This window comes from Kordia algicida OT-1 (assembly GCF_000154725.1).
GTDB lineage: Bacteria > Bacteroidota > Bacteroidia > Flavobacteriales > Flavobacteriaceae > Kordia > Kordia algicida.
Genome location: NZ_DS544873.1, coordinates 1,441,432 through 1,499,102, shown reverse-complemented (window position 1 = coordinate 1,499,102; position 57,671 = coordinate 1,441,432). Strand labels below are relative to the sequence as shown.

Annotated in this window: 50 protein-coding genes and 1 other RNA gene (1 of these 51 running past the window's edge); 31 read left to right on the top strand and 20 right to left on the bottom strand. The window is 34.6% G+C overall.

The features are described from left to right. The 9 genes from KAOT1_RS06285 to KAOT1_RS06245 form a co-directional block, all read left to right on the top strand. Window positions 1–858, top strand: partial view of a glycosyl hydrolase family 17 protein gene (locus tag KAOT1_RS06285; RefSeq protein ID WP_040559360.1) — the 3' portion only. Its footprint begins 432 nt before the window's first position; 858 of the gene's 1,290 nt are visible here — the last part of the coding sequence; the start codon falls outside the window, past its left edge; its stop codon occupies window positions 856–858. A gap of 44 nt (window positions 859–902) precedes the next feature. Next, window positions 903–2,372 (top strand): glycoside hydrolase family 30 protein, encoded by a 1,470-nt coding sequence (locus KAOT1_RS06280; RefSeq protein WP_007093905.1) that lies wholly within the window; start codon window positions 903–905, stop codon window positions 2,370–2,372. 6 nt (window positions 2,373–2,378) lie between these two features. Beyond that, a complete protein-coding gene (locus KAOT1_RS06275) occupies window positions 2,379–4,730 on the top strand; it encodes an MFS transporter (RefSeq protein WP_007093904.1) in 2,352 nt (783 codons plus the stop codon). A 73-nt stretch (window positions 4,731–4,803) separates the two neighbouring features. Then, entirely contained in the window at window positions 4,804–5,712 is a 909-nt protein-coding gene (locus KAOT1_RS06270) for a glycoside hydrolase family 17 protein (RefSeq protein WP_007093903.1), read from the top strand. Between the two features lie 13 nt (window positions 5,713–5,725). After that, a complete protein-coding gene (locus KAOT1_RS06265; protein ID WP_007093902.1) occupies window positions 5,726–6,610 on the top strand; it encodes a glycoside hydrolase family 17 protein in 885 nt (294 codons plus the stop codon). A 10-nt stretch (window positions 6,611–6,620) separates the two neighbouring features. Then, window positions 6,621–8,222, top strand: a complete 1,602-nt coding sequence (locus KAOT1_RS06260; RefSeq protein WP_007093901.1) for a T9SS type A sorting domain-containing protein — start codon at window positions 6,621–6,623, stop codon at window positions 8,220–8,222. Window positions 8,223–8,336: 114 nt separating this feature from the next. Next, entirely contained in the window at window positions 8,337–9,302 is a 966-nt protein-coding gene (locus tag KAOT1_RS06255) for a T9SS type A sorting domain-containing protein (RefSeq protein WP_007093900.1), read from the top strand. Between the two features lie 106 nt (window positions 9,303–9,408). Further along, on the top strand, window positions 9,409–10,407 hold the full coding sequence (locus KAOT1_RS06250) for a LacI family DNA-binding transcriptional regulator (RefSeq protein WP_007093899.1): 999 nt from the start codon (window positions 9,409–9,411) through the stop codon (window positions 10,405–10,407). Between the two features lie 104 nt (window positions 10,408–10,511). Beyond that, window positions 10,512–12,467, top strand: coding sequence for an endonuclease (locus KAOT1_RS06245; protein ID WP_007093898.1), 1,956 nt, complete (start codon window positions 10,512–10,514; stop codon window positions 12,465–12,467). Between the two features lie 715 nt (window positions 12,468–13,182). Here the strand turns inward: KAOT1_RS06245 and upp are convergent. Beyond that, a complete protein-coding gene (gene upp / locus KAOT1_RS06240) occupies window positions 13,183–13,839 on the bottom strand; it encodes a uracil phosphoribosyltransferase (RefSeq protein WP_007093897.1) in 657 nt (218 codons plus the stop codon). Between the two features lie 140 nt (window positions 13,840–13,979). Here upp and KAOT1_RS06235 point away from each other — a divergent pair, with 140 nt between their 5' ends. Continuing rightward, window positions 13,980–14,645 carry an HAD family hydrolase gene (locus KAOT1_RS06235; RefSeq protein WP_007093896.1) on the top strand — a complete coding sequence of 222 codons (666 nt, stop codon included), beginning with the start codon at window positions 13,980–13,982 and terminating at the stop codon, window positions 14,643–14,645. A 33-nt stretch (window positions 14,646–14,678) separates the two neighbouring features. Here KAOT1_RS06235 and KAOT1_RS06230 read toward each other — a convergent pair whose 3' ends face one another. From KAOT1_RS06230 to KAOT1_RS06215, 4 genes are all read right to left on the bottom strand, one after another. After that, complete coding sequence (locus KAOT1_RS06230) at window positions 14,679–14,939, bottom strand: hypothetical protein (protein WP_007093895.1); 261 nt, start codon at window positions 14,937–14,939, stop codon at window positions 14,679–14,681. 19 nt (window positions 14,940–14,958) lie between these two features. Continuing rightward, window positions 14,959–15,852, bottom strand: coding sequence for an IS982 family transposase (locus KAOT1_RS06225; protein ID WP_007093529.1), 894 nt, complete (start codon window positions 15,850–15,852; stop codon window positions 14,959–14,961). 350 nt (window positions 15,853–16,202) lie between these two features. Further along, window positions 16,203–16,817, bottom strand: coding sequence for a DUF4919 domain-containing protein (locus KAOT1_RS06220; protein ID WP_007093893.1), 615 nt, complete (start codon window positions 16,815–16,817; stop codon window positions 16,203–16,205). A gap of 29 nt (window positions 16,818–16,846) precedes the next feature. Continuing rightward, window positions 16,847–17,284 carry a DUF1801 domain-containing protein gene (locus KAOT1_RS06215; RefSeq protein WP_007093892.1) on the bottom strand — a complete coding sequence of 146 codons (438 nt, stop codon included), beginning with the start codon at window positions 17,282–17,284 and terminating at the stop codon, window positions 16,847–16,849. Window positions 17,285–17,494: 210 nt separating this feature from the next. On the opposite strand from KAOT1_RS06215, the gene KAOT1_RS06210 reads away from it, so the two are divergent. Further along, window positions 17,495–17,929 (top strand): COG2426 family protein, encoded by a 435-nt coding sequence (locus tag KAOT1_RS06210; RefSeq protein ID WP_007093891.1) that lies wholly within the window; start codon window positions 17,495–17,497, stop codon window positions 17,927–17,929. A 497-nt stretch (window positions 17,930–18,426) separates the two neighbouring features. Next, window positions 18,427–20,499 (top strand): elongation factor G, encoded by a 2,073-nt coding sequence (gene fusA, locus KAOT1_RS06205; protein ID WP_007093890.1) that lies wholly within the window; start codon window positions 18,427–18,429, stop codon window positions 20,497–20,499. Between the two features lie 203 nt (window positions 20,500–20,702). Here the strand turns inward: fusA and KAOT1_RS06200 are convergent, their stop codons facing one another. Continuing rightward, a complete protein-coding gene (locus KAOT1_RS06200; RefSeq protein ID WP_007093889.1) occupies window positions 20,703–21,137 on the bottom strand; it encodes a hypothetical protein in 435 nt (144 codons plus the stop codon). Window positions 21,138–21,220: 83 nt separating this feature from the next. Next, window positions 21,221–22,087, bottom strand: a complete 867-nt coding sequence (locus tag KAOT1_RS06195; protein WP_007093888.1) for an AraC family transcriptional regulator — start codon at window positions 22,085–22,087, stop codon at window positions 21,221–21,223. A gap of 142 nt (window positions 22,088–22,229) precedes the next feature. Between KAOT1_RS06195 and KAOT1_RS06190 the strand changes: the two genes are divergently transcribed. From KAOT1_RS06190 to KAOT1_RS06175, 4 genes are all read left to right on the top strand, one after another. Next, complete coding sequence (locus KAOT1_RS06190) at window positions 22,230–23,150, top strand: dihydrodipicolinate synthase family protein (protein WP_007093887.1); 921 nt, start codon at window positions 22,230–22,232, stop codon at window positions 23,148–23,150. 354 nt (window positions 23,151–23,504) lie between these two features. Next, entirely contained in the window at window positions 23,505–25,088 is a 1,584-nt protein-coding gene (locus KAOT1_RS06185; protein ID WP_040559915.1) for an aldehyde dehydrogenase (NADP(+)), read from the top strand. Window positions 25,089–25,197: 109 nt separating this feature from the next. Further along, window positions 25,198–26,205, top strand: coding sequence for a 4-hydroxyproline epimerase (locus tag KAOT1_RS06180; RefSeq protein WP_007093885.1), 1,008 nt, complete (start codon window positions 25,198–25,200; stop codon window positions 26,203–26,205). Between the two features lie 453 nt (window positions 26,206–26,658). Continuing rightward, on the top strand, window positions 26,659–27,933 hold the full coding sequence (locus tag KAOT1_RS06175) for an NAD(P)/FAD-dependent oxidoreductase (protein ID WP_007093884.1): 1,275 nt from the start codon (window positions 26,659–26,661) through the stop codon (window positions 27,931–27,933). Window positions 27,934–28,542: 609 nt separating this feature from the next. Here the strand turns inward: KAOT1_RS06175 and KAOT1_RS06170 are convergent. Together KAOT1_RS06170 and KAOT1_RS06165 are read right to left on the bottom strand one after the other, a co-directional pair. Then, the gene (locus tag KAOT1_RS06170; RefSeq protein ID WP_157560061.1) at window positions 28,543–29,433 is read right to left on the bottom strand and encodes an HNH endonuclease family protein; all 891 of its coding nucleotides are present in this window, start codon (window positions 29,431–29,433) and stop codon (window positions 28,543–28,545) included. 2 nt (window positions 29,434–29,435) lie between these two features. Then, complete coding sequence (locus tag KAOT1_RS06165) at window positions 29,436–31,808, bottom strand: AAA family ATPase (protein ID WP_007093882.1); 2,373 nt, start codon at window positions 31,806–31,808, stop codon at window positions 29,436–29,438. Window positions 31,809–31,982: 174 nt separating this feature from the next. Here KAOT1_RS06165 and KAOT1_RS21930 point away from each other — a divergent pair, with 174 nt between their 5' ends. The 6 genes from KAOT1_RS21930 to KAOT1_RS06135 all read left to right on the top strand — a co-directional run bounded on the left by KAOT1_RS21930 (window position 31,983) and on the right by KAOT1_RS06135 (window position 38,176). Beyond that, window positions 31,983–33,131, top strand: a complete 1,149-nt coding sequence (locus tag KAOT1_RS21930) for an eCIS core domain-containing protein (RefSeq protein WP_007093881.1) — start codon at window positions 31,983–31,985, stop codon at window positions 33,129–33,131. A 110-nt stretch (window positions 33,132–33,241) separates the two neighbouring features. After that, entirely contained in the window at window positions 33,242–34,249 is a 1,008-nt protein-coding gene (locus KAOT1_RS06155; RefSeq protein WP_193363739.1) for a glycosyltransferase, read from the top strand. Window positions 34,250–34,251: 2 nt separating this feature from the next. After that, window positions 34,252–35,214, top strand: coding sequence for a CdaR family protein (locus KAOT1_RS06150; RefSeq protein ID WP_007093879.1), 963 nt, complete (start codon window positions 34,252–34,254; stop codon window positions 35,212–35,214). Next, complete coding sequence (gene coaE, locus KAOT1_RS06145) at window positions 35,211–35,795, top strand: dephospho-CoA kinase (protein ID WP_007093878.1); 585 nt, start codon at window positions 35,211–35,213, stop codon at window positions 35,793–35,795. Before KAOT1_RS06150 ends, coaE begins: the two co-directional genes overlap by 4 nt. A gap of 81 nt (window positions 35,796–35,876) precedes the next feature. After that, on the top strand, window positions 35,877–37,457 hold the full coding sequence (locus tag KAOT1_RS06140; RefSeq protein ID WP_007093877.1) for a sensor histidine kinase: 1,581 nt from the start codon (window positions 35,877–35,879) through the stop codon (window positions 37,455–37,457). A 5-nt stretch (window positions 37,458–37,462) separates the two neighbouring features. After that, window positions 37,463–38,176 carry a response regulator transcription factor gene (locus tag KAOT1_RS06135; RefSeq protein WP_007093876.1) on the top strand — a complete coding sequence of 238 codons (714 nt, stop codon included), beginning with the start codon at window positions 37,463–37,465 and terminating at the stop codon, window positions 38,174–38,176. Window positions 38,177–38,247: 71 nt separating this feature from the next. Here KAOT1_RS06135 and KAOT1_RS06130 read toward each other — a convergent pair whose 3' ends face one another. The 7 genes from KAOT1_RS06130 to KAOT1_RS06100 form a co-directional block, all read right to left on the bottom strand. After that, entirely contained in the window at window positions 38,248–38,754 is a 507-nt protein-coding gene (locus KAOT1_RS06130) for a cupin domain-containing protein (RefSeq protein ID WP_007093875.1), read from the bottom strand. A gap of 121 nt (window positions 38,755–38,875) precedes the next feature. Next, on the bottom strand, window positions 38,876–39,781 hold the full coding sequence (gene miaA / locus KAOT1_RS06125) for a tRNA (adenosine(37)-N6)-dimethylallyltransferase MiaA (RefSeq protein WP_007093874.1): 906 nt from the start codon (window positions 39,779–39,781) through the stop codon (window positions 38,876–38,878). Window positions 39,782–39,793: 12 nt separating this feature from the next. After that, entirely contained in the window at window positions 39,794–40,630 is an 837-nt protein-coding gene (locus KAOT1_RS06120; protein ID WP_007093873.1) for an ion transporter, read from the bottom strand. Between the two features lie 20 nt (window positions 40,631–40,650). Beyond that, on the bottom strand, window positions 40,651–42,618 hold the full coding sequence (locus tag KAOT1_RS06115) for a DUF3857 domain-containing protein (protein WP_083777292.1): 1,968 nt from the start codon (window positions 42,616–42,618) through the stop codon (window positions 40,651–40,653). Window positions 42,619–42,684: 66 nt separating this feature from the next. After that, window positions 42,685–44,049: an exonuclease domain-containing protein gene (locus KAOT1_RS06110; protein ID WP_007093871.1), complete on the bottom strand. Its 1,365-nt coding sequence runs from the start codon at window positions 44,047–44,049 to the stop codon at window positions 42,685–42,687. A gap of 58 nt (window positions 44,050–44,107) precedes the next feature. Continuing rightward, window positions 44,108–44,776 carry a YggS family pyridoxal phosphate-dependent enzyme gene (locus KAOT1_RS06105; protein ID WP_007093870.1) on the bottom strand — a complete coding sequence of 223 codons (669 nt, stop codon included), beginning with the start codon at window positions 44,774–44,776 and terminating at the stop codon, window positions 44,108–44,110. Window positions 44,777–44,895: 119 nt separating this feature from the next. Continuing rightward, the gene (locus KAOT1_RS06100; protein WP_007093869.1) at window positions 44,896–45,960 is read right to left on the bottom strand and encodes a glutaminyl-peptide cyclotransferase; all 1,065 of its coding nucleotides are present in this window, start codon (window positions 45,958–45,960) and stop codon (window positions 44,896–44,898) included. 86 nt (window positions 45,961–46,046) lie between these two features. On the opposite strand from KAOT1_RS06100, the gene ffs reads away from it, so the two are divergent. The 3 genes from ffs (at window position 46,047) to KAOT1_RS06090 (ending at window position 47,589) form a co-directional block, all read left to right on the top strand. Then, window positions 46,047–46,145, top strand: an RNA gene (gene ffs / locus KAOT1_RS22315) — signal recognition particle sRNA small type. A gap of 89 nt (window positions 46,146–46,234) precedes the next feature. Further along, window positions 46,235–47,041: an SDR family oxidoreductase gene (locus KAOT1_RS06095; protein WP_007093868.1), complete on the top strand. Its 807-nt coding sequence runs from the start codon at window positions 46,235–46,237 to the stop codon at window positions 47,039–47,041. A 14-nt stretch (window positions 47,042–47,055) separates the two neighbouring features. Next, a complete protein-coding gene (locus KAOT1_RS06090) occupies window positions 47,056–47,589 on the top strand; it encodes a DUF2199 domain-containing protein (protein ID WP_007093867.1) in 534 nt (177 codons plus the stop codon). Window positions 47,590–47,603: 14 nt separating this feature from the next. On the opposite strand, the gene KAOT1_RS06085 is transcribed toward KAOT1_RS06090, so the two are convergent. Further along, window positions 47,604–48,119, bottom strand: coding sequence for a hypothetical protein (locus KAOT1_RS06085; RefSeq protein WP_007093866.1), 516 nt, complete (start codon window positions 48,117–48,119; stop codon window positions 47,604–47,606). Between the two features lie 171 nt (window positions 48,120–48,290). Here KAOT1_RS06085 and KAOT1_RS06080 point away from each other — a divergent pair, with 171 nt between their 5' ends. The 5 genes from KAOT1_RS06080 to fsa all read left to right on the top strand — a co-directional run bounded on the left by KAOT1_RS06080 (window position 48,291) and on the right by fsa (window position 51,179). Then, window positions 48,291–48,857 (top strand): hypothetical protein, encoded by a 567-nt coding sequence (locus KAOT1_RS06080; RefSeq protein ID WP_007093865.1) that lies wholly within the window; start codon window positions 48,291–48,293, stop codon window positions 48,855–48,857. A gap of 1 nt (window position 48,858) precedes the next feature. Beyond that, window positions 48,859–49,224, top strand: coding sequence for a hypothetical protein (locus KAOT1_RS06075; protein ID WP_007093864.1), 366 nt, complete (start codon window positions 48,859–48,861; stop codon window positions 49,222–49,224). Further along, window positions 49,217–49,450: a VF530 family protein gene (locus KAOT1_RS06070; RefSeq protein ID WP_007093863.1), complete on the top strand. Its 234-nt coding sequence runs from the start codon at window positions 49,217–49,219 to the stop codon at window positions 49,448–49,450. The genes KAOT1_RS06075 and KAOT1_RS06070 overlap by 8 nt, the downstream gene beginning before the upstream one ends. Next, window positions 49,451–50,083 (top strand): hypothetical protein, encoded by a 633-nt coding sequence (locus KAOT1_RS06065; RefSeq protein ID WP_007093862.1) that lies wholly within the window; start codon window positions 49,451–49,453, stop codon window positions 50,081–50,083. A 442-nt stretch (window positions 50,084–50,525) separates the two neighbouring features. After that, complete coding sequence (fsa, locus tag KAOT1_RS06060) at window positions 50,526–51,179, top strand: fructose-6-phosphate aldolase (protein WP_007093861.1); 654 nt, start codon at window positions 50,526–50,528, stop codon at window positions 51,177–51,179. 197 nt (window positions 51,180–51,376) lie between these two features. On the opposite strand, the gene KAOT1_RS21925 is transcribed toward fsa, so the two are convergent. After that, window positions 51,377–52,795: a TlpA family protein disulfide reductase gene (locus KAOT1_RS21925; RefSeq protein WP_007093860.1), complete on the bottom strand. Its 1,419-nt coding sequence runs from the start codon at window positions 52,793–52,795 to the stop codon at window positions 51,377–51,379. A 192-nt stretch (window positions 52,796–52,987) separates the two neighbouring features. Between KAOT1_RS21925 and KAOT1_RS06050 the strand changes: the two genes are divergently transcribed. Then, a complete protein-coding gene (locus KAOT1_RS06050) occupies window positions 52,988–54,616 on the top strand; it encodes an ABC-F family ATP-binding cassette domain-containing protein (RefSeq protein ID WP_007093859.1) in 1,629 nt (542 codons plus the stop codon). Between the two features lie 125 nt (window positions 54,617–54,741). On the opposite strand, the gene KAOT1_RS22770 is transcribed toward KAOT1_RS06050, so the two are convergent. Beyond that, window positions 54,742–54,894 carry a hypothetical protein gene (locus KAOT1_RS22770; RefSeq protein WP_007093858.1) on the bottom strand — a complete coding sequence of 51 codons (153 nt, stop codon included), beginning with the start codon at window positions 54,892–54,894 and terminating at the stop codon, window positions 54,742–54,744. Window positions 54,895–55,497: 603 nt separating this feature from the next. After that, window positions 55,498–57,671 (bottom strand): phenylalanine--tRNA ligase subunit beta (gene pheT, locus KAOT1_RS06045; RefSeq protein ID WP_007093857.1); only part of this gene is annotated, 2,174 nt, incomplete at its 5' end.

The window sequence follows — 57,671 nt, the reverse complement described above, 5'->3', positions numbered from 1 at the left end:
GGTGAAATCGCAAGAGCTGTAGCATTGACGAATCAATATCCAGATATCGTAAAAATAATCGCTGTAGGAAATGAAGCCATGGTAAAATGGGCAGCAAGTTACTATGTACAACCTGGTGTTATCTTAAAATGGGTAACACATTTACAAAACCTGAAAAAACTAGGAAAACTAGCAAAAGACGTGTGGATTACGAGTTCAGACAACTTTGCTTCTTGGGGCGGCGGAGACAGCATATACCATGTTGAAGACTTACAAAAACTCATCAAAGCGGTCGATTTCATTTCAATGCATACCTATCCAATGCACGATACACACTACCATCCTGTATTTTGGGGAACGGATGGCGATAACTCAAAATCAAGTTTAGAAAAAATTGACTTTGCAATGCAAAAAGCGAAAGAATATGCCATTTCGCAATACGATAGTGTATACAAGTACATGAAAAGCTTGGGCGTAAACAAACCAATTCATATTGGTGAAACAGGCTGGGCATCATTCTCTAACGGACATTACGGAAATACTGGTAGCAAAGCAACAGACGAATACAAAGAAGCAATCTATTACCATCACATGCGCGAATGGACAAACAACGCAGGAATGTCTTGTTTCTACTTTGAAGCATTTGATGAAATATGGAAAGACGCACGTAATCCTGGTGGTTCAGAAAATCACTTCGGGTTATTTACGATTGACGGAAAAGCCAAATATGCACTTTGGGATTTAGTAGACAAAGGCACATTTAAAGGACTATCTAGAAACGGAAATCCAATCACAAAAACTTACAATGGAAACAAAGATTCATTACTGCTAGAAGTACAACTTCCACCTGTAAATGGAAACTTGTTGGTAACGCATTAATGCATATGAAAAAAATAAAAACATATAGTCTAATATTACTCATCATGGCAACAGCTTGTCAAGAAGAAAAATCAGTAACTAAACTTGAAGCAGACGTATTTGAAACATCTGAAAGCGGAAACAAACTTACAAAACGATCAGATTTTAATGCTCCAGAAGATGCTACAAAAACGACTTCGATTGTAATTACGCCAGAAAAACAATACCAAACTATCACAGGCTTTGGTGGCGCATTTACGGAGTCTTCAGCATACTTACTAAACAAGTTAAGCAAAGAAAATAGAGACAAAATTATCAAAGCATACTTTGACAAAGATGGCGCAAACTACTCACTGACGCGTACACACATGAATTCTTGTGATTTCTCACTCACAAACTATTCGTATACGCCTGTGGCAGATGATGTAAACCTTGACCATTTTACCATTGAAGAAGATCGTGATGATCTCATTCCAATGATAAAAGATGCGATGGCAGCATCACAAGATGGTTTCAAAATATTTGCTTCTCCATGGACCGCCGCTCCGTGGATGAAAGACAATAATCATTGGGTTGGCGGAAAACTATTGCCAAAATACTACGATACGTGGGCATTATTCTTCTCAAAATATGCAGATGCTTACAAAGCAGAAGGAATTGATATTTGGGGATTCACCGTTGAAAACGAACCACACGGAAACGGAAACAACTGGGAAAGCATGCACTTTACTCCTGAAGAAATGACCAATTTTGTGCAAAATCACTTAGGTCCAAAACTTGAAAAAGATGGAAAAGGCGATTTAATCATTCTTGGATACGATCAAAACAGAGCAGGACTCAAAGAATGGGTAGATGTCATGTACAAAGATAAAGCTTCTTCCAAATACTATGACGGAACTGCAATTCATTGGTATGAAAGTACTTATGAAATATTTGCAGAAGATTTACAATACGCACACAACAAAGCGCCAAACAAATATCTCATAGAAACTGAAGGTTGTATTGATGATGAAGTGCCTGTATGGAAAGACGATGCTTGGTATTGGAAAAAAGAAGCAACCGATTGGGGCTGGAAATGGGCAAAAGAAGAAGACAAGTATTTACATCCAAAATACGCGCCTGTCAATCGTTATGCACGAGATATTATTGGGTGTCTCAACAATTGGGTTGATGGTTGGGTAGACTGGAACATGGTGTTAGACAAACAAGGTGGACCAAACTGGTTTAAAAACTGGTGTATTGCACCTGTAATTGTCGATCCTGAAACCGATGAGGTTTACATGACGCCATTATACTATACAATGGTACACTTTAGCAAATACATTCGCCCCGGCGCAAAAATCATTGACGTACAAAAAACAGACAAAGACTTAATGGTAACTGCGGCTAAAAATCCAGATGGAAGCATTGCTGTCGTGGTTTTCAATGAAGGAAAAACTGAAAAATATTTCACGTTGACACTTGGAGATAAAATAAAAAATATCTCAATCAACCCACAAGCAATTCAAACAATTGTACTAACCAACCAAAACTAAACATCTATGAGCAATACAGTTTCTAAAAAAGTACCATTTGGACAAAAAGTTGCATTCGGAGTAGGAATGTTTGCTAATCAGATGTTTCCTGCAATACTAGGAATATTTATGGTAGTCTTGGTGGAAGATTTAAAGTTCACGGGATTGATGTGGGGATTAATATATCTATTTCCAAGACTATTTGATGCGATTACAGATCCTATCATGGGATTCATTTCAGACAATACAAAATCTAAATGGGGAAGAAGAAGACAGTATGTGCTGATTGGAGGAATCATCATGGGGATTTCTTACATCTTCATGTGGCAACTTTTTAAAGAAAATACGGTACAATATAACTTTTGGTACTTCTTCTTTTGGTCTGTTATATTTTATTTAGGACTTACATTTTTTAGTGTTCCTTACGTAGCTATGGGATATGAAATGAGTGATGATTTCCATGAACGTACAAACATTATGGCAATCGCACAATGGATTGGTCAATGGGCTTGGGTTATTGCACCTTGGTTTTGGCTAATTATGTATGATCCTGATTGGTTTCCTTCCGCAGATGTTGCCGCAAGAGAACTCGCCATATGGGTTGCCATTCCTTGTGCCATATGTGCTATAGTTCCAGCATTATTTATCAAAAGTGAATCTACACTAGGTAAAGATTATGAACCTCTAAACTTTTCAAATGTTGGCGGAAGCTTAAAAAAAATATTCGGCAGTTTTAAAGAAGCATTTAAAATCAGAGAATTCAAAAAATTATGTATCTCAACCTTCTTCATATTTAACGCATTTAACACGGTTGCAGCGCTTACGTTCTTTGTCATTGTCTACAAACTATTTAATGGAGATGCAGGAGCGTCAGGCATTTGGGTTTCACTATTTGGTTGTTTAGGCGCGCTTGGAACTACTTTTCTCGTCATACCTATCGTAGCTTACATGTCTAAAAAAATTGGAAAGAAAAAAGCATTTATGCTATCTCAAACAATTTCTCTTGTCGGATATATTATGCTTTACTTTTTATTCATTCCAGGAAAACCGTGGATGTACATCATTGCGTTGCCATTTTTCTCATTTGGAATAGGAAGCTTATTTACGATAATGATGTCAATGACAGCCGATGTTATTGATATTGATGAACTCAACACTGGAAAACGTAGAGAAGGTATCTTTGGTGCAATTTATTGGTGGATGGTAAAGGTTGGATATGCCATTGCAGGAGCGCTCAGTGGTTTAATTATTGCCATTGTCGGATTTGATTCAGATTTAGCCACCACAGAGCAACAATCTGCCGTAGATGGATTACATGCATTCTTTTGTTTTTTCCCTGCTTTAGGAACAATAGCAGCCATGTATATCATGCGTAACTATGACATCACAGAACAACGTTCTAACGAAATACGTGCCGAATTAAACAAAAGAAAAAATAATCTTGTTCCGTCAATAGCTACCTCATATTCTCAAGGAGAAAAACTATCATCGCTTGGCGGGTTTGATTTTAAAATAGATACATCCAACGATCTCAATTTCGATTCAAAAAGTAAAAGAGAAATTACCGCACTATTCAGAGAATCACTTAACAAAGGAGTACACGGTTTATGTTTCAGTCCATACCGAGATGGTCAAGATATTGGAGATCAATTAACAGAAACTCAAATAGTAGAAAGAATCAATATTATTGCTTCATACACTACGTGGATTCGTTCTTTTTCATGTACAGATGGAAACGAATTCATTCCAAAAGCAGCGCGTGCTAGAGGGCTAAAAACCATGGTTGGTGCTTGGATTGGAACAGATAAAGAACGTAACGAAGAAGAAATCAAATCGCTAATAAACTTGGCGAAAAATGGTTTTGTAGATGTAGCTGTCATTGGAAATGAAGTCTTAATGCGTAACGAACTAAAAGAACAAGAAATCATTGCGTATATCAATAGAGTAAAAGCTGAACTGCCAAACATTCCTGTAGGTTATGTAGATGCATATTACGAATACATAGAACATTCTGCTATGGTAGATGCTTGCGATTTAATCCTCGTAAACTGTTATCCTTTTTGGGAAGGAACTACTATTGAAGAAGCTTCTACATATCTAAAAAGAATGTACTTGGTCACAGAGAAAATTGCAAAAGGTAAAAAAATAATCATCACAGAAACGGGTTGGCCAGACAGAGGAACAAACAATGGTGGCGCAATTCCTTCACAAGAAAATGCAATGAAATATTTCCTAAACACACAAAAATGGTCTAGAGATAAAAATATTGAAATTTTCTACTTCTCGTCATTTGATGAATCATGGAAAATACGCCATGAAGGTGATGTTGGCGCACGTTGGGGAATTTGGGATAAAAATGAAAAACAAAAGTTTAGCTAACATTGGCAATCTGTATAATAACAGTATACAAACAAATTAACAAAGGGAAATTAATAACTAGTAAAACAAACAAATGTCATACAGAGACGAAGAATATCACATATATGGCGGAATCAATTTCACCGAACACTCAGGAATAGATTTTGGAAAATATGCTGAAGAAGACTTAAAAAAACTTTGGCGTGCAACACTCAAAAAAGGAATGCACGGAATCTGTTTTAGCATGTATGAAGATGGACAAGAACCAGGTGATGTAATAAGTATTGCACAAGTAGAAAGAAGGATAAAAATTCTAAAATCGTACTCAAAATGGGTGCGTTCTTTCTCATGCATTGAAGGAAACGAACACATTCCACGTATTGCTAAAAAACACGGTATGAAAACGATGGTCGGTGCTTGGTTGGGTGATGACAAAGAAGACAACGAAAAAGAAATTGAAGCGCTAATTGAATTAGGAAAAGAAGGAGTCGTAGACATTGCAGCCGTAGGAAACGAAGTGCTGTACAGAAACGACCTAACGCTAGAAGAATTGCTAGCATACATAAAAAGAGTAAAAGAAGCATTGCCAGACGTTCAAGTAGGTTATGTAGATGCATACTATGAATTTTCGGTGCATCCGCAACTCGTTGAAATCAGCGATGTCATTCTAAGTAACTGTTATCCTTATTGGGAAGGTTGCCATATTGATGGTTCTTTAGCACACATGCAACAAATGTTCGGACAAGCATCGCATGCAGCACATGGAAAAAAAGTAATCATCACAGAAACTGGTTGGCCGAGCGAAGGAAGCAGTCTGAGAGGTGCGGAATCTAACGAGATAAACGCTATGAAATATTTCATCAATACGCAAGTTTGGGCAGAAAAAGACAACGTTGAAGTGTTTTACTTTTCATCATTTGACGAATCGTGGAAAACTGGTGACGAAGGAGATGTTGGCGCCTATTGGGGATTATGGGATAAACACGAACAATTAAAATTTTAAACCACAAAGAAAAATGTCTTTACGTAAAGAAAAATTTTTTGCGCTTGCTGCCTTAGATTTTGAAGGACAATCTTTAGATGATTTAAAAGCGCAATGGTGGAAAACACTTGATGCTGGAATGCATGGACTATGCTTTAGTCCCTACGAAGAAGGACAAGAACCAGGCGACATGCTGTCAGAAGCACAAATAAGACGCCGACTAGAAATCATCAAACCTTATACCAATTGGGTTCGATCATTTTCATGTACAGAAGGTAACGAATTAATACCAATCATAGCAAAAGAACTAGGCTTAAAAACTTTAGTTGGAGCATGGTTGGGAAGCAATCCAGAAACAAATGAAGCCGAAATTGAAAATTTGGTCAATCTCGCAAACAGTGGTTATGTAGATATCGCTGCAGTGGGAAACGAAGTGATGTATCGTGGAGACTTAACAGAAGAAGAACTGCTAAAATTTATTTACGATACCAAAAAACGATTAGATGGAATTCCGGTAGGATATGTAGACGCTTACTACGAATTCACAGAACGTCCAGCAATTACAGAAGCATGTGATGTCATCTTAGCAAACTGTTATCCTTTTTGGGAAGGCTGCGATCAAGATTACTCACTATTATACATGAAAGACATGCATAACAGAGCACTGAGAGCTGGAAACGGAAAAAAAGTCATCATCACAGAGACAGGATGGCCCAACAAAGGAACAAGCTTAGAAGGAGCTTATCCATCAGACAAAAACGCAATTAAGTATTTTATAAACACTCAAAAGTGGTCCAAAGAAGAAGACATTGAAATCTTTTACTTCTCATCCTTTGATGAATCATGGAAAGTAGGAAGCGAAGGCGATGTTGGTGCGTATTGGGGACTTTGGGACAAGTATGAACAATTCAAATTTTAAATAAATTATTATGAAAAAAATTACGTATTTATTTTTGTTGTTTGCATGCATTGCATATGCGCAACCAACTACAAATCCAGCAGCTCCAACAAATGCTGCCGTAGATGTAATTTCTGTATATGGTGATACCTATACAAATATCGCAACGGATTATGATCCAAATTGGGGACAATCTGGTCATATGCAGGTAAATCCTAGTTTTGATCCTGGAACAGGCGAATTGATATTAGCATATCCAAACTTTAACTATCAAGGAACTTCACTTACAACAGCTGACGCTTCTCAAATGGAATTTTTGCACATTGACATCTGGACATCAGCAAACCCAAGCGCAACAGACATTCAAGTAAGTCCAATTAACAACGGATCAGGCGCAGGAGAAACCTTAGTATCAATCGCATACACGTCTGGAACATGGACAAGTGTCGATATTCCAAAATCTGCCTTTACGGGAATGACTTGGGATAGTGTATTTCAGATGAAATTTGCAGCAAACGGACCAGGAAGTACAGTACCAGTAGACATCTATCTAGACAATGTATACTTTTGGAAAACACCAACAGCAGCAGGTTCAGATGCTACCCTAACTGCCTTAGAAATTGATTCAGCTCCTTTAGACGGATTTGGTTCTGGAGTATTCAACTACACCGTAGGTTTAGCTCCAGGAACAACAGTGGTTCCACAAATTACGACAGCAACCCCATCAGATCCAGCTGCAATGGTAACCATTACACAAGCACCAGCAGTTCCTGGAGACGCAACAGTAGAAGTAACTTCTCAAAATGGTACCGTAACCGAAACATACACAGTATCTTTTGTAATTAGCGGACCAGCAACAGCAGCACCATCTGCTCCAAACAGACCAGCTGCAGATGTAGTAGGAATCTATACCGATTGGTATCCAAGTATTGCAGTAAGTACGTATGATGCAGGTTGGTGTGGAGCAGCTGTAACCGAAGTGCAAATTGATGGAGACAATACATTTAAAAAGAATACAGGAATTCCATGTCAAGGAATTGATTTTGTAACTAACAGACAAAACTTAACAGACTTTACACACATTCACTTTGACTTTTACACAGATGATACCGACTTAACAGGAGATGTATTCAATGTAAAATTGGTTGACTTTGCTGGTGGAGGCGGAGAAGCTTCAGCATTAGAAGTAAACATCAATACAGGAACAATGCCAGCTATCGTAGCAGGAACGTGGGTTTCAGTTGATATTGATATCACTTCATTAGGTGGAGTTGTCGCAGGAAACCTTGAAAGAGGAGACGTTGCTCAAATCGGAATTACAACAGCAAACCTAACAAATGTATGGTACGATAACATTTACTTGCACAAAAATACGGTATTAAGTGTAGATGAATTTAATACATCATCCTTCAGAGCATATCCAAACCCAACAAACAATTCTTGGAATGTTGTAACTGATGATACTGTAATCAACATCATACAAGTATTTGATATTGCAGGAAGACAAGTAATGGCAATTGAGCCAAAAGCAACTCAGGCAACAATTGATGGTACAGCACTACAAAGCGGAGTATACTTTGCTAAAATTAGTACAGACAAAGGTCAAAGTAGTGTCAAATTAGTGAAAAACTAAAAGATAATTTTTAAAAAAGTTACAGGTGTGTTTATGAAATATGAACACACCTTTTCTGAAAATAAATTAATATATTTGATAACTTTAAATTTTTTAACTAAAACCCTATAAAGTATGAAGAAAATTTACTTTTTTATTGCATTATTGACAGGATTCTTTAGCACTGCTCAAAATGATGTTACATTCAGTGTAGATATGAATGGATATGGAGGTTCATTCACTACAGTATACCTTAGTGGAGAACTAAATGGATGGTCTGGTACTGCAAATCCAATGACAGACATGGGTGGCGGAATTTGGCAAACCACTGTGAGTCTTGCTGATGGAGAATACCAATACAAGTTTTCACATGACGATTGGGCTGGACAAGATAACATGAACGCTGGTGATGCTTGTACCGTAACTGACGGCGGATTCGTAAACAGAATAGTAGAAGTTGCGGGATCAGATAAAGTATTAGATACAGCTCCATTTAGCGCATGTTATGATGATGGAAATCCAGGACCACACAATACGACATTCAATGTTGACATGAGTGGATACGGAGGTAGTTTTACTACGGTTTACATCAGTGGACAATTCAACGGTTGGGACGGAACATCTAACCCATTAACAGATATGGGTGGCGGAATCTGGTCTGTAACACTTCCGCTATCTGAAATGTACACAGAATTTAAGTTTCAAGTTGATGCTTGGACAGATCAAGAAAACTTTATGCCAGACGACGCTGGAACTGTAACCAATGGAGGTTTTACCAACAGATACATCAATGTTACTGAGCCACAATCGAGAGACTATGTTTGGGGAACTGAAGGAAGTACATTAAGTACAGAAGAATTCTCACAAGCAGTAACATTCAAAGCATATCCAAATCCAACAAGTGATTCATGGAATATCGCTACTAACAACCAAACAATAAATGCGGTGCAAGTATTTGACATCTCTGGTAGGTTAGTACTATCGGAAACACCAAATGCAGTAGCACATGCCATTAATGGTTCAACCTTACAAAAAGGAATCTACTTTGCTAAAATTAGTACAGACAAAGGTCAAAGTAGTATCAAATTAGTAAAAAACTAATAGTACTAAATTAATAAAAAGTGTGTTTATGAAAATAAGCACACTTTTTTACATCAAGCACGTTCCGTAACGATTATCAGCTCTTATTCAGATAAAAAAACAATACATGAAAAACGTAGTTTCCTTAAAATCACTTGCTAAAGAATTGAATATATCTGTATCAACCGTATCAAAATCTTTGAACGACAGTGAAGAAATAAGCGAACAAACCAAAGAACGTGTAAAAAACTTGGCAAAACTACGAGGTTACTCTCCCAATCCTATCGCAGTTCGCTTGCAAAAGCAAGAAACCATGCAAATAGGAGTCGTATTACCAAATATTGAAAATCCATTTTTTGCTTCTGTTTTAAAAGGAATTGATGAATTTATAAGTGCTTCAAAATACAATATCATTACCTTTTTTAGCAATGAAAGTCTTGAAAGAGAAAAAGAATGTTTAGATTATTTCTCGAAAGGAAATGTAGATGGAATCCTAATATGTATCGCGGAAGAAACCAATAAAAAGAAAACCTTCGATCACATCATACAGATCAGGCAAAAAGGAATTCCGCTCGTATTATTTGATCGCATTCCAATGCAACCATTAGGTTTTGATACAGTTCATGTAAACGATTACGATAGTATCATCAGTGCATACGACTATCTAGAAGAAAAAAAATGTAAAAACATCGCTTTTGTATCTTCCATTCCAACACTAATTGTCGGACGCTTGCGCGAAGATGGATACCTGTCAAAAACTACAAAACCAACGGTAATTGCCTTTGAAAAACTAAATGAATTACAACTAAAAGTGCAAGAAGCTTTGGCAGAAGGCAACATTGATGGACTCATTGCTGCTGACATTGAAGCAACACTCATTTGTAGTAGCGCTATTCAAAAAAGAGGTTTAACATTTGCCAAACAAATATCATTAATCGGATATGTGAACGCCGCTCAAAATGACTTATCCTATCCAAAAATCTCTTACATAGATCAACATCCAAAAGAAATTGGCAAACAAACTGCAAAAATGCTTTTGTTACGTTTAGAATCTAAACTTGAAAATATTGCTGCAAGCGATATTATTCTCAATACCACCATCACTATAGGAGAAACTAGCAACTAATATTCGTATGACTAGAATGTTATCATAACTTCTCATTGCTGTTAATTCTATCAAAAAAATACGCTAGAAGCTGTTAATATTGTACTTTTGACAAAAGTAGAATAATGAAGTACGTATTTCCCACGCTATTAATGCTGTTTTTAAGCCAAATAGCACTGAGTCAAGTTGTAGTAATAAACGAAATTGATTGTGACACGCCAGGAACTGACACTGGCGAATTCATCGAATTAAAATCTGAAACACCAAATTTTCCTCTAGATGGTTACGTTTTAGTACTATTCAATGGTTCTACCTCTGGAAATGATAGTAGTTACTTCTCGTTAGATTTAGACGGACAAACCACAGATGTCAATGGTTTATTACTCATCGGAAGCAACACTGTTTCACCTGTACCGCAATTACTCATCGGCGCAAATGTCATACAAAATGGGGCAGATGCAGTCGCTATCTATCAAGCAAACGGATTCGATTTTCCGCAAGGAACACAAGCAACCACAACAAACTTAGTAGATGCCATTGTATACGATACTGGAGAAGCAGATGATGTTGGATTACTCAACTTGCTAGGATTAACAGAACAAATCAGCGAAGGCGGAAACAACAATACAAACTCTATTCAACGTAACGAAACTGATGGAACATACTTTACAGGAACACCAACGCCACGCCAACTCAATGATGGAAGTGGAATTGTTCTCAACGGAATAGCTATTGATGTCGCAGACGACCAATACAACGAAGGCGAAATGTTTACAATTAATTTTACGACAGAATCTCCCGTAAGTTCAGATTTAGACCTTACCATTACGCTCGATAACGGAACTTTTAATACTGCCGATTTTACAGGAAGCACAACGGTAACCATTCCTATGGGACAAACTTCAGTAAGTACTACCATTTCTTTAGTAGATGATACGTTGGATGAAGGTGATGAAGAACTCATTATCAATCTACAAGATAATTTCTCGGATGAATATATTATTTTAAATAACAACGTACTCATTCGTGCAGTAGATAATGACTTTACGGTAGCTCCATTTGGAACTCCTTTAAACCCTACATTTGGCGTAGTAGCAAGTACTGCACCAACAGGTTACTATGACACCATGGATGGTTTGGCAGACAATGCGTTGCGTGATGCAATGCAAGCAATCATTGCAGATGTAAACACGGTGCGCGCACAAACCTATGCAGATGTATATGACATTTTGAGAGAAGCAGACCAAAATCCAGCAAACAGCAATGAAGTTTGGTTGGTATATACTGAGCAAGGACGTGCAAAACTAGATCAACAAGCAGGTTCTAACAGTACAGGAACTTGGAACAGAGAACATACATTTCCAAGATCATTAGCTGGATATGGAAGTATTGAAGGCGATGATATTGCCGATGGGAGAGATGTATTTTGGATAACAAGAGCAGACTCTTTACGCCACGGAAACTCAGACGCACACGCGTTACGCGCTAGTGACGGACCAGAAAACAGTTCAAGAGGAAATCAGCATTACGGACAATACACAGGACCAGCAGGAACAGCGGGAAGCTTTCGCGGAGACGTAGCACGAAGCGTATTTTTCTTGGCTATTCGTTACAACGGATTGTCTATAGAAAACGGTTTTCCTGCAGTTCAAGGACAATTAGGCGATTTGGCTACTCTATTAGATTGGCACAGAAACGATCCGCCAGATGACTTTGAAATGAATCGCAATAATGTAGTATACACATGGCAGTTCAACAGAAATCCATTCATAGATCATCCAGAATTGGTAGAACATATTTGGGGAAATCAAACTGGAGTTGCTTGGGCACAACCTTTATCTACGGCAGATTTTACTTCAGATAGTATAAAAATATATCCAAATCCAGCAAAAAAACACATCAACATTGTTGGCATACGGGATGAAGCTACTTTTGAAATCATTTCCTTAGATGGACGAAAGCTACTCACAAGTCAATTCTCGGGAACGGCACAAATTCCACTAAACTTACAAAGCGGAATCTATCTGTCAAAAATTACTTCCAACGGAAAAACAATTACCAAAAAAATCGTGATAGAATAACTACAAAATGAAAACAAATTTACAGTAGTAACTTTGAATCATTGAATTGAGCAAAGCGAACTTAATTAATGTAGCAATTTGAAAATTTGAAAATGTATCAATTAGTTTCTAACAGTACTCAAATTTATCTTAGAAATGCATTTAACATTCAAAACTTCACATTTTATATAAAACTCAATAATGTTCTCAGAAACAACCTTGAATCTTTAAATTTTTAAATCATTGAATTGAGCAAAGCGAACTTAATTAATGTAGCAATTTGAAAATGTATCAATTAGTTTCAAAGAACACTCAAAATTTATCTTAGAAACATATTTAACGTCAGTTCGATATAAATCATTCAATTTATATTTATAGTAATTTTAGAAATAATTCTGCTATATAATTCATTTTCAGGGTTTTATTTTCGTTTTCTTTGCTTACCCAAAGAAAAGAAACAAAAGAAAGGGAACTTTTCCAGAGGTATTTTTAGTTTTTCTTTTAGGGAAAAACTAAAACCGCATGAGTTTTTCTAAATTTTCTCCAAGGTTTCGAAAATTTTTAACGAAAAACTCCTGCTATACTGCGGAAAAGAAAGGTTTCAAACTAAAATTCTTACGTCGAACTCACATTATTTAACTATCAAAACTTACCATTTAATATAAAACCAAATAATGTTCTGAGAAACAACCTTGAATCTTTAATTTTTTAAATCTTTGAATTGAGCAAAGCGAATCTAAGAACGTTTTGTTCCATACGCCAAATCGCCAGCATCGCCCAAGCCAGGAACAATATAACCGCGCGAATTCAACTGATCGTCCACAGCAGCAATCCACAAATGCGTATCTTCTGGAAAGTGCTTTTTTACATAATTCAAACCTTCTGTAGAACCTAACACAGAAATAATATGTATATTTTTTGGCGTTCCTTGTCGCAACAACACATCGTACACACTTTTCATCGTACGACCTGTTGCCAACATCGGATCGACCAATAACAAGGTTTTTCCTTCTAACGAAGGTGTTGCCATATAATTTACCACAATCTCAAACTCGTCTCCATCATCAATATGATCGCGATACGCGGAAACAAACGCATTTTCTGCCTGATCGAAATAATTCAAAATTCCTTGATGCAATGGCAAACCTGCACGTAAAATAGAGCAAATCACAACATCTTTTACAGGTAAAATCGTGTCTTTAGTTCCCAAAGGAGTTGTAACGGTTTCGTTGGTGTTTTCGAGCACTTTGCTACATTCATAACTCAAAACTTCACCAACACGCTCAATATTTCTGCGGAAGCGCATAGCATCTTTTTGAATAGAAACATCGCGCATTTCTGTAATAAATTGATTTAATAAAGAAGATTGTGAAGTAAAATCGTGAATAGTCATAAAAAGAAAATTAAGAGTACAATAGTACTAATTTTTTTGTGGACATTGAAAATTTACCGTAGCATAATCATAACTTTGCGATAATATTTCAGCAGGGAAAAATCAACACACTTTTAGTATATTCGCCAAAAATTACAACAATGTTACAAGGAGTTTTATTTGATATGGATGGCGTAATTGTAGATACAGAACCGCTACATCACAAAGCATACAATACAATGTTTGATGAGGTAGGAATTGAAGTTTCTCCACAGTTATATCAATCTTTTACAGGACAATCCACCATCAATATTTGCAAACGTTTGTGCGATCATTTCAACCTTTCGGAAGCTCCAGAAACCTTGATGCAGTTGAAACGAAACAACTTCAAACACCTATTTGCCAACGATCCGAGTTTAACTTTAATTGATGGCGTGTTGGACATCATCAAAGAATATTACGAAAACGACTTAAAACTTGTCTTAGCTTCTTCGGCTTCGATGATGACGATTGATAATGTTTTTGAACGTTTTAATTTGAATCAATACTTCATTGCAAAATTTAGTGGTGCCGATTTAAAACAATCCAAACCACATCCAGAAATCTTTGAAAAAGCGGCACAAGCTACAGGTTACAAGCGTGAAAATTGTATGGTCATTGAAGATTCAACCAACGGAATCAAAGCCGCAAATGCCGCAGGAATCTTCTGTGTCGGTTATGACAGTGTGCATTCCAAAAACCAAGATTATAGCATTGCAAACATGGTTATTTCTGACTTTACGGAAATTCAGTATGATAAAATTCAGGAAGTATTTAAAAGGAAATAGTGACTGTTATTCTGTGCGTAAGTAAAGAAAAAACTAATATCCTTTAGAAAAATCATACTTTTCTGCATGAATATCATCTTCGGTATATGGAATTCCATCTTTTCCCACAGAAAATAAAGCATAATCCTTTCCATCATCAATGCACTCATAAATCAACTGATTTTTCCAACCATCTACGGTACGATATTCATAACATTCCAAATCATATGGATATTCGTTTGTAGCTGCTTTTTCTGCTGCTAAAAAATTTGCAATCCAATACAATCTACCATTCGTAGCACGATCTCGTTTCATAGAAACCTGAGTTCGATTATTAAAACAAGTAAATTTGATTACTATTATTTGACTGAAATCTAATTTGTGGTTTTTTAGGTAAAAAGCTGTAAGCTATCAATCCTGCAATTAGATTGCTAAGAAAGTTTTCAAAACTTCTATGTCTTGAATGCTCTACTTGACAAATATTTTTAAGTTCATCGTTGACCGTTTCTATTACGGATCTTTTTCTAAGCAGTATTTTATCTGATATTGTCAACAGCGCGTTTTTCATATTATTTTTAATATTGGTGATCAGTTGTACGCCATCAATGAATAGTAATTTGGCTAGTTCTTTGCCTATATATCCTTTGTCAGCAAATAGTTTTCCAAATATTTTGTCTAAAAATCGTTCTTGTTTTAGTGGTGTTCTATCATCTTCACTGGCTTGTGTAATTGTAAAGGTTAGGATTTCGCCTTTATCATTTATGACGATGTGAAGTTTAAATCCATAAAACCATCCCATAGTAGACTTTCCAGTGTTGGCTATTCCTTTAAATACCTTATTGCGTTTGATACGCTTGTTTTTACAGACTCTAATAGGTGTGGAATCCACAAAAGAAATCCCAGTACAATCACCAAGACAACAAGTCTTCAAAAATAAAGTCATAGCCATTAAATTACTTTGCATTTGTTCGACAAATCTGTTGTAAGATATAGTTTTAGGGAATTCTTCCTGCATGTGCTTCTGAATATAAAATATATAGAAGTGCTTAAAAGTTCTAAAACCACTTAAATGAAAAAGTATTGTAATGGTAATAATTTCACTTTTTGACATTATTGGAGGTCGTTTGGGAGCATTACCAAGTAGCGATTTATCAACTATTTGATCATATTCTTTGCAGAATTCATCAACAATACAAAATATTTCCGTAATTTTAGAAAAAGAAACCATAGATAGATTTTTAGATTAATAAATTGAATTTCAACACTTTAATTTACTAAAAATCTATCTTTTTTTGGTAGTAAAACTATCCTGAATATTAATCGAACTCAGGTTAGAAGTATAGGAAGTCATAAAAACAATAGTCACCAAAAAGAATACGCCAATACTGACATAAGAAACAACTCTCTGAAAGGATGCAATACTTTTCATACAATTGTAAATATAGAAAAATTTGTAAGAAAAATTGACATTTTATTTGAAATTATCTTCAATGATGTCGTCATCAGTATTTAATTTTCCAACTTTTCCGGCGGAGACTTGCAATTTTTTTTAATTTTAATTAGTCATAAAAGAGAAAACTACCAAAACTTCCACCATTTTTTCTTTTCAACTTTTGGTGGAATAGAAACACTATTTTCATTAGAATCATCTTTAAGTTCTTCTTCAATTCCCAAAGAATCCATCATATCTTCAAAAGAAAAAGAAGCTACTTTCAAATAACATTCTGTAATATCAAAGTAAATGGACTTTCCACTTTCTGTTGTAATCAAATCATAGGTTTTTTCTTCCTTTACGAGCGATTGCATCTTTAACGTTTCACCAATAAACCCAAGAAAATCGCGTTCGTCTTCCACACGCAATACTTTGTAAGGTTGCGCTTTTGAACCGTCTCCAGTAGACTGAATACCTTCCAGAATACGATGTGCTAAAAAATACTCAGCTTGTTCAGCTTCTTCATTTCCTAACTGTTTTGCAGCATACTTCTTTATCATATGTGCTCTCGGACTCAAAATTAAGTTGATATTATTGGTAGCCAACGCTTCTTCATACGCTTCTTCCTGTAAAAAGCGTTCTAAATTCTTAATATCGTCAGAATATGGACTGTAGTTTTCATTTTCAATAACACACTTCCGTGCCTTTGAAAAATTCTCTAAAGTCGGTTCTTCTAAAAAATCGAAAAAATCATCTGTCATATTTAATAAATATCTATTACTGTAAAAAATTACTTTTTAATCTTAGAAATTGTCTGCGCTACTTTGTTTGAAGGTTTCTTTACTTCGGAAATAGCCAAATCGATAGCAGCTTTCAATAAACTTTTTACCTCAGGATTTCTATAATCTGAAACATCAGAAACTGGAATATGCCGAATCAACTTTCCTGTACCTTCCAATAATTCTTTCGGATCGTACAACAATGTTCCCTTATTAAAACCTAAATTCAAATGTTTAGTGTAGATCGGAATCATGCAAAACGCATCCGAAAGCTTTTCTGAAATCGAAAAAACGGCTGTAAGCGCATGTGTGTGATACAAAAGTTCATTTGCCTCTGGATATAATTCTAGTACGTAATTTCGTAAATCGATAAACAAATCAATACAGCTTTGTGGTTTTAAAAATAAAAACTGTTCAAAATCTGGGTGAATCGGTCGTATTGATTTCATGAAAAAAGCTGTTACAAACTTCTCAAAGATAAAAGAATTACAAACAAAATCAGTAAAAACATAAAAACTTAAAAATAGACAAGCTATGTCCTGTTTTTTTAAGTGAATTTTATCAAAACTTTACAAAGGGAAAGTTTGTTCGCAGTGCAAATTCATGTAGCTTTGCATTTCTTTTAAAAGCAAGCTGTGATTGAAGATATTATAATAACAATGTTGTGGAGTATTTCACCTTTTGGAGAAGCCAAAGTTGGAATTCCAATCGGACTAAAATCTGATACAAATCCTTACCTAATTTTCGTGGTAGCATTTGTGGCAAATGTGTTGGTATTTCCTATCATGATTTTCTTTCTAGATCATATCAATCGATACTTACTACGCTGGCATTTTTATAAAAAAGGCGCATTATTTGTTGCTCGAAAAGCCAAAAGAGGAGCAAAAGATAAAATTCAAAAATATGGCTTTTGGGGACTCATGTTATTCGTAATGATTCCTATTCCAGGAACTGGAGTGTACGCAGGAACCATTGCAACCTATCTGTTTAATATTGAGCGAAAAAGAGCCTTTGCTGCAAACACTATCGGCATCTTTTTCTCATCAGTAATCGTGTGGGTAACCTTCTATTATGGCTTTAGTTTCTTTGACTAAATAAACGCTTCCATTTTTTTATTCCAAAATAAAAATATAAGTTTGCGACAGAATTTTACAAAAATGAGAACAACAAACGTTAACATCATCGCATTAAATGGCGCTATCAGAACTGTGTTTTTTGGTAGAGCATCATTGGTATTCTAAAAAGTAAATCTTACTATAAAATATATGCAAGACTTTCTTTTTAGAAAGTCTTTTTTGTTCTACCCAATTTCAATCGGCAAAAGCAATAGTATTTAAATAAAAGTTTGTAATTCAAATTATAATTGCATTGTTAAAACGTATCAAAATTATATACTGTGTGTCATATCGAGCGCAGTCGAGATACAATATCAAACTTAAAAAACAAATCCGAAACATCATGTTTACATTAAAAATCATAGAAACAAAAATGATGCTACAAACGTAGGAGAGGATTGCTATTGTATAAACTTAATAAGAAGCCTCTCAATTTTGGGAGGCTTTCTCTTTTTAAAATATTAAATTAGAACAAAATGAAACAAATAAAAGACATACGAAACATAGGAATCATAGCGCACGTTGATGCAGGAAAAACAACTACAACCGAGCGAATTCTGTATTACACAGGAACCATTCACAAACCAGGAAATATTGATGATGGAAATACGGTAACCGATAGTGATGTGCAAGAAGCTTCACGCGGAATCACCATTTCGTCTTCGGCAATTTCTGCAAACTGGAAATACAATGAAAAAATGTATCAAATCAATATTATTGATACACCAGGACACATTGATTTTGCCATAGAAGTAGAACGTTCATTACGTATTCTTGATGGTGCAGTTGCATTATTTTGTGCATCTTCAGGAGTAGAATCACAATCAGAAACGGTTTGGAGTCAATCAGAACGTTACGGAATTCCAAAAATCGGATTCATCAATAAAATGGACAGAATTGGAGCTGATTATTTCAAAGTATTGTCGCAAATAGAAGAAGAATTCGGCGCGACAACGTTACCAATTCAAATTCCTATTGGTGATGCAGATGATTTTAAAGGAATCATTAATTTACTAGAAATGAAAGCTATGTATTGGAATGCAGATGATTTCGGGAAAACGTCTACACAAACGGAAATTCCTGAAAACCTAATCGAATTGGCTAAAAAATGGCGAAACATTCTCATAGAACGAATTGCTAATTTTGATGATGCGATTATGGAAAAATATCTAGACGATAAAGCTATTGGTGTGGATGAATTACATGATTCCATAAGAACGATTACGCTGGAGCGAAAAGCCGTTCCGATGTTATGTGGATCAGCATACAAATACATTGGTGTACAACCTCTATTGGATGCTGTCGCGAATTATTTACCAAAACCGCAAGATATAAAAACGGTTGAAGGTGTTGATTTAATCACTGATAAAACGGCAACGTTACAGTGTACGACAGACGAACAATTATCAGCGTTTGTCTTTAAAGTAATCGTTGACAAATACGTTGGAAAATTGGCAATGGTTCGGTTGTATTCTGGAAGCATCAATGTTGGTGAACAAGTAGTAAACTCACGAACGGATGCGAAAAACAGAGTTAGTCGAATACTAAGCATTCAGGCTGACAAATTCACAGAATTAACGCAGGCAAATGCAGGTGATATTGTGGCGTTAATTGGTTTAAAAGATGTGAAAACGGGCGATACTTTATGTGAACTCGAAAAACCATTTGCATTAGAATCGATAGCAATTTCAGAAGCTGTCATCAGTTTGGCAATAGAACCTGTTTCTAAAAATGATGAAAAGAATTTTGGGGACGCTTTGGCGAAATTATTAGACGAAGATCCTTCGTTACGTGCTTCATACGACAACCAAACAGGACAAACCTTACTCCATGGAATGGGCGAGTTGCATTTGGAAGTTCGTATTGAAAAGCTAAAAAGCGAATACAAAATTGACGTAAACAAAGGAAATCCAAAAGTTTCCTACCGTGAGCAATTAACGAGTTCGGCAACACATACCGAATTACTAAAAAAGCAAACCGGTGGAAGCGGACACTTTGCTCAAATTACGTTTACAATAGCACCGCGAACTGATGACGAAAAAGGCTTGCTATTCGAAAACGAAATAAAAGGCGGCGTGTTGACAAAAGAATACATCAATGCGGTTGAAAAAGGATTCCGGGAAGCAATGAAATCGGGTGTGTTGCTAGACTATCCAATAGAAGCGATGAAAGTCACCTTGTTGGATGGAAAAATGCATGATGAAGATTCCAATGCTGTAGACTTTGAAACAGTGGCAAAATCAGCGTTCAGAAATGCGGCGAAACAAGCAAATCCTGTATTGTTGGAACCGATTATGGATGCAGAAATCAACTGTCCAGAAGATTACTTAGGAAACGTCACTTCGGACATCAACAAACGTCGTGGAATGATTATTTCGATTAAAGAAAACGGAAACCGAAGAAAAGTAACCGCAGAAATTCCGTTACTACAAACCTTCGGATACATTTCGTCATTAAGAACTTTAACTAGCGGAAAAGGTTCAGTTACGTTAAAATTGAAAAATTACAAACGCGTACCTGAAGACATCTTACAACAGCTAGTTTGTTAAACAATAGAAACCATCTAAGAAATTAGGTGGTTTTTTTATGTTAGAAAATGATTCTGAAACTCTTTGAAACGTCACTACTAGGAGTGCGCGACGCGGTAGTCTGCCACTAAATAAATCTAATTTTTATCATAAACCAGACGTCACTTCGAGTGCCAAATCTTTGATTTGATGTATCGAGAAATAATCGGTAACACTCGTTGTCTCTACAAAAACAAACTCGTAATGGACAAAACAACCAACAAAAGCAATCCGCCAGCGAAAATCACTACCATTTTCCCAACAGCATTATCTTTTTCTTCTTTAGTTGCATTTACATACGTTTCATACCTTTTTTCATATTGCTTCTTAGATCCGAAAAAAAGTGCAATCATCAAATAAATAATTGCAATCAGAGGAATTGCGATCACTTTTCCAATCATCTTTCCTGTGCTTCTCCCAAAAATACTTCGTAAAAATCGTGTCAAATCTTTTGTAAAATCCTCTGAAAAGAAACTCCAAAAAATAACAATCACAAAAAGGTAGATCATAATCGTTGCGGCAAATAGTAAATTTCCGTACAAACGTCCTTTTTGGACATCATACCCTTTGCTTTTCAGATCATAATACTGACTTCCATACAATGCATCAATAACAGTCATAGCGAATCATGTCTATTTAGATTTTAAAGTTCAAGAAAATATGGAAGTTTTGCAAAAAAAATAATATTAAAACATAAAAACCCTCAAAGCACACTGAGAGGAGTCGAAGTGTAGCTTTTCCGAAACTTCGTAGGCGTCAAACCTTTAATTTCCTTAAACTTCCGATTAAAATTAGAAACATTAAAAAAACCGCAAGAATACGCAATTTCAGCAATCGATAACTGTGAGGAATTGGTCAAAAACTTGCAAGCATTTTCAATTCGGACTTCGGTCAAAAACCTAAAAAAAGTCTTGTTCGTTCGTTGTTTAAAATACTTACAAAAAGCATTCGGCGTCATATTGGCAACGGTTGCAATATCTTCCAAAATAATCTTTTGGTCAAAATGATTCATCACAAATTCAAAAACAGCACTCATGCGTTTTCCTTCGTCATCTGTGTAGTTTTTTGTGTTGATAAATGAAGAAACTGTTTCGTAGTCTGATGGTGTCAACACAGAAAGAATCTCAAAAAAAGTAGCGAATTGTTGTAGCGAATTTTGATGCAGAACACCTTCAAACAAAGACTTTACAATGGTTGAATGTTTAGTAAACTTCACTCCAAAACGTGCATCATTTAGCAATTTCTGTAACTGTTGCAACTTGGGTAGCATAAAAAAATGTTCACCAAAACTATCATGTGTAAAAAACAGCGAAATCATATACGAATCTTCATCTGTAGTAACATCACTTTTCAACACATGCGGCACATTACTTCCAAATAACAACACATCATTTGGTTGAAAATCACGAATTGTATCACCAATGATAAATGTGCCTTTGCCAGAAACAATATATGAAAGCTGAATTTCCTCATGTTGATGCAATTGCTCATAAAATGTACGTCCACGATCTTCTTGAACGATCAAAATATCGCTTTCCGCTTTTGGTATTTTAAATGGTAAAACTTTCATTCTATCAAAATAATATGCTAAAATTAATCTAAAATTACACTAAAAATAATAATTAGGATAAAATAGTATTAAAATTGGATAATTTCTACAATTTTCAAATTAAAACTGTCAACTACTTTTACCATATCAAAAAACAATACACATGACAATCAATTGGAAAGGCGTAATGCCAGCCGTAACGACAAAATTTACAGACGACGATAAACTCGATTTAGAAATGTTTACCGTAAATATTCAAGCGCAAATTGAAGCTGGTGTACATGGAATTATTCTTGGGGGAACGCTCGGAGAAGCAAGTACACTAACCAAAGACGAAAAACGCACGTTGGTGCGTGAAACCGTAAAAATTGTTGCTGGAAAAGTGCCCGTTATTATAAATATTGCAGAACAATCTACTGTTGCCGCAATAGAAGCTGCCAAACATGCCAAAGAAGATGGTGCTAGCGGATTAATGATGTTGCCGCCAATGCGTTACAAAGCAGATGGAAGGGAAACGGTTACTTATTTCAGATCGGTTGCAAATAGTACCGATTTGCCAATTATGATTTACAACAATCCTGTAGATTATGGAATTGAAGTTACGCTCGACATGTTTGAAGAACTACTAAACGATTGTCCAAACATTCAAGCAGTAAAAGAATCTACACGAGACATTTCGAACATTACACGAATCAAAAATCGTTTTGGCGACCGATTGGCAATTCTATGCGGAGTTGATACATTAGCACTCGAAAGTATGCTCATTGGTGCAGAAGGTTGGGTTGCTGGTTTAGTATGTGCATTTCCCGCAGAAACGGTAGCCATTTATGCATTAGCCAAAGCTGGAAAAACCGAAGAAGCAATCGCAATTTACAGATGGTTTTTACCAATATTAGAATTAGATATCAATACGAAATTGGTACAAAACATCAAACTAGCAGAAGTTGCAACAGGAATCGGAACAGAAAACGTGCGTGAACCAAGATTACCACTCATAGGAACAGAAAGAGAACATGTGTTATCAATCCTTCAAGAAGGAATAAAAACACGTCCAAAATTACCAAATTACAAACAGTATTTATAAGTAATTAGTATTGAGATATTAGAATTGAGAACTGAGGTTCAAAACCATGATATCTTACTTTTTAAGAAACTGATTACCACGAGTTTTTGCAAATGCTCGCAAAGACGTAATAAAAATTATAAGAATAATAAATTTTTAACTATGATTTCATTACTTTTTCAAAATAATTGAAATGCATTTTGAAGTAAAATCTCTTATGCAGAGTAGTGGATTTAGGATTTAAGTCACGGTTTTATTACTTTTCTAAAAAAGGAATAAAAACTCCTTATAAAAGAGCCATTTCTTTTGGTTCATTTTCTTTGGACAAGCAAAGAAAAGAACAACAAACAACAAAAAGTGAACAACACAAAACATATGACTACAGGAAAAAACTATATAGGAAACACACTTTCCGCCAAAGGAACTACAACTTACAAAACCTTCAATCCGAAAACCAACTCAGAAAACGAAACGGTTTTTACAGAAGCAACTTCAGAAGAAATTGAAGAAGCCGTACACTTAGCTTCGGAAGCTTTCAAAACCTACAGAACGATTTCTGGCACAAAAAAAGCAGCATTTTTAAATACGATTGCTGACGAAATTTTAGTCTTAGATGATGAATTGATTCAAACATACATGTCTGAATCAGGATTGCCAGAAGGCAGAGCAAAAGGCGAACGCGGCAGAACGATTGGACAATTGCAAACCTTTGCCAAATTGGTTGAAGAAGGTTCTTGGGTAGAAGCACGCATTGATCCTGCGCAACCAGATCGAACACCAAATCCAAGAGTCGATTTACGAAAAATGTCGGTTCCTATTGGTCCAATAGTCGTTTTTGGTGCAAGCAATTTTCCATTAGCATTCTCCACGGCTGGTGGCGATACGGCTTCGGCATTGGCTTCGGGTTGTCCTGTCATTGTAAAATCGCATCCTATGCACGCAGGAACAGGCGAATTAGTCGCTTCTGCCATTATAAAAGCCGCAGAAAAAACAGGAATGCCAAATGGCGTATTTTCAAATCTAAATAGTAGTGGAATTGAAGTCGGACAAGCATTGGTAAAACACCCAAAAATAAAAGGAGTAGGTTTTACAGGAAGTATTCGTGGTGGACGCGCTTTATTTGACTTAGCTGCAAAACGAAAAGAACCAATTCCCGTATTTGCTGAAATGGGAAGCATTAATCCTGTAGTTTTACTGCCAAAAGCACTCGAAACAAAAGCAGCATCTTGGGCAAAAACCTATGCCAATTCTATCACACTTGGAACAGGGCAATTTTGTACCAATCCGGGATTGATTCTAGGAATAAAAAGTGAAGGTTTCACGAATTTTGTAAATACTTTATCAGAAGAAATCGTTAAAATACAGCCGCAATGCATGTTGCATCCTAACATTCACAAAGCATACAATAAAAACAAAACGGAAGCACAGCAACAAACGCACGTAGAAACTGTTGCAACTATTGAGAAACCTGAAACTGAAAACTTTGCACAACAAGCAGTTGTCACGGTTGATGGAAAAACGTTTCTGGAAAACAATACACTTCACGAAGAAGTTTTTGGACCATTTTCATTAATAGTTCAATGTGAAAATGCAACAGAATTAGCAGAAATCATCGCAAATTTAGAAGGACAATTAACAGGAACAATCATTTCGGAAGAAAATGAAGTTTCCGATCATCCAAATATTATAAATGCGCTATCAAATCGAGTAGGACGTATCATTTTTAACGGAGTTCCTACAGGTGTGGAAGTCGCGCCTGCTATGTTACATGGCGGACCATATCCTGCATCAACAGACAGTCGATTTACGGCAGTTGGTAGAGATGCTATCAAACGTTGGGTACGTCCGTTTAGTTATCAAGATTGGCCAAATGAACTATTACCTAACGAATTAAAAAACGAAAATCCATTGAACATTCTTCGCTTGGTAAACAATCAAGAAACGAAAGATGCTTTATAAAAATTATTTTTACAAACAACTGTCACAACGAGCGCAGTCGAGATGAAACAACAAATAACAAACAACAAACAGCTAAATACCAACAGCTAACAGCCAAAAGCTAGCTACTATGAGAAAAACTTTTTTCTGTATTGATGCGCATACCTGCGGAAACCCTGTCAGAGTTGTCGCTGGTGGCGGCCCAAACTTAATTGGTGCCAATATGAGCGAAAAACGACAGCATTTTCTCAATGAATATGATTGGATTCGCAAAGGACTCATGTTTGAACCACGCGGGCACGACATGATGAGTGGAAGCATTCTCTTTCCACCAAGCCATCCAGAAAATGACTTTGGAATTCTGTTTATAGAAACCTCAGGATGTTTGCCCATGTGCGGACACGGAACGATTGGAACGATCACTATTGCCATTGAAGAAGGATTGATTACACCAAAAACAGCAGGAAAAATCAGGATGGAAGCGCCAGCAGGTTTGGTTGAAATTGAATACCAACAAACAGGAAAAAAGGTAGATTGGGTTCGGTTGACGAATGTAAAAAGCTACTTAGCCGCAGAAAACCTAACCGTAGATTGTCCTGAATTGGGCGAAATTCGTTTTGATGTCGCTTATGGCGGAAATTACTATGCAATTGTAGATCCGCAGGAAAATTTCTCAGGAATTCATGACTTTACAGCGAGTAAAATCATTCAATATTCACAAGTGGTTCGTGAACGAATTAACAGTAAATATCCAAACCTATTTATTCATCCAGAAAATGAAACTATTCGTGATGTTTCGCATATGTTATGGACTGGAAATCCGCTAGACGAAACATCTTCGGGAAGAAATGCCGTGTTTTACGGCGATAAAGCCATCGATAGAAGTCCTTGTGGTACAGGAACTTCCGCACGATTGGCACAGTTACACGCCAAAGGAAAATTGAAACTAGGCGAGGAGTTTATCCATGAAAGTTATATAGGTTCAAAATTTGTGGGTCGTGTGGAAGAAGAAACAATATTAGATGGGAAACCTGCCATTATTCCTAGTATTCAAGGTTGGGCAAAAGTGTATGGCTACAACACAATTATTATAGATGACGAAGACGATCCGTATGCGTTTGGTTTTCAGGTAATTTGATATTAGTGTTGAGATATTAGTATTGAGTATTGAGTATTGAGAGTTCTTTTAAACGTCTTTACGAGGAAGAATGACGAAGTAACCTGTTTCTTTTGAAATGTTGAATGTTAAGTTTTGAATGTTGAATTTATTTCAAAGTGCAATTGGTTTTCTTCAATATGTTTTGTCACAATGAATATCGAATACTAAATATTTAATTTTGAAGTAAAAGTAGTTATAAAATGTCTTTACGAGGAAGAATGACGAAGTAATTTGCTGAAATGAAAGTTCAATATTGAGTATGAAACTTGCAGATTGTCACGAATTTTATCAAATTCTCGCAAAGACGTTTTCAAAGAAGCTGTTAAATGTTTAGATTATTAGTGTTTGGGAATTACTCGAAGTGATATTTAAAATAGAAAATGCGTCAAACTGAACTTGATTCAGTTTCACATAAAAATTAGAATATAGAGTTTGAAAAAAGAAATTATCATTATCGGTGGCGGAATTATTGGACTGTGTTGCGCGTATTATTTGCAGCAAGACGGACACCAAGTTACTATTGTAGATAAAAGCGATATTTCTAGCGGAGCTTCTTTTGTAAATGCAGGTTATATCACACCAAGTCACATTATTCCGTTGGCTGCGCCAGGAATGATTACCAAAGGTTTGAAATGGATGCTAAATTCGTCAAGTCCGTTTTATATAAAACCACGCTTGGAAGCCGATTTTTTAAAATGGTCTTGGTTGTTTAAAAAATCGGCGACAGCAAAAAATGTAGCACGCTCGATTCCGAAGATAAAAGAAATTAATTTGTTGAGTCGAGAATTGTATGTAGACATGCAAAATTCTGGCGATTTCGATTTTCACTTGGAACGGAAAGGTTTGTTGATGTGTTATCAAACAGATAAAGAAGGCGAAGCAGAGTGGAACATGGGAAAACTTGCTATCGAAGAAGGTTTGCATGTTGAAAACTTAACAAAATCAGCAGTCAAAAAACTAGAACCAAATATAGATTTTAATATTAAAGGTGCTATTTATTTTGATTCGGATGCGCACATGACACCAACGAATTTTATGCCACAGATGATCGCTTTTTTAAAGCAAAAAGGAGTTCAGTTTTATACGAACGAACCCATTTCCGATCTACAGTATGAAAAGGAAAAAATTGTTGCTGTACAGACTTCGAAACGAACACTAAAAGCAGACGAATTTGTACTTTCGGCAGGTACATGGAGTTCCATTTTGGCAAAAAAGTTACGCATACAACTTCCGCTTCAAGCGGGAAAAGGCTACCGAATAGATGTTACAGAAAGTACAGGAATTACGATGCCCACAATTTTAGCTGAAGCCAAAGTTGCCGTAACGCCGATGCAAGGATTTACACGCTTTGCAGGAACGATGGAGCTTGGCGGAATTAACCACAAGATCAATCCGAAACGCGTGAAAGCTATTGCAAATGCTGCAGAAACTTTTTATAACGGATTGAAAATTCCAGAAAATTCGATTGCAAATGCTGCCTGCGGATTGCGTCCGTGTTCGCCAGATGGTTTGCCGTATATCGGAAAAACGCAATATTATCAAAACTTGACAGTTGCGACAGGTCACGCCATGATGGGTTGGAGTTTGGGTCCGGCTACAGGAAAATTGGTCAGTGAATTGATAGGAGTGAAGCCAACTTCGATGAAATTGGAAGGTTTTGAGGTGGAACGATTTCGCTTCGCTCAATTCAAGGATTTAAAAATTTAATGATTTAAGGTTGTTTCGATTTTAAGTTGTGATACATAAAGAAGAATGTTCTTTTATGAATAAAGTTATTGCTTTTAGATACGATCGGCTTCGCCTGTTAGATCGCTATCGCTTTTGGACACGCTTCGCTGTTAGAAACGCTTTGCTTTTGGAATCGCTTCGCTCATCAATTCAAAAATTCAATGATTAAAGGTTGTTTCTGAGAAGAAATTAAGTGTTATTTGAAACAAATTGTTACATTAAAATTTAAGTATCGCTGTCGTTCAAAGTATATTCGTATTTTAGTTTGAATTTCTAATTACTCTTAGAACTTGACTAATACCTAATTCCCAAAAGCTAATGCCTTTTTTTCGCTTTGCTTAATTCAAGGATTTAAAAATTTAATGATTCAAGGTTGTTTCTGATAGCATTATTTGATTTTATATAAAATGCTACGTTTTGATTGTTAAATGCTTTTCCAAGAAGAAGTTGAGTATTGTTTGAAGCTAATTGATACATTTTCAAATTTTCAAATTGTTACATTAAAAACTGTAGCAATCTGTAAGTAGAGAAACCAAATTTTTGTTTGAAGTAAATTCAAAAAAAAATACAGACTCAGTGGAGTCGAAGTCAAGCAGAAATATCTAATTGAAAATTCTTTTGCATAAATTCGCCAATCATTTGTCGCGCCATGCCTAAATATTCTTCTGTAGGATTTAAAAAACTGTGTAGTTCTTCAATTTCCCAATCCAATTCTTCTTGACGATCAGGAATGTCATCCGCTTCATCATCAATAGCACGTAGTAAATCTTTGTAACGTCTTTCTACTCGTGTCATTTGTTTTAAAATTTGAACTGCTTTTTTTGCACGCGCATGTACCAAAGGAACACGTTGCAAACCAAATACTTTTACAGAGGCTAACGCACGTTGTTTTGGAAATTCTTCTTGTTTTTTTGGTTGAATCACACCAGAATTGATATTGTATTTAAAATATTCTTCTGGATCTTCAATACACGGATTTAACAGTAAACGCACTTTTTCTTCTTCTTGAAAATTATCTTCTGGAGACCGTGCTCTTTTTGTTTCATCAAATAAAGGAAATTGATTCATTTTTCCAAGACTGTTCAATCGATCATCACTTGCCGTTCGTTGTTTGGACTTCTGATTGCAATTTCGACACGATAATAATAAATTGTCCCAATTGGCAGCAAGCCAATAGTAACCTGGTTTGGAGTTTCCTGTGGCTTTTAGTTCTTCAATTTCACCTTTTGGACGAAAATGCTCAATATCACCAACATACGTTACCAAAATATCACTTTCACAATACGCGCATTTTCCAATGCTCATTTTTATAAGTGCTTCTTTCACTGTTGGATTGCTGTATACTTTAAACTTGAATGCTTTTGTATTTGCAGGATCTGAATAGTACGCAATCGCTTCTTCAAGTTCTTTTTTCAACTTTTCGCTTCCATCTTTGAGAATGTCTGGAATTTCAACGGAATTTCGGTCAATTGCAATCATAACTACTTTTTTTGATCTAATTTTTTCCAAAGATTACGTACTCTGTCAATTGCTTCTTGTTTAATATCTTTCACATCAATTTTCAAGTCTTTGTTACGCATGTTTTTAGCTAACAATTCGTCTACAACTTGATAAATAATTTCTTCGCGCTTGTCGTTTCCAAAACGCATGTATTTCAATTCTTTTACTTCTTTTTGGAGTTGTTCAAGCCTTACTTTCTGTTCGTCATTTCGTTCAGATTCATCAATAGCCAACAGCTCATAATATTCTTTAAAGAGCAACTCGGTTTTGACATCCATCGTACTATTCAATCCAAAATATTCTGAAGTTAATAATTGATCGATGCGTAAGCTACTTGGGTCTGGTAATTCGCTCAAAACAATAATTGCATTTTCTGAATCACGCTTTAAAACCACAACTTCATTTTCTTTTAAACCTCGTAAACACAAAGGTTCATGCGTTGTGATGAGAAATTGAATTTTTGGAAATGTGTTACGTAAACGTTCTACAATTTCCATTTTCCATCGTGGATGTAAATGTGTGCCAATTTCATCAATCAGCACAATTCCTTCTGCCAATTCGTACACAACGTTTTTCTGCGACAGTGTATAAATCATGTCAATCGCAACAGCAAAAATAGATTTGTAACCATCACTTAAATGGTCAATATTAATATTGTCGCCAGAGTGATGATATTTGATAAATATTTGATTATTTTTTTTACTTCTTCCGATAGAATCTAAATCGTCTAACAATAACAAATTTTTCAGGGTTTTAGACACTTGATCGAACGTTTTTCGGTCACTATTTAAAAACCAATCTTTTGCATTTGACAGTGAAACAGAAGCGTCAAATAAATTCTTTACTTTTAAATAACTTGGGTGATCCGTTTCGGGTTCTAAATTTCTTCCGTTAGGCAACAAACGTGTAGAACCGTATCCAATGATAAATGCTGGAGGCGTTTCAACACTTGCGGTAATTTCCTGAGTTTTTCTGTTAAAAGTGACTTCAAAAACTTCGTCATTTCCTTTACCATACACTTTTATATAACCGCTTTGTTTCCCGTATTTTAGGATGTCGTCAACTTTAATTTTAAGCACATCTAAATATTCTTTTCCCATAAGCGCAATGGCAATGGCTTTGAGAACAGAACTTTTTCCAACACCGTTTTCACCTAAAAATACCAACCAAGGTTCGGCACTTGTATCTTCGGCATACCCTGGCAATTCTAACACAAGATGTGAAAAGCATTTAAAGTTTTTCAACTCAATTTTGTCGAGGTATACATTTTTGAGAATATCAGCAAAATACTTACTATATTTTTTCTTTTTTTCTTTCTGTTTGGATGATCGCGGCTTTTCATCATCAACATTCATAAAGTTTTCTAGAAGATCATCAGGAAGACTTTCATTAAAGCCTTTTGTTTGTTCCTGTGCCTGAAAATTCGGTGGTATTTGTAGTTTCTGAATTTCCTGTTGCATGTTTTGTTGCTGATCTAAATACGATTGTATTTGATCGGACAGATTATATAGGATACTATAAATTTCCTTGTCTTCCGTTATATAATAATTGAGAAGTGTTTTTCGAAATGCCAAATGATTTTTTTTAGACTTCCCATCTAAAATTTCATTCCATTCTGTGGCAATGGCGTGTGAGTTTTTAATCCCTTTTCGTAAGCCTTCAACTTCACGTTTGGTTTCTTCTGCAATGTTTTGGCGTTCGTAAATTAGGTCTTTTCGGTTCAAACCTAAAACTTGAATCGTCGCTTCTGCTTTTTGCTTGATGACTTCGCCAACCACAGGCGTAAATTTTATTTTTGAGAACGCTAACGGACTTGATTTTTCATTTGGAATAATTTCATATGTTTTTAAGTTAAACGTAAAAAATTCTTCAGGAAAATCTACACATGGATCAATTAAATAAGCATCTTCTTTTTTGGCAATTTCGTCATAATTTGTTTGTAGAGCAGCTCTTTTTCCTTCAACAGGGAATACATTCGATTTAAATCGTTGGCAACTGTGACAACTTGCATACAAATTTTGCCAGTCATAGGTAAGCCACCAATAATGATCGGCGTCAATTTCTTTGCTATCAAAACCTTGTGCGTTGTTGCTAGGTCTAAAGCGTTCTAAATACGATTCATATCCAGATTTTAAACCTAATAAGTGCGATTCGCAATAGGCACATTTATAATCAAACAATTCCATCAATTCGCTGATGACTTCCTCAGGCATATATTGAACAGCATAAGAACGTTGCGAACGAGAATTTCTATGCAATCCGTAAAAATCACGTATTTCTTGTTGCAAGCGTTCATATTCTTTGGAATGAAAAAATTTGGGTTTTTGAATTTTATATCTGTCAATTTTTATCACAACGGTTCTTTTTTTATGGTAGTAAATTATTTTACTTACATAAAGTACGTGAATATTTCATAAACTTTAAAGCAAAGACAGGAAATACCGTGTTTTTCCCCTATGATGATTTTATGCAAAATAATATCTTGTTTTTTTATTAAATTCTTAAGAAAAGCTCTTTAAAGTCAGTGTATGAAAGCAAAGAAGAAACAAGACAATCAAGAAAAAACAAATAATATTATACAGAGAAAAGACGGGAATTCATTTGTAAAGCCAAAAGCAAGTACTAATAATTTTACGTCTTCAAGTTTTTCAAAAAAGCAAAATAGTGCTTTGCCAAAAGCCGTGCAATCCAATATGGAAACGTCTTTTGGGCAAGATTTTTCAAATGTTTCTATTCATACAAATTCACAAAAAGCCGTACAAATGAATGCACGTGCATATACACAAGGAGAACAAGTGCATTTTGCACTAGGTGAGTTTAATCCGAATTCTGACAAAGGAAAAAATTTAATCGGTCATGAGTTTACACACGTAGCACAACAACGTGCAGGTGTTGTAAAACCTACTAAAGTTTTACAAAAAGGTGTCAATATTAATGACGATAAGAATTTGGAAAGTGAAGCAGATACTTTTGGGGCAAAAGCGGCTAGAGGAGAAGCGGTTTCTAAATACCGTGGCGCGAAGGCTTCTACTTCTGCTACGATGCAACGAAAACTGAGTATTAAAGGTACCACAGCTACAAAAAGAGCTAAATTCTTGGCTAAGATAAACGACAGTTCAAAAATTATATATGCTATGGATGGTGCTGGCGAATTGTACCAAAAGTATATGCAATTGATACCAAAAAATGTATATGACAAAGCGATGTTGAGTGCCATTAATGCAAGTCAATCTGTTGTTTTACAGTTGATTGATAGTTCTGATAGGATTTTTATTGACAGTGTACAATCAGGAGAAGTAGATTTAGATGATATGCTTGCAATGTCAACTAATGTATTTAAAAGTTGGTTATTACACTTTGTGATAGAACGCTTTGCCATTACAAATTATGAAACTAGCAAGTCTGGCTTAACAGCAGCAAGTCCAGAGTTTATAGCAGCACATACAAAAGGACATGAAATACAGGAAAAATTTTTAAAAGAAATGTACCCGACAAAGACCGTAAAATTTCTTACTGAAGGATTTGATGAATCTACACGAACTAAAGATGCGGCAGGAAATGGTTCTGTAGATTATATTTTTGATTTTACAGATGTAAAGTATGTGTTTACTCAAGAAATTAAAAATAATGTAACTATTGAAAATATTATTGGAACAAATGTTATTGTAGCTCCTTGATAATAGTTGCTTTTTCGCAACATAATTTATAAATCTAATATCAAGCATATATTTAAGATTAATCATCATTCTTCATTGAACAGCTTTTTTTGTTTGCCTATATTTGCGACATGCAAATAAAATTCTCCATTATTGTTCCTGTATTCAACAGACCCGATGAGGTAGCGGAATTGCTAGAAAGTATCTCAAAACAAACGTTTCAAGATGATTTTGAAGTAGTTATTGTGGAAGATGGTTCTTCAATTCCAGCAGAAGATATAGTGAATGCTTACCAAGATCGGTTGGATATTAGTTATTACTTCAAGCCAAATTCAGGTCCGGGAGATTCCAGAAACTATGGAATGCAACGCGCCAAAGGGAATTATTATTTGATTTTTGATTCAGATTGTATTCTGCCACCACAATATTTATCAGAAGTTTCCAAAGCATTGCAAAAAAAATATGTAGCTTGTTTTGGCGGACCAGACGCAGCACACAGTTCGTTTACTGACATACAAAAAGCAATTAGTTATGCCATGACTGCATTTTTGACAACTGGCGGAATTCGTGGTGGAAAAAAAGCTGTCAACAAGTTTCAACCGAGAAGTTTTAATATGGGAATTTCGAAAGAAGCTTTTGAAAAAACACAAGGTTTTGGACAAATTCATCCTGGAGAAGATCCTGATTTGACCATTCGTATTTGGAATGCAGGTTACGAAACTGTTTTAATTCCTGAAGCTTTTGTGTATCATAAACGTAGAATTTCTTGGGAAAAGTTCCATATTCAAGTCAACAAATTCGGAATGGTACGTCCAATTCTAAATTTGTGGCATCCCGAAACGGCAAAAATCACGTATTGGTTTCCAACAGTATTCTGCATAGGATTACTAATTGCTGTATTTTTGAGTATATTTTTCACTTTTCATTGGTTTTTAATTGCTTATGGCGTATATTTTGTTGCCATACTATTAGATGCTTTGCGTACCACAAAAAGTATCAAAATAGCATTTTTGTCGCTTGTTGCTGTCTGTATTCAATTTTATGGATATGGAATTGGGTTTTTAAAATCGACAATTGCACTCAAAATTTTTAAACAACAACCACAAAAAAGATTTCCAAAACTATTTTTTAAAAAATAACAATGATTAAAGGAATTCAAAGTTTATTTAAAGCAACTTTTAAAGGGAAGAAAATTAACGTATTTCTCATCTTTTTTGTCATTTCTTTTATTGTATGGACTTTAGTAAAATTATCAAATACGTATACAGACACGATAAAAATGAAAGTCGTTTACACGAATTTGTCAGACGATAAAATTTTGCTAGGAAATCAAGAAAGCAACATAGAAGCACGCGTAAGAACTTCGGGTTTTCGTATGTTGAGTCAGAAGGTATTTAAAAAAGAAATTGAAGTCGATTTAGAGAAAGTTAAAAAGACAAAAGGCGAAAATATATTTTATGTACTTTCAAATACAGCAGTAAATAGACATATATATCAAGGAATTGAAATATTAAAAGTTGCGCCAGATACTTTATTTTTAAAACTAGGAAAGAACAAAACGAAAGCAGTTCCTGTAATTCCTCAATTGGAATTAGCATTTGAAAAAGGATATAATTTGTATGATTCTTTGCAGGTTCAACCAAAGACCATTGAAGTTTCAGGACCAGAAGATGTCATTGATAGTTTAAAGGTCGTTTATACGGAAATCAGGCAAGTTGAAGACATTAGCAAGGATATTAATCTCGAATTAAAACTTTTAAAAAACGATTCGTTAAAACGGCTCAAATTTTCACAACCAACCGTAAAAGCTGTTGCAAAAGTTGATAAATTCACCGAAGGAAAATTAGATATTCCTATACGTGTGCAAAATCTTCCGCAAGGATATTCGATCAAATTATTCCCAAAAGAAGTCACGATTACGTATACGGCAAACGTTACAGATTTTAATAAAATTACGGCAAGCGACTTTGCAATTTACTGCGATTACAAGGATATTGAAAAAACAGAAGCTTCTTTTTTGATTCCGAAATTGGTGAAATTTCCAAAAACGGCAAAGACATATCGAATCGAAAACACAAAAATAAACTTTTTAATAAAGAAATGATTGTAGGACTTACAGGTGGCATTGGAAGCGGAAAAACGACCATTGCAAAAATGTTTCAGGAATTAGGTGTATCTATCTACATTGCAGACGTAGAAGCAAAGAAGCTTATGCATTCATCAGAAACATTAAAAAGTGAATTAATTGCTGCTTTTGGCGAAAAAACTTATATTAATGGTGAGTTGAACAGAAAATATCTATCTAACATAGTTTTTAACAAGCCAGCAGCATTAAAAAAGATAAATGCTATTGTGCATCCAAAAGTTGGACAACATTTTAAAGATTGGTATGCGGAACGAAGCGAAGAAACCTATGTGATAAAAGAAGTTGCTATTTTATTTGAAAACGATTCCTATAAACAATGCGACAAGATTATTACCGTGGTAGCTCCGATAGAAGAGCGTTTTCGCCGATTATTGCTAAGAGATCAAACCTCAAGAGAAGCTATTCAAGATCGCATGGACAATCAGTGGAGTGACGAACGAAAAATAGCACTTTCCGATTATGTAATTCATAATGAAGATCTCGAAAAGGCAAAAGCACAAGTAGTCAAAATACATCAGGAAATATCGCTGATACGCTAGATAATCTGATAAAATTAACATATTTGTTAAGGTTTGGTTAAAAAGTTATTATAACCGATATTATACGTTAATTTTGATCGAATGAGTAAACGATTATTTGTTGTTCTAGTTATTTTAATGAGTTTATCGCTCGTGGGAATTATATTTGTTCAAGGATATTGGATAGCTTCTGCTGTAAAAGAAAAGCAAGAATCTTTTTCCTTAAATGCAAACCAAGTTCTAACGAATGTTACTGAAAGTGTTATTCAGTCTGAACACCTTAAATACTATACAAAATTTCAACAGTTAATAGATAGTATTGAAGAACCTGAAAGTTCCCAAATTGTTAGCATACTACAAATTACAAGTAGAAATGAAAAGAACAATGAAACAAGTATTTATTCAAGAGGAATCATAGAAGAAGATTACAATATTTTTCCAACGTTCATTGACAGTAATAATGAAGATGATAGTACGAGTTTAAAAAATTACACACGTGTAAAAACGCGTACTGTATACAAAGAAGACTTATTGGATGATCCAAATGTGAGTAGTTTATCCTTTATTGAGCGTATGCGTGAAGTAGATAATATTTCTAGAAAAATGGCTCAATATCAAGACGATATTAATGAATTCACTAAGCAGATTCCAATTCATAAGCGCGTATCTGTTGATATTCTAGATTTTTTGATAAAGAACAACTTAGATAAGTTGGGACTTAATTTAGATTATGAATTTGGCGTGTATGATGATGGACTTGCCACAAAGATAAAATCGGATCAGTTCAAAATAACAAATGGTGGTATGTATGATGTTCCACTATTTGAAGATGGAGACAGTAGAAATTACACCTTATTTGTTAGTTTTCCCAAGAAAAATAAGTATGTATTATCATCTATCATGGGAATGGCAATCATGTCGATTGTGTTTACATTAATTATCATAATAGCGTATTCAAGTGCTTTGTATCAGTTGATAAAACAAAAGCAGATTTCAGAAATTAAAACTGATTTCATCAACAATATGACGCACGAATTTAAAACACCAATTGCAACAATAAACTTGGCGTTAGATGCGGTAAGAAACCCTAAAGTAATTGATGATAAAGAAAAAGTAAAGCGTTATTTGGGAATGATTCGTGAAGAAAACAAACGAATGCATGCACAAGTTGAAAATGTATTGCAAATTTCCAAACTAGAGAAAAATCAATTGGAAATTAGTAAGGAAGAAGTAGATGTGCACGACTTAATAGAAGATGCCATGTCTCATATTGAGCTAATTGTAGAAGACAGAAATGGTTATGTGAAAACACATTTAAACGCCAAAGATAGTATGGTAATGGCAAATGATACACACTTTACCAACGTGTTAGTCAATGTATTAGACAATGCTATTAAATACACGGAAGGCGAACCAAAAATTGACATTTACACCGAAAAGGTGAAAAATTATATACAGATTAAAGTAAAAGATCAGGGACAAGGAATGTCCAAATCTGTACAAAAGAGAATATTTGAAAAATTTTATAGAGAACATACAGGTGATATTCATAATGTAAAAGGGCACGGACTTGGCTTGGCTTACGTAAAACGAATTGTTGATGACCACGAAGGTCAAATAGGCGTTGAAAGTGAGAAGGGCAAAGGAAGTACATTCATTATTAAATTACCATTAATATCGTAACTAACATGGAGATTCAAAACAAAAAAATTTTATTAGTAGAAGATGATCCGAATTTTGGAACTGTATTAAAAGACTATCTCTCAATGAACGATTATGACGTTGTTCATGCAAAGAACGGAATGGAAGGATTTGAAAAATTCAAAAAAGACAATTACGACCTTTGCATACTTGACGTAATGATGCCGTACAAGGATGGTTTTACACTTGCGAAAGAAATTCGTGAAAAAAATACAGAAGTTCCTATCATTTTCTTAACCGCAAAAGCATTAAAAGAAGATGTAATGAAAGGCTACAAAGTAGGAGCAGACGACTACTTAAATAAACCTTTTGATTCGGAAGTATTATTGATGAAAATCAAAGCAATAATGCAACGTAAAACATCAGATTCTGTAGCAGACAGCAAACAATTTGAGTTTGTCATTGGAAGATTTAGTTTAAACTCTAAACTTCGTTTTTTAACATTCGATGATGAAGAACCGATTAAATTATCGCCAAAGGAGAACGAATTGCTACGCTTGTTAGCACTACATGAAAATGATTTAATGCCAAGAGAATTAGCATTAACAAAGATATGGAGAGATGATAACTACTTCACTTCTAGATCAATGGATGTTTATATTGCAAAACTACGTAAGTATCTAAAAAGAGACGAAGACGTGGAAATCTTAAATATTCATGGTGAAGGATTTAGATTAGTCATCAAAAATAAAGCAGAGTAGTAAAGTATTATTCGTATTTCCCCTAAACACTTGAAAAAAATAGTCGACTTCCCGAATGTCGACTTTTTCAATTATTCTCTAGTAAGTCTATAGATAATACTCGAATACTGAGGATATTCCGAAGCTAAATCGGCACCTTTTGCCAATTCAAAATCTTCAAAATCAAATCCTGGCGCTACGGTACAACCGACAAATGCATACGAATTTTCTTTTGCTACGCTTGACGCGAACCAGCAACCTGCAGGAACAACCAATTGCGGTTCTTCTCCTTTAGAGAAATTCATTCCAACTTTATGTTCGGTATACTTTCCTTCTTTGTCAATTACATGTACGCTAAGAGCACTTCCTCCATAAAAATGCCAAATTTCATCTTGTTTAATTCTGTGAAATGCAGAAAAATTCTTGGAAGTAAGCAAAAAATAAATACTTGTACAATAACTGCGATCGCCTGAAAAATCATCAAGCAACGCATTTTTCGGAATTACTTTTTCACTTCGATATACTTCTTTGTAAAATCCGCCTTCAGGATGTGGCAATAGGTGTAAATTTTCAACTAATTTTTTTATTTCTGGGAGCATCTTTTGGGTATTTAGTATGTTGGTATTGCTTTGCTTTTAGTATTTTGGTATCGCTTTGCTCTTGGTATGTTGATATTTGCTAATAAGCAAAGAACAAATCAACAACAAACAGTCTAAAAATCTAACAAAGTCTACGCTCAATTTCCTCAATAATATTCGCTACATCTTCTTGATAATCAAACCACACTGTTTGTGCATCTTTTCGAAACCAAGTTCCTTGTCTTTTGGCAAAACGTCTGCTGTTTTTTTTAATCTCGCTTACGGCGAAATCGAGCGTCCAATCGCCATCAAAATAATTAAAAAGCTCACGGTAACCAACTGTTTGCAAGGCATTCAACGCTTTATGCGGATGTAACGCTTTTGCTTCTTCCAACAATCCTTCGTTCATCATGATATCTACACGACGATTGATACGATCGTACATGATTGGTCTATCTGCTGACAAGCCAATTTTAATCGTTTTAAAATTTCGACTCGCTGTTTTATCTTTCAAAAAGCTAGAATATGGTTTTCCGCTTCCAATGCAAATTTCCAATGCGCGTATTAAACGATGTGGGTTTTCAAGTGCCACTTTTTCATAATATACAGGATCAAGCGTTTTTAGTTTCTCTTGAAGCGAAACAATTCCGTTGGTAGCCAATTCTTCATTTAAATCTTCTCGTATTTGAGGATTTACCTTTGGGAATTCATCTAAACCTTTAATTACTGCATCTGCATACAAACCACTTCCGCCAACCATGACAACAATATTATATTGCTGAAACAACTCGTCAAGCTTTGTAATGGCATCTTTTTCAAATTGTCCAACATTATAATTGTCAAAAATGCTAATATGTTGAATAAAATGATGTTTCGCTGCATTCAATTCATCTTCAGAAGGAACCGCCGTACCAATGGTCATTTCCTTAAAAAACTGTCTTGAATCGCAGGAAATAATCTCCGTTTGGAAATGTTTGGCAAGCTTAATACTCAACGCTGTTTTTCCGATAGCGGTTGCACCAACAACTGAAATAAGATATTTGGACATACAAAGGTTAGGTTAATCAGATTCTTCTGGATTAAGACTTTCGCCACAATTATAACAATATTCTGCTTTATTCTTGTGTTTTTCCGCAGCACAGTTTGGGCACGATTGCGTATTTAAATGCAACGTACCATCTTCTTTATCTTGATTGGCAAGTTCGGCAGTCACAATTCCCGTAGGAACGGCAATAATTCCGTAACCAAGAATCATAATGATGGACGCAATAAATTGTCCCAACGCAGTATGTGGCGCAATGTCTCCGTAGCCAACAGTAGTAAGTGTGACAATTGCCCAATAAATACTTCTTGGAATGCTTGTAAATCCGCTGTCTTCACCACTTTCAATCAAATACATGACCGATCCTAAAATGGTACACAAAATTAAAATAAACATGATAAACACGCCAATTTTAATCTTACTCGCATTCAAAGCACGCATGATATTGTTAGACTCGCCAATGTATCTCGCTAATTTTAAAACTCTAAAAATACGCATTAAACGTAAAGCACGTAACGCAATGAGCGATTGCGAACCAACGATAAAAAATGATAAATACATTGGAATGGTAGACAGAAAATCTATGATTCCGTAGAAACTAAAAATATATCGTGATGGTTTTTTTATGGAAATGATTCTGGCAAAATATTCAAACGTAAATAAAATTGTAATAATCCACTCGGAAACATACAATAATGTTCCGTGTTTTTCTGCAAATTCATTAACACTTTCAAGCATTACCAGCAAAATACTTGCTAGAATTAAAAAAAGTAATACTACATCAAATAATTTTCCCGCAGGTGTATCTGCTTCGTATATAACCTCATGAAGTGTTGCTTTCCAATTTTTTGCCATATTGTAAATTTACTACTTATTTAGGAATTTTTCTTTTTTATGATTAATCGCGTGTTTTTCTGTAGAATTGATAATTTACTAAAAAAGTCTTTCAATTCTTGATATTCTTGTGGTTCAAAATAGAAGTTGTTGATAATCAGTTTGAAAGACATGTTCAATTGTCCGTTTTGCTGTACAGTTTTTAAAGCACAAATTGCTTTTCCATTACCAATAGTAAATTCTTGATTTTCTGGAAGATTGGCAAATTCATGTGTTGGCGGAATTGACATTAAAAAACGAGTGGTGTACACTCTTGAGAAAGCAAAATCTACAGGATATTCTCGTTTTTCTAGCGCAAACGGATTTTTAGAGAAAACTTTTAAGAAAAACGGATCTAAGAATGTTTCCGAATTCGAAAAACCATCTTCATCAAAATCTAAGGTAAATATTTCTTTTATAGGTTTTTCTACATTGGTGCGATCTTTTACTTCATAATCAGAAACCTCCAAAAAGGGTAGGGAAGATTCAAAATCATCCAAATAAGTTTCAGTATCATTTTCAAGAAGCTCTTGTCGTTTTTGGTAAGCTAAATATCCTGTATTTACTTGCGAAATTTTTCCTTTGGCAGTTCCATCTTCAGAAACAGTAATAGAAACAATGGTATTTTGACGATTTTCTTGATACGGATTGATCGTAAACCAATAGCTCGGATTTTTGAAATCCATAGCGCGTCCGTTGTAGTTTAATGCACGAATTGGTAACAATCCGAAGGAAAGTAATTTTTCAGTCGCATCAAGCAAAAATACTTCTTCTCCAATGGTCACTTTTGCCACTAAGTAATTAAAATCAGACATTACCGGATGCTTTTGTGTTGGCAAACCTTTGGCGCGTGTAGACAATAGTACCGTTTCCGTTTTAATATCGGCAGCCAACAGGCTGTTTACTAAAGATAAATTGACTTCGGGAACATTTCCTGTACGATTTTGAAATGCCTGACGCACGTTTGCATCACCAAAAAGGCCGTATTTTCCGTTCCAAGTGTAATGATCTTTGATAAAAGCATATATTTTTTTGGCTTTTTTTAATTCGGAAGGTTCATTCAGTATTTCATCAGAAAGTTTGTTTTTAAAGAATTTGTTTTTACGAACCTGCGCGCCAATATCTTTGTCTTTTCGCATGTCTTTATCAACCGCTTTCCACGATTTTGTATAGACATCTTTTCTGCCATCTAAGCGAACATATTCAGATAGTTCAAAGGCAATTCTTGAAATATAATTGTTTTTGGAAAGCATGTACGATTCTTCCTTAAACGCAGGAATATCTTTCATCGCATAACGCAATAATTCACAATCGGCTCTATCGGGAATTCCAGGGATTCTAAAACAACCTTTTTTTACCGAAGCTTCATTTACATCAAGTTTCTGAAAACCTTTTAAACTTCTGTTATAACGATAGTTTGCAGGAATTTTTGCATTAAATTCACTGTATATTTTTGGAATGTCAGATTGAAAATCCCAACCTTCAAAATTGTAAATATAGGGCGATTGTAATGTGTATTGGTATTCAATCACGCTTCCTACTTTTACATTGGGAAACGTGAAGCGCTTTTCCGCATAAAAACTATTTAAATCTACCGTAAAAACTTGATCTTCTGCTAATTCATTTTTTTCGCCAGGATTGTGCGTAACTGCTTTTATGTTTTTTATGTATTCGCTAGATTTTTCACTTTTGTAGACTGGAATTTCAATGTTTGCAGCGTCTAAACCTTGCTTGTCAAGAATTTTAATTTTAGCGTAATAATGTTTTATCAGCCAAATACGATCATTTTCAACGTCAAAAAAGTTTTCTCCATATTCTTCCAAAATGACTGCATGCGCTGTGGTATCTTTTGCGTACACTTTCATATTTAGTTCGTCTTGACTAACTCTGTTAAATTTAGAACTCATTGGGTTTTGTCCGTAGCAAAAGCTGGTACATAAGATGGTAAGTAGTAAATAAATCGGTTTCATGTGTATGGTTAATTAATTCGATCTGAGTGAATTAGGTTTTAAAGATTACAATGTAAACGTAATTGCCTATTGTAAGTGAATAATTTTAAATCTGTTTTTACGACGAAGATGACTTTGAATAATATGTTGAACATCTCTATTATTTTGCATAGGTGTAATGATTTTTTCTAAAACCTCTCTTTTGGTAATTTGATAGTTGAGACTGTAAAAACCAAAACCTTTGTATTGACCGTTTTCAATCAATATTGCACTGCGTTCATCGTGGTGACGACCTTTGTCAATAATCAGCATATTTTTGTTTGCATAACTATATCTATCAATAGCTTCTTGCACGCGTTTGTTATAAGAAGTCACGTCTTCTTGGTTGATACATGCGCCATCACATTCCTTAATAGTATATTGAAAACATTGTGATTTTGAGGAATGTAATTCGTTTATTTTTTGACACAATTTAAAATCTTCCGTAAGCTTAAACATCACGTGTTTTGCCTGTGACATGTTGGTAAACGTAGTGATGTGTTTTTTACGTCCATCAGCTTTTTCAATACGCAAACCTATATAACCATTTTCATCGACATAAGAACCCATTGCAAATTGAAAGATGTTTTTGCGTTGCGCTCGATTGTAGATTGGTCTTTTACGTTTAATTTCTTCACTTTCTTTTAAAAGAGCGACCAATTCGCTTCCTGTACGTTCAAAAGTAACGGCTGCGACTTGTTTTTGAATCTTTTTTGATTTGTTGTTTTTTCCTGTAAAATGTTGATTGACACGTTTTTTGATGTTTTTACTTTTCCCGATATAGATAATTTCACCTTTGGCATTATGCATATAATAGACACCAGTTGCAGAAGGTAAATTTTCAAGAATATCGAGCAAACGTGTAGCAACTTTTTTCTTGATTTCTGTTTTTACAGCTTGTTGAATGATGTTTTTTTCGGAATCTTTATCGAGTAATAATTGAAAAAGTTTTACTGTTGCAAGTGCATCGCCAGAAGCTCTATGTCTGTCACTCATCGGAATTCCAAGTGCACGAACCAGCTTTCCTAGCTTGTATGATTCCATTTCGGGAATTAGTTTCTTTGAAAGTTCAACCGTACAGAGGCTTTTGCGTTTATATTCGAAACCTAAACGTTTGAATTCTAGTTGTAAAATGCGGTAATCAAAACTAGCGTTGTGTGCTACAATGATACAATCTTCAGTAATTTCGACAATACGCTTGGCTACTTCGTAGAATTTTGGTGCATCGCGGAGCATTCTTGAATTGATTCCTGTCAAATTTACCACAAACGGTTGAATTTCTCGCTCAGGATTTACCAAACTAATAAATTGGTCAACAACTTCATGACCGTCAAATCTGTAGATAGCTATTTCAGTAATTCCTTCTTCATTATATTTTCCTCCAGTGGTTTCTATGTCTACTATTGCGTACAAACGATATGCGTTGTTTTTATAATTTGGGTATAAATATAAAAATAACTAAAGGATTTGCTTAGTTTACTGACGCATAATTTCGCGCACCGAAGATGCTACTGCCTATTCGTACCATCGTACTTCCTTCTTGAATTGCCAATTCGTAATCGCCACTCATTCCCATTGATATGATTTTTAAGTAGTTATGAATAGCTTTTAAAGTGTCGAAGGTCGTTTTTAAGTTTTTAAATTCTTGTTGAACTTGTGAAGTGTCGTCTGTAAAAGTTGCCATTCCCATTAAACCGACAATTGCAACATTTTCTAATTGTTGAAACTCCTCAGAAGCGAGCAATGTTGTAGCTTCTTCGACAGACATTCCAAACTTAGAATCTTCTTCCGCAATTTTTATTTGAAGCAAGCAATTAATGACACGATTGTATTTTTTTGCTTGTTTGTTAATTTCTTTTAGTAGTTTGTAACTATCAACTCCGTGAATCAGATCCACAAATTCAGCCATATATTTTACCTTATTTCGCTGTACGTGTCCAATCATGTGCCAAGAAATATCTTTGGGAAGTGCTTCCCATTTTTCTGCCATTTCCTGAATTTTGTTTTCCCCAAATACACGTTGTCCAGCAGTATATGCTTCTTGTAAATCGCTTATAGGTTTTGTTTTTGAAACTGCTACAAGAGTAACGTGAGTTGGTAATTTTTGTTGGTATTCTTGAATTTTTGAAGTAATTGACATGTAAAGAAATTATTGATGCAAAAATAATGATAATTTGAGGAATAGGCTAGTGGTTGGTGAGGAATTAGGTGTTTGTTGTGAGTTATGAGTTGTGAGTTGTTGTCTTCATGGGAAGAACCTTATTTCTCTACAATCTCCACTTCAAAAAGCTTGTCCCAGTACTTTCCAGTAACAAAATATGTGTTGGTTTTTGTATTGAAAGCAATTCCGTTAAAAACGTCAATTTGCGAGTGATTGGTTACTTTTTCCTTTAAACCTCTAAAATCTATAATTCCTTCCAAAGCACCATTTTTTGGATTTATAATCATCATGCTCGGATTTTGATAGCTATTCGCAAAAATCTTTCCGTTAATGTATTCCAATTCGTTTGCTTTTACATACGTTCGTTTGTTGTCACAAACCTGAATCGCGTATTGTTCTTTTAACGTTTTAGGATCTAGAATCCAGATATTTTCTGTTCCGTCGCTCTTGTATAATTTTTCGCCATCATTACACAATCCCCAACCTTCTTTACTATTTTGATAGGTAAAGGTGTCAATTCGTTCTAAATTATTAGGATTATATATAAAGCCTGTATTTGAACGCCACGTAAGCATGTATAATTTGTCATTTAAAACCGTAATTCCTTCGCCGAAATAGCGATTGTCTAATTCTATTTTTTGGTAAATTTTCCCCGTTTTATAATCTACTTTTCGTAGTGAAGATTGTCCACGCTGTCCCGTACTTTCAAATAATGTATCTCTAAAAAACTCCAATCCTTGTGTATATGCTTTTTGATCGTGCGGAAATGTATTGATAATTTTATAGGTATACACTTTCGGTTTCATGTTGGATAGAATCGTCAAATTTTTACGAGTAGTTGTCGTTTTGCCATCATCATACGTAATGGTAGCTTTTAAATTTTGCTTTCCTAATAAGGTTGTTTCAGGAATTGTAGTTTCTAAAATCAACGGATTTTTACTCGAATTTGATAACTTTTCATCGTTAATTTTATAATCAACATTCGAAATAGTCTTGTTTTCTGAGTTGATTAATGTTGCTTTAATTGCGCTATTCAACTTAAATTTTTCTGTTTTCCCATCAATTTTTAAAGAAAATTTAGGAGTTGTTGATTTTTTTTCGCCACCGCATGAAAAAACCGTTAGGCTTAAAAAAGTGATTATGAATATATTATAAAATTTCATTGGAATTCTTTATTTCTGGCAAGGTAATTCATAAAAATCAGTTTAAAAAATCATTGTTATAATGTAAAAACATTTTATATTTGCAGCGGCAAGTCCTACACAACCAGCTCCTGTTGAATCCTCCAGGGCGGGAACGCAGCAAAGGTATACGGTCGTAGCGGTGTGATGTAGGTAGCTTGCCATTTTTTGTACCCTAAAGTCAACGACCTCAAAAAAACTTCACGATGCATTTATAAAGAGTTTATATTTGTAAAAAACAATCAAAACTAAGCGCATGTCAAAAGTTGTATTAATTACTGGTGGTTCATCAGGAATTGGAAAATCTATTGGAATTCTTCTAGCCGAAAAAGGTTATACCGTGTACGGAACAAGTAGAAATCCTGACAAGTTTAAGGATTTTACAGCTTTTAAATTGATTGCACTAGATGTGCGTGATACCGCAACAATCCAGAAAGCAGTTACTACCATTATTGAAGCAGAAGGTCGTTTGGATGTTTTGATTAATAATGCAGGCGTTGGAATTACAGGTCCAATTGAAGAAACGCCCGAAGAAGAAATTCACAAGGCATTTCAGACAAATTTATACGGTCCGATTGCAGTGATGAAAGCCGTTTTACCTCAAATGCGCAAACAAAAAAGTGGTCATATTGTCAATGTAACTTCTATTGCAGGTTATATGGGATTGCCGTATCGCGGAATTTACTCAGCAACTAAAGGTGCTTTAGAGTTGGTTACGGAAGCCATGCGCATGGAAGTGAAAATGTTTGGAATTGAAATTGCAAATGTTGCGCCAGGCGATTTTGCTACCAATATTGCTGCTGGACGTTATCATACGCCAGTTTATGAAAACTCTCCGTATAAAGAAGTGTATGGAACGATGTTAAAAGAAATGGATTCGCATGTTGATGCAGGTTCTGATCCTACAATTATGGCAGAAGCAGTTTTAAAGATCATTCAAACGAAAAAACCAAAAATTCATTACAAAGTTGGCGCATTTATGCAGAAATTTTCAATTGTGCTTAAACGTGCGTTGCCAGACAAAGTGTATGAAAAAATGCTGATGAATCATTATAAGTTGTAAATACCGTTTCAAAAATGTTTTGGCGTAAGAAGAAAAATAAAAAGCAATATTCATGTTCCCAATGTGGAGAAGTTCATCAACAATGGCCTGCATTAGCGTTTGTCTCGCCAGAAAATTATCATAATCTCTCAAAGAGTCAAAAGAAAGAAATCGCAACACTTTCAGACGATTTTTGTATAATTCAATACGAAACAGAAACAAATTATTTCATTAGAGTTGTGTTAAAGCAAAAAATAATCGATTACGATGTATTTTTAGAATATGGACTTTGGGTTTCTTTAAGTGAAAAAAGCTTTAGAGATTATTCAGATAATTTTAAGAATAAACAACATGAAACAGGATATTTTGGTTGGTTATGTAATGAATTGCCTGCATATGAAAACATGATAAATATTCCGATGAATGTACTGATAAAAAAAGGAAATAAAAGACCAGAAATTTTCCCTCATGACGATTTTGAGCATCCATTTGTAAAAGATTTTTATAACGGAATCACTAATGCAGAAGCGGAACATAGAATTCATGCTATGTATGATGCTTTAAAGTAGTTTTAAAAAGTTTACTACCTCGTCATAAAAAACAATTCTTTTTCAATATCTTCAGCAGTGTTTTTTGTCTGTTTTCGCATGAAAAAATAGGGAAGACAATACATTAATACTGCGTGAATAATGATGAAAATAGCAAACGTTTCAAACGCTAGAAATCCTGAAAAGGACAGGAATATGATATAAAAAATCGTGATAAAGACGTAGTAAAAGATGATGAAATAATGAAATCCTTTAATTTCTAAATCGATCAGTGTATGATCTTCTTGTTGGCGAAATTGCGCTGTAATTTTTGCTAAATTTCGTCCTCTGTCAAATAACTCTCTGCGTTTTCTCATTTTGAATGAGTTGCTGGAAATACTGCCTTTGTATTTGTTTTTGCTTGATGAAAAAGCTTCAAAAGTTCCAGAAAACATACCAATATCTCCTTCGTCAACATTCTGTCTGAATCTATTGATAAACTCAGATTTTGAAATCGGTAGTTTGATCTGTTTTCGTTTTAATACTTTTATTCGCTCCAAAAAATCATCCATAGTCATATTTTTTTATAATATATTCGTGATTGTTTTATTAAATACGTTACAGTTTGGAGCATAAATTTTTAATTGTGTGTTTATAAATGGAAGGCGTGTAACTTTTTATAGTAAACTTACACAGATATTCAGGAATATAAACTACTTTAGAATCATAATTCGTAATAATACATGCAGCAAAACGTAAATACTACACTTTTAGAATCTAAATTAAAACGCTTAAAGATTTCTTTTTCTAAGAAAAATGATAAAATCATAATTGCACAATCAAACACAGATTATACTATTTTATTAGGCTTGATTTTTTTACCAATTATAGCAGGGATTGCAATTTTGGGTTTTCTATTTCCGATTGATTCAGTAATTAGAGAATCGCACAGTAGAAAAGTAATTGTAGCAAGCATTCTTTTTATTTCTTTCGGAATTACGAATATTATTCGAATGCGATCAAAATCGAAAGCAAACAAGCTCACTAAAGTTTTAGGTCACAAAGAAATTATTCTCAATACTAAAGAAGCTTCTAAACGCTTTGATACTAATAATATCAAACATTTTGATTACACCATTAAGAAATTAGACGAACAAACTTATTCCGGAAATTTGTTTTTAGTAGACACACAGCAAAACAAACATTTGATTTTGGGCTTTGATGCTGAAACAGAGCAGTATTTGATCGATGATTTGAAATGGTTTTCCAATTATTTTTCAGCACATGTTCAACTTAATACACAGAAATAGTATGCGAATTGTAAGTCTTCTTTTTCTAGTTTTCTTTATCAATAGTGCGATTTCACAAACAGATTTTAACGAAAAAATTATTGGCACTTGGCAATTTGATACTGTTGTTGGAGATATTTCAAATGCTGAAAAAGATACACTTATGAGTACTGATGTTTTGCTAACATTCCGTGAAGATGATTCTCTAATTATGGAGGTTGGTGATTTTGCTTTGGTAGTAACGTATGAACTTGACGATACATTATTAATTATTGGGAAAAATCAATATATCATCACAAAAATAGAAGACGATACCATGTCTTTTGAACATAATGCAGATGGAATAAGCCTTCGTTACACGTATAAAAGAAAGCCAAGAGATGAGTAATGAACAACCTAATAATCCGTTGCACGGAATAAAACTTGCTGAAATTGTAGAAACACTTGTGGAATATTATGGTTTTGAAGAATTAGCAAAACGTATCAATATCAATTGTTTTAAAAATGATCCTTCCGTAAAATCGAGCTTAAAATTTTTGCGTAGAACTCCTTGGGCACGAACCAAAGTAGAACAATTGTATCTCAGAGTGCTTGCGGAAACAAAACATAACTAAATGAAATACTTCATTGGTATTATATTGGTTTTAATAATACTTCTGTATGGATACTTATGGAAACTTCCTTTGCTAATCAGTATTGTATTGTTACTATTGTATTTTTTCATTTTATTTTTTTGGGAATATGCTGTATTGCGTTATAAAATTTCAGGAGAATTTCAAATGAGAAGCTACCGAAAATCATTGGAAACATTCGGTTTTGCAATTGCAATAATATGGACACTCATGTATGTAATCGATTTACACACGAAAGGTATAACGAACAGTAAACTTCCAATTGTAATCCTATTTTGGTTTGGTTCTTTGGTAAATATTATAATGTATTTTATGTATAAAAAGAAAAAGCCTGTAACCGTTTTTATAACTGGAGATTGGTTGCATTACAACAACCGTTGGAAAAAGAAACGAGACTTAAAAACGCTTAACTACATCGGAACTTCTAAGCTTGCAACTGACTTAATATTAGGGTTTACCGAAAAATCAGATGTCATCATTCCTATGAAGGAATACAAAAAAGAAGAATTCCGACAGTTTCTAGATATACTCATTGAAAAATCAGATCCAAAACACAAAGTATATCTTATAGATAATCTTACAGAAAGATTTCCCAAACAGACAAAAGAAGCTTAAAATGAACCAACATTACATGCAAATGTGACAACTACACATATTTTGCTAAAAATACCGTAAGTTTTATCGTAATTTGAAAGTGAGAAACAAAAGAAAATATACTACTGCTTCTTTAGTGTAGAACAGTAGCTATACTTTGAAATTTGGATTGAAAGCCTGTTAACGCAGGCTTTTTTGATACCATTGCACAATTATTTATTTACTTCGGCTTTCTATAGTTTTTAAAACTAAAAAGAAACAATTCGTTTCATGAAAATGTTAATAACTCACGAACTATTCTACAAGTTGAGGTTGTTTTCACATGTTTTAATATTGTAATTTTACGCAAAATTGCGTTAAGGATAGTAACGGCATCCTCCCAACTTGATTGGGAGATATAGTGAATAGCCTGTAAAAACGCCCTAAAAAAGAAAACACAACTTTATATTAAATTAGATAACAGATGAAATTTTTTATTGACACGGCTAACTTAGATCAAATTCGTGAAGCACAAGCTTTAGGTATTTTGGATGGAGTAACAACAAATCCATCACTAATGGCAAAAGAAGGAATTACTGGAAAAGAAAATATTATCAACCATTACAAAGCAATTTGTGAGATTGTAGAAGGTGATGTTTCTGCAGAAGTAATTGCTACAGACTTTGAAGGAATGGTAAAAGAAGGCGAGGAGTTGGCAGCACTAGATCCGCAAATTGTGGTAAAGCTTCCAATGATTGCGGATGGCGTAAAAGCGTGTAAATATTTTTCGGATAAAGGAATTAAAACAAATGTAACCTTAGTATTTTCTGCGGGACAAGCGCTATTGGCAGCAAAAGCAGGTGCAACGTATGTATCGCCATTTATTGGGCGTTTGGATGATATTTCTACAGATGGATTGAACCTTATAGCGGAAATCAGAATGATTTATGACAATTACGGTTTCGGAACAGAAATTTTGGCTGCTTCAGTACGTCATACAATGCACGTGATTGATTGTGCAAAAATTGGTGCTGATGTAATGACAGGTCCATTGAAATCGATTGTTGGTTTATTAAAACATCCGTTAACAGACATTGGTTTGGAAAAATTCTTAGCAGATTATAAGAAAGGAAACTAAACATTTTATAAAAATTACTTCGAGTTATTCGTGAAACCGAATTTAAGCTCGATTCATATTATAAATGAAAACGTCTTGGAAATTCTAAGACGTTTTTTTGCGTTCAATTTTGTATAGTAGAATTGGTATAAGTTTCAAACGAATCTCAACACAGAACTCGATTTAATAAATTTTATGATAAGATTGAAAATATAAATTTACTTTAATTGATCTCGTAAATCTGTATTGTAAATACTAGCAAAACCGTTGACAATATTTCCACTTTGATCGGTAATGATTAGTTTATTGATATTAATCAATGCGAAGTCTCGCAACAAATCATCTTTTCTACCAACTCGATACTGTCTGCTGCCAGGAAATTTCAGTTCTGCCACGGCTTTTTTCCAACGTTTATGATCGGAATCTAAGCTAATTCCAATAATATTTAAATTAGGATATTCTTTTGCCAAGACTTTGATCTTTTCAGTAATCAAATGTTTGTGGCGCATTTGTTTGGAAGTCCAAAAATAAAAAATAGTCTTTCCTTTTTTCGAATTCAGTCGATTTAGCGGAATTCTATTATACGCACTATCATACACGTAAATTTGATTGGAAAAACTATTGCCTTTCTGTAAATTTTTAACACCAATATGTAAGTTTGAAATTTCTTCTTTCGATTCCTTATCCGTTGCTACTTGTTGGTAAATTTTAAAAAATTCATTATTCTTTGGAATGTTGGAAGTATTGTGACTATAATACGAATATGCTGTAAAACGCAACAATTCATTACGTAAAAAAGGATACGTTACCAAACTATCAATCAAAGCCAGTTTGTTCTTATTATACGTCAATGAAGTATTTACCGCTTGGTTGCCTTTCCACGATTTACGCATACATTCACTATATGAAGAATTGTTGATAAACTGCATAATATAACGTGCATACGGACGGTAATAACTCATTGTAGAATCGTTCATATCTACATCTTTCTTGTAATCGAAAAATGAATCACTAATGGAAAGCGTCGAATCTTTCTTCTTTAAGTTATGAAACATATTCTGATACGTTTCACGATAGCGAAAGCTTCTATATTTGATAACTTTGTCCGTAAAGTTTTTAAATTCTTCAGAAACATTCGGATTGTTTACCAGAAACTTTTCTTGTTTCTTTAGTTTGATATTTTGTAGCGAATCAATCTTCTTCAAAAAAGTATCGCTATCCAATTGCGAATATTGATACACAGGTTCTTCGTGACTTTCATTCAACAAAAACAATTCAATATAAAAATTGTTCTTTTCAGCGCCTTTCCCTGTAAAAAACAAAGATTCGTCAAAAGCAAAAGTATTTAAGCGTAACAATAAACTATCACCCTTTTCAAGATTGATATATTGATACTCTCTGTTGTGATAAAACTTATACAATCCGTTTTTATGATCTTTCAATTTTGTTAAAAAACGATTGTTATCATCCAACTGCAAGGAATCTACAAAAGCTCCTTGGTGATATAACAACACATAATCATCCTGCGGATTGATAATTTCTCCACCAAAATAAGCAACATCTTTAGTCGCATTTTTAGTGGCGTTATCACAACCAAAGCAAATAAATATAAGTAATAATGGGGTAATATACTTCATAGTAACTTGGTCAACTTTTTCAAGTTTTAACAAAACTAACTATCACAAATGCAATACGCTGTTAATAGGCTGTTAAAAATATTGGTAAAAACGTTAAGAAACAGCATAGTAAAATTTGCCGTAATCCTTAGTAATATTCAATGTAATTCTTACTTTTGCGCAATATAAAAAAAAGAACAAAAAACTAAAAGAATGTTATCTGTATCTAACTTATCAGTGCAATTTGGTAAACGTGTCTTATTTGACGAAGTAAATACTACGTTTACAACAGGAAATTGCTATGGTGTTATCGGAGCGAACGGCGCTGGTAAATCCACTTTTTTAAAAATTTTATCAGGAAAGATGGAACCTACTTCCGGGCATGTTAGCTTAGAACCTGGCAAACGTATGTCTGTGTTGGAGCAAGATCACTTCGCATATGACGAATATCCTGTTTTAGAAACCGTAATCATGGGAAATAAACCATTGTTTGCGATAAAGAAAGAAATGGATGAAATATATGCCAAAGAAGACTTCTCAGATAAAGATGGAGAACGCGTAGGAGAGTTGCAAGTAGAATTTGAAGAAATGAACGGATGGAATGCCGATTCTGATGCCGCAGCATTGTTATCAAACTTAGGAATTCCTGAAGCAAATCATTACTCACTAATGAGCGAGTTGGATGGTAAACAAAAAGTACGTGTGTTACTAGCACAAGCACTTTTTGGAAATCCTGATGTATTGATTATGGATGAGCCTACGAACGACTTAGATTTTGAAACAATCTCTTGGTTAGAAAATTTCTTGGCAAATTATGACAACTGCGTCATTGTAGTTTCGCATGATAGACACTTTTTGGATGCAGTTTGTACGCACATTTCAGATATTGACTTTGCAAAAATAAATCACTACAGTGGTAACTATACGTTTTGGTACGAAAGTAGCCAGCTAGCCGCAAGACAACGCGCGCAACAAAACAAAAAAGCAGAAGACAAAGCAAAAGAATTACAAGAATTCATCCAACGATTTAGTGCCAACGTAGCAAAATCGAAACAAGCGACTTCTCGTAAAAAAATGTTAGAACGCTTAAAAGTAGAAGACATCAAACCTTCTAGTCGTCGTTATCCTGCCATAATTTTTGACAGAGATCGCGAAGCAGGAGATCAAATTTTAAATGTAGAAGGATTGAAAGCCTCTGCGGAAGGTGAAATACTATTTCAAAATGTAAACATCAACTTGGCAAAAGGCGATAAAGTGGCGGTTATTTCTAAAAATTCACGTGCAACCACCGCTTTTTACGAAATCATTAATGATAAAATAAACGCTGACGCGGGAACGTACAAATGGGGAGTTACTACGTCACAAGCCTACTTACCTGTTGATAACTCAGAATACTTTGACAACGATTTGACATTGGTTGATTGGCTACGTCAATGGGCAACGACCGAAGAAGAAAGAGAAGAAGTATACGTTCGTGGATTCTTAGGAAAAATGATTTTCAGTGGAGAAGAAGCCTTAAAAACAGCTAGAGTACTTTCTGGAGGAGAAAAAGTACGTTGTATGTTATCGCGTATGATGATGATTCGTGCAAACGTATTAATGTTAGACGAGCCAACAAACCACCTAGACTTAGAAAGTATTACAGCGTTTAACAATTCGTTGAAAAATTTCAAAGGAACCGTTTTATTTACCACACACGATCATGAATTTGCACAAACGGTTGCCAACAGAATTATCGAGTTAACACCAACAGGAGTGATTGATAGATATTCAACGTTTGACGATTATATGAATGACAAGAAAATAAAAGAACAACGTGAAAAAATGTATACGTTGGCTTAAGCTCAGTGTAGTGTCATCACTATTAAAAATATAAATAGCTAAAAAGTCCCTTGAAAAACTATTTCAAGGGACTTTTTTATGCGGAAGTATTGTATCAATACTATAAATTCAGAATTATTTACACGCTACGGAAGTCGGCAAATTCCGCTGTAGCAATCATAAGGATAATCACAAGGCTTGCGATCATTACAAAAACGTGGCGCTCCACCAATAATGTTTCGTTGCCCGTTTTTATTAATAAAACTAAATCCGTCGAGATTTGAAATTTTATCTAACATAGTTTTCTTTTTTTCATGAAGGATTAAATGTACGAAAAATTATCTTATGAATGATTACGGTTTTACCGTACTATTTTTTTCTTGATTATGAGACTACTAATGCTTTTTAGATTACTAGATCGCTTTTTTCTTATATAAATACATTACCTTCAATCATAAAAGTCACATCGAGTATTTTTCAAGAGGAAAAATGTATCAAGAAGTGCTTTGAAATCTAACTAAAGTGAGTTCGACATAAGAATTTTAGTTTGAAACTTTTCTTTTCCGCAGTATAGCAGGAGTTTTTCGTTAAAAATTTTCGAAGCCTTGGAGAAAATTTAGAAAAATTCATGTGGTTTTAGTTTTCCCCAAAAAGAAAAACTAAAAATACCTCTGGAAAAGTTCCCTTTCTTTTGTTTCTTTTCTTTGGGTAAGCAAAGAAAACGAAAATAAAACGCTAAAAATGAATTATATATCAGAATTATTGCTAAAATTACTATACATATAAATTGAATGATTTATATCGAACTGACGTTAACTAATAAAAAACGCTTTCTACCATTGTAAAAAGCGTTCTTATATTTTAAAATTGTACACTGAGCCGAGTCGAAGTGTACATGAAAATTATCGTAATTCTGCACCCAATTGCTTCTCAAAACTCTTTTGTAACTTGTTCATTATTTTATCAATCTGTTTGTCTGTCAGGGTTTTGTGTTCGTCTTGCAATGTAAAGCTTACGGCGTAACTTTTCTTTCCTTTCGGTAAATTATCACCTTGATACACATCAAACAAACTTACTTCTTTTAGCAAATTACGTTCACTTTGTTTAGCAATTGAATGAATCTCCGCAAACGTAGTCGCTTCGTCAATCAACAAGGCAAAATCTCTACGTACTTTTGGAAACTTCGGAATGTCTTTAAACTTGATTTTTCTGTTTTTAGCAACTTCAATCACATTATCCCAATTAAAATCTGCGAAAATTACTTCTTGTTTAATGTCAAACGCTTTTAAAACTTTGCGTTTCACAATTCCAAATTCAACCAATTTTGTTTTTCCTAAACTCAAGGTCAATCCTTCAGAAAATAAATCATTTTTAATAGGAGACGTTTTTAGTGAATTCAATCCTAAACGTGATAAAACTGCGGTTACAATTCCTTTTGCATAGAAAAAGTCTGTCGCTACAGGTTTGCTTTGTCGCCAAGTTTCTGCATGTAAATTTCCTGTAATTAACAACGATAAATGTTTGTGTTCTTCACGATTTTCTTCGCTGTATGCATGATATGTTTTTCCAAATTCAAAGAATTTTAAATCACTTTGTTTTCGGTTGATGTTATGTGAAATTGCTTCCAAACCAGAAAATAATAACGATTGACGCATTACGGACAAATCATTACTCAACGGATTCAACATCGTAATATTATGTTCCGTTTTTAATTGCTCAGAAAGTTCTGTATATGTAGCTGTCGTCAATGAATTCGCCATGATTTCATAAAAACCTTGCGACACTAATTGATTGGCAACAACATCTTGTAATTTATAATCTTCATAACGAGAAGTGTTTGAAATAGACGTATGCCATTTTTCATCAAACTGAATATTATTATATCCGTATACGCGTAAAATTTCTTCAATCACATCAGCTTCACGTTGTACATCAACTCTGTATGCAGGAATTGTCAATCCCAATCCGCCATCAGTAACCGAATTAATTTTAATCTCTAAAGACGATAAAATATTCTTGATGGTTTCTCGCGGCAATTCTTCCCCAATTAATTTGGTAATATTTTCGAAAGAAACACGTACTTGAAAATCTTCTATTTTTGTTGGATAACTGTCGGTTGCATCACTTGTAATTTCTCCACCAGCCAACTCTTGAATCAACAAAGCGGCTCTTTTCAACGCATATTCCGTAATATTTGGATCAATTCCACGTTCAAAACGGAAAGAAGCATCTGTATTTAAACCGTGACGTTTTGCCGTTTTACGAACAGAAACTGGATTGAAATATGCACTTTCTAAGAAAATATTAGTAGTGTTTTCTGTGACACCAGATTTAATTCCGCCAAAAACACCCGCAATGCAAAGTGGTTTTTCAGCATCACAAATCATCAAATCATCTTCGTGTAATTCACGTTCAACTTCATCTAAAGTGGTAAATTTTGTACCAGCTTCTAAAGTTTTTACAATGATTTTATTACCTGTAATATAATTTGCATCAAACGCGTGTAATGGCTGACCCAATTCGTGTAGTACATAATTGGTGACATCAACCACATTATTTTTCGGCGTTAAGCCTATTGCTTTCAAACGATGTTGCAACCATTCTGGCGAAGGTTTTACTTGCACTCCAGAAATTGTCACTCCGCAATAGCGTGGCGCTAAGTTTTTATCTTCAACTTCAACATCAATTTTTAGCGTTCTGTTATCAACTCTAAAACTACTTGTAGAAGGTGTAATTAATTCCAGTTTGACATCTTTTTGAAGCAAACCAGCTTTTAAATCTCTCGCAACTCCGTAATGACTCATGGCGTCAGCTCTATTGGGCGTTAAACCAATTTCAAAAACGGTATCATTTTCAATATCAAATACTTCACTTGCAGGTGTTCCAGGAACTAACGTTTCGTCCAACACCATAATTCCGTCATGACTTTCTCCTAATCCGAGTTCGTCTTCGGCGCAAATCATTCCGTTAGAAACTTCTCCACGAATTTTCCCTTTCTTGATTTTAAAACCGTTTCCTTCTGCATCATATAAAGTCGTTCCTACTGTAGCGACAGGCACTTTTTGTCCTGCGGCAA

Bases quoted from the DNA above. Each gene is read 5' to 3' on its own strand.
- KAOT1_RS06050 (WP_007093859.1), top strand. From the start codon at position 52,988: ATGTTATCTGTATCTAACTTATCAGTGCAATTTGGTAAACGTGTCTTA.
- KAOT1_RS06270 (WP_007093903.1), top strand. From the start codon at position 4,804: ATGTCATACAGAGACGAAGAATATCACATATATGGCGGAATCAATTTC.
- KAOT1_RS06215 (WP_007093892.1), bottom strand. From the start codon at position 17,284: ATGAAATCAATACGACCGATTCACCCAGATTTTGAACAGTTTTTATTT.
- coaE (WP_007093878.1), top strand. From the start codon at position 35,211: ATGATTGTAGGACTTACAGGTGGCATTGGAAGCGGAAAAACGACCATT.
- KAOT1_RS06170 (WP_157560061.1), bottom strand. From the start codon at position 29,433: ATGATTGCAATTGACCGAAATTCCGTTGAAATTCCAGACATTCTCAAA.
- KAOT1_RS06200 (WP_007093889.1), bottom strand. From the start codon at position 21,137: ATGACTGTTATTGATGCATTGTATGGAAGTCAGTATTATGATCTGAAA.
- KAOT1_RS06250 (WP_007093899.1), top strand. From the start codon at position 9,409: ATGAAAAACGTAGTTTCCTTAAAATCACTTGCTAAAGAATTGAATATA.
- KAOT1_RS21930 (WP_007093881.1), top strand. From the start codon at position 31,983: ATGAAAGCAAAGAAGAAACAAGACAATCAAGAAAAAACAAATAATATT.
- KAOT1_RS06235 (WP_007093896.1), top strand. From the start codon at position 13,980: ATGTTACAAGGAGTTTTATTTGATATGGATGGCGTAATTGTAGATACA.
- KAOT1_RS06085 (WP_007093866.1), bottom strand. From the start codon at position 48,119: ATGGATGATTTTTTGGAGCGAATAAAAGTATTAAAACGAAAACAGATC.
- KAOT1_RS06230 (WP_007093895.1), bottom strand. From the start codon at position 14,939: ATGAAACGAGATCGTGCTACGAATGGTAGATTGTATTGGATTGCAAAT.
- KAOT1_RS06100 (WP_007093869.1), bottom strand. From the start codon at position 45,960: ATGAAATTTTATAATATATTCATAATCACTTTTTTAAGCCTAACGGTT.
- KAOT1_RS06280 (WP_007093905.1), top strand. From the start codon at position 903: ATGGCAACAGCTTGTCAAGAAGAAAAATCAGTAACTAAACTTGAAGCA.
- KAOT1_RS06075 (WP_007093864.1), top strand. From the start codon at position 48,859: ATGCGAATTGTAAGTCTTCTTTTTCTAGTTTTCTTTATCAATAGTGCG.
- KAOT1_RS06090 (WP_007093867.1), top strand. From the start codon at position 47,056: ATGTTTTGGCGTAAGAAGAAAAATAAAAAGCAATATTCATGTTCCCAA.
- KAOT1_RS06225 (WP_007093529.1), bottom strand. From the start codon at position 15,852: ATGGTTTCTTTTTCTAAAATTACGGAAATATTTTGTATTGTTGATGAA.
- KAOT1_RS06130 (WP_007093875.1), bottom strand. From the start codon at position 38,754: ATGCTCCCAGAAATAAAAAAATTAGTTGAAAATTTACACCTATTGCCA.
- KAOT1_RS06115 (WP_083777292.1), bottom strand. From the start codon at position 42,618: ATGAAACCGATTTATTTACTACTTACCATCTTATGTACCAGCTTTTGC.
- KAOT1_RS06135 (WP_007093876.1), top strand. From the start codon at position 37,463: ATGGAGATTCAAAACAAAAAAATTTTATTAGTAGAAGATGATCCGAAT.
- KAOT1_RS06140 (WP_007093877.1), top strand. From the start codon at position 35,877: ATGAGTAAACGATTATTTGTTGTTCTAGTTATTTTAATGAGTTTATCG.
- KAOT1_RS06065 (WP_007093862.1), top strand. From the start codon at position 49,451: ATGAAATACTTCATTGGTATTATATTGGTTTTAATAATACTTCTGTAT.
- KAOT1_RS06095 (WP_007093868.1), top strand. From the start codon at position 46,235: ATGTCAAAAGTTGTATTAATTACTGGTGGTTCATCAGGAATTGGAAAA.
- KAOT1_RS06185 (WP_040559915.1), top strand. From the start codon at position 23,505: ATGACTACAGGAAAAAACTATATAGGAAACACACTTTCCGCCAAAGGA.
- upp (WP_007093897.1), bottom strand. From the start codon at position 13,839: ATGACTATTCACGATTTTACTTCACAATCTTCTTTATTAAATCAATTT.
- KAOT1_RS06150 (WP_007093879.1), top strand. From the start codon at position 34,252: ATGATTAAAGGAATTCAAAGTTTATTTAAAGCAACTTTTAAAGGGAAG.
- fusA (WP_007093890.1), top strand. From the start codon at position 18,427: ATGAAACAAATAAAAGACATACGAAACATAGGAATCATAGCGCACGTT.
- KAOT1_RS06210 (WP_007093891.1), top strand. From the start codon at position 17,495: ATGTTGTGGAGTATTTCACCTTTTGGAGAAGCCAAAGTTGGAATTCCA.
- KAOT1_RS06190 (WP_007093887.1), top strand. From the start codon at position 22,230: ATGACAATCAATTGGAAAGGCGTAATGCCAGCCGTAACGACAAAATTT.
- KAOT1_RS06180 (WP_007093885.1), top strand. From the start codon at position 25,198: ATGAGAAAAACTTTTTTCTGTATTGATGCGCATACCTGCGGAAACCCT.
- KAOT1_RS06260 (WP_007093901.1), top strand. From the start codon at position 6,621: ATGAAAAAAATTACGTATTTATTTTTGTTGTTTGCATGCATTGCATAT.
- KAOT1_RS06120 (WP_007093873.1), bottom strand. From the start codon at position 40,630: ATGGCAAAAAATTGGAAAGCAACACTTCATGAGGTTATATACGAAGCA.
- KAOT1_RS06080 (WP_007093865.1), top strand. From the start codon at position 48,291: ATGCAGCAAAACGTAAATACTACACTTTTAGAATCTAAATTAAAACGC.
- KAOT1_RS06105 (WP_007093870.1), bottom strand. From the start codon at position 44,776: ATGTCAATTACTTCAAAAATTCAAGAATACCAACAAAAATTACCAACT.
- KAOT1_RS06265 (WP_007093902.1), top strand. From the start codon at position 5,726: ATGTCTTTACGTAAAGAAAAATTTTTTGCGCTTGCTGCCTTAGATTTT.
- fsa (WP_007093861.1), top strand. From the start codon at position 50,526: ATGAAATTTTTTATTGACACGGCTAACTTAGATCAAATTCGTGAAGCA.
- KAOT1_RS06070 (WP_007093863.1), top strand. From the start codon at position 49,217: ATGAGTAATGAACAACCTAATAATCCGTTGCACGGAATAAAACTTGCT.
- miaA (WP_007093874.1), bottom strand. From the start codon at position 39,781: ATGTCCAAATATCTTATTTCAGTTGTTGGTGCAACCGCTATCGGAAAA.
- KAOT1_RS06195 (WP_007093888.1), bottom strand. From the start codon at position 22,087: ATGAAAGTTTTACCATTTAAAATACCAAAAGCGGAAAGCGATATTTTG.
- KAOT1_RS06275 (WP_007093904.1), top strand. From the start codon at position 2,379: ATGAGCAATACAGTTTCTAAAAAAGTACCATTTGGACAAAAAGTTGCA.
- KAOT1_RS06255 (WP_007093900.1), top strand. From the start codon at position 8,337: ATGAAGAAAATTTACTTTTTTATTGCATTATTGACAGGATTCTTTAGC.
- KAOT1_RS21925 (WP_007093860.1), bottom strand. From the start codon at position 52,795: ATGAAGTATATTACCCCATTATTACTTATATTTATTTGCTTTGGTTGT.
- KAOT1_RS06245 (WP_007093898.1), top strand. From the start codon at position 10,512: ATGAAGTACGTATTTCCCACGCTATTAATGCTGTTTTTAAGCCAAATA.
- KAOT1_RS06220 (WP_007093893.1), bottom strand. From the start codon at position 16,817: ATGACAGATGATTTTTTCGATTTTTTAGAAGAACCGACTTTAGAGAAT.
- KAOT1_RS22770 (WP_007093858.1), bottom strand. From the start codon at position 54,894: ATGTTAGATAAAATTTCAAATCTCGACGGATTTAGTTTTATTAATAAA.
- KAOT1_RS06155 (WP_193363739.1), top strand. From the start codon at position 33,242: ATGCAAATAAAATTCTCCATTATTGTTCCTGTATTCAACAGACCCGAT.